This is a genomic window from Lactiplantibacillus dongliensis (assembly GCF_005405105.1).
In the GTDB taxonomy this organism is placed as follows: Bacteria; Bacillota; Bacilli; order Lactobacillales; family Lactobacillaceae; genus Lactiplantibacillus; species Lactiplantibacillus dongliensis.
On the sequence record NZ_BJDK01000018.1, the window covers coordinates 1 to 57,671 of the forward strand.

Consider the following 57,671-nt stretch of genomic DNA (forward strand, 5'->3'; position numbering starts at 1 on the left):
CACAGAAGTCAAGCTTCTTAGCGCCGAGAGTAGTTGGGGGATCGCTCCCTGCGAGGGTAGGACGTTGCCATGCGATTTTATGGAGGATTAGCTCAGTTGGGAGAGCGTCTGCCTTACAAGCAGAGGGTCACAGGTTCGAGCCCTGTATCCTCCATTTGAGCCGTTAGCTCAGTTGGTAGAGCATCTGACTTTTAATCAGAGGGTCGACAGTTCGAGACTGTCACGGCTCATTTAACCGGAAGGTTAAATGGATATTCTAATTTAATACCCAAAGTTCCAATAGTGTGGTAGCGATAGCGGGAAGGATACACCTGTTCCCATGTCGAACACAGAAGTTAAGCTTCTTAGCGCCGAGAGTAGTTGGGGGATCGCTCCCTGCGAGGGTAGGACGTTGCCATGCGATTTTATGGAGGATTAGCTCAGTTGGGAGAGCGTCTGCCTTACAAGCAGAGGGTCACAGGTTCGAGCCCTGTATCCTCCATTTGAGCCGTTAGCTCAGTTGGTAGAGCATCTGACTTTTAATCAGAGGGTCGACAGTTCGAGACTGTCACGGCTCATTGTTCAATGATTCGCCAATAAAAGAAATCAAAAAAGTTGTTGATTTATATAACTAGTCATGATAAGATAATATAGTTGTGTTAATCATCAGGTCATGCCGACTTAGCTCAGCTGGCAGAGCATCTGTCTTGTAAACAGGGGGTCGGAGGTTCGAATCCTCTAGTCGGCATTAACTGAATATTATGCGGAAGTAGTTCAGTGGTAGAACATCACCTTGCCATGGTGGGGGTCGCGGGTTCGAATCCCGTCTTCCGCTTTTCATCAAGTGCTGCCGGGGTGGCGGAATTGGCAGACGCACAGGACTTAAAATCCTGCGGTTAGTGATAACCGTACCGGTTCGATCCCGGTCCTCGGCACTTTTATGAAGCACCCATAGCGCAATTGGATAGAGTGTCTGACTACGAATCAGAAGGTTGTAGGTTCGACTCCTACTGGGTGCATATAACGGGAAGTAGCTCAGCTTGGTAGAGCACCTGGTTTGGGATCAGGGGGTCGCAGGTTCGAATCCTGTCTTCCCGATTAGATAATCTTTTTGGTTATTTAACAGATCGCGGTGTAGCTCAGCTGGCTAGAGCGTCCGGTTCATACCCGGGAGGTCGAGGGTTCGATCCCCCCTGCCGCGATAGGAATAAAGTTCTCGGACCTTTAGCTCAGTTGGTTAGAGCAAACGGCTCATAACCGTTCGGTCGTAGGTTCGAGTCCTACAAGGTCCATCTACTAACCATAGTGGACAAGTTCCTAGTTACATTTTTATGGAGGATTACCCAAGTCTGGCTGAAGGGAACGGTCTTGAAAACCGTCAGGTGGGTCAAACCACGCGAGAGTTCGAATCTCTCATCCTCCTTATATTATCGCGGGATGGAGCAGTCTGGTAGCTCGTCGGGCTCATAACCCGAAGGTCGCAGGTTCAAACCCTGCTCCCGCAATTTGGTCCGTTGGTCTAGTTGGTTTAGGACGCCTGCCTGTCACGCAGGAGATCACGAGTTCGAGTCTCGTACGGACCGTTACATCAATTAAATAGAAGTATGGCTAAAATGGCTCGGTAGCTCAGTCGGTAGAGCAATGGATTGAAGCTCCATGTGTCGGCAGTTCGATTCTGTCCCGCGCCATAGAGTAGTAGTGATGCGGGTATAGTTTAGTGGTAAAACCACAGCCTTCCAAGCTGTTGTCGCGAGTCCGATTCTCGTTACCCGCTTTTATGGGCCTATAGCTCAGTTGGTGAGAGCGCACGCCTGATAAGCGTGAGGTCGATGGTTCGAGTCCATTTAGGCCCATTGGAGAAGTACTCAAGTGGCTGAAGAGGTGCCCCTGCTAAGGGTATAGATCGCGCAAGCGGTGCGAGGGTTCGAATCCCTCCTTCTCCGTAGTTCTATTATTATAAATATGACCCCTTGGTCAAGTGGTTTAAGACACTGCCCTTTCACGGCAGTAACATGGGTTCGAATCCCGTAGGGGTCATTACATTATCGCGGGATGGAGCAGTCTGGTAGCTCGTCGGGCTCATAACCCGAAGGTCGCAGGTTCAAACCCTGCTCCCGCAATTTGGTCCGTTGGTCTAGTTGGTTTAGGACGCCTGCCTGTCACGCAGGAGATCACGAGTTCGAGTCTCGTACGGACCGTCCTTAATATGAAACGTCTATCAATGATAATTGGTAGATGTTTTTTTATATGCTCTTTTTTAAAGGGAGCATGAACCAGTACAATGACGATCTGGCATAAAGCTCGGTTGGCGTGTTCGGCTATTAGATGGGTTTTCAAGAGGGAACCTGGCGCTATTTGATACTGGTTGTAACTCTCAATAACCGATGAGTAACGGGCTGCAGTCGTGATGCTTTCTTAATGATTCAGTAGCCGGGTATATAAGAGTTAAGTGTCAGCTTTGTGGCTATCTCACTTAAGAATAATTGAAAGGTTGTTTGGCAGTGTTTTTACGTTTGACCTGATCATTTACGACTGTCTGTATTGGTAATTATTAGTGTGAAAAATAGCATGGGCTAAGATAACAACAAGCAGAGGAAATAACGGTAACCAGGATAACAACGATAGCAAGGGGTTAAAGTAGCCAAACGCTTACAGCGCTAATGATAATTGGTCTTATCAGGAGCGACTAAGCTATTGCCGGTTAGACAGACGTCAAATCGTTCGGGTAATTTGCTAATAGGCCTTTACTGCAATAATAATTAATTAAAATGGTAATAAAAATCTATTGACTTTGATGGAGACCTGCGTTAAATTAAAAGAGTAATGAAAGCGCAAACATAATGGTCAGTAAGCAACCTGCTTGTCCAGAGAGCTAACGGTTAGTGGGAGTTAGTTAAGTTACGGTTGGTGAATCCGCCATTTAGCGTATGGTTTCGAGATAAGAAGCCACGGTGAGACGTTATACTCGTGAGCGCATGTGTATGCATTAAATTGGGTGGTACCACGTTGATAAGCAACGTCCCATAGTCTACTTCAGACTATGGGACGTTTTATTATGAGGAGGGGTTATATCATGTTAAATGCTAAATTTATTCGTCAAAATCCAGAGTTGGTTAAGGCTAAGTTGCAAACGCGGAAAGTGGATCCGGCTGAAGTTGAAACTTATCTAGCTTTAGATCAGCAAAATCGAGAGGCCATTACTAAAATAGAAGGTCTGAAACGTCAAAAGAATCAATTAACACAGCAAGTAAGCCAAAATGATCCCCAGACTGCTGCTGGGCAGGCGTTAATTACTGAAGTGAAAACCATGAATACTGAGATTAAACAAGCAGAAGTTGCCCAAGGTGAGCTTAATGAACGCCTTAACTATCTAGCCGTGCGTTTTCCTAACTTGCCAGCTGATGATCTTCCGGTGGGGCCAGATGAGGCTAGCAACGTGGAAATGCGCACCTATGGCACAATTCCGACATTTGCGTTCAAGCCGAAAGCACACTGGGAACTAGGTGAAAGCTTAGGCATTCTAGATTTTGATCGTGCGGCCAAGGTTGCTGGGGCACGGTTTGTCTACTACAAGGATGCTGGTGCCTTATTGGAGCGGGCAGTCTATAACTTTATGTTAGACTTGCATACTCAAAAGCAAGGGTATCATGAAGTGATTCCACCGTATTTGGTGAATGCGCAAACGATGTATGGCACTGGACAGTTTCCTAAATTTAAGGAAGATGTTTACACGGTAGAATCATCTGGTATGACGTTGATTCCGACAGCTGAAGTTCCGTTGACCAATTATTACGCGAATGAAATCTTAACGGAAGCCCAATTACCAACCTACTTCACCGCACTAACGCCATGTTATCGCTCTGAAGCGGGTAGTGCCGGTCGTGATACCCGTGGCTTGATTCGAATGCATCAATTCCATAAAGTCGAAATGGTGAAATATTGTAAACCCGAAGATTCGGCAGCCGAGCTTGAGAAGTTAACTGACAATGCTGAGGAGGTCTTGCGTGAATTGGGATTGGCATATCACGTTATTAAGTTATCAACGGGTGATACTGGTTTTTCAGCGGCTAAAACTTATGACATTGAGGTCTGGATGCCGGAACAGGGGGTCTATCGCGAAATTAGTTCTTGTTCTAATTGTTTGGATTTCCAGGCGCGGCGGGCAATGATTCGTTACCGTAAAGCAGATGGTAGTGTTGCGTACGTGCATACGTTGAACGGGTCAGGGCTCGCGGTTGGCCGAACGGTAGCGGCCATTTTAGAAAATTATCAACAAGCGGATGGTTCAGTTAAGATTCCTAAGGTGTTACAACGCTATACTAATGGCTTAACTGAAATAAAATTATTATGAGAATAAATTATTATTCTAGTAATTTAATTAAACAATAAATCCTTTAATACCAACAAAGTGAGTGCTTGAGTTAATCAAGCACTCACTTTGTCTTAATGTAGGGACTTAGTTAATGAGCAACTGTCATCAGCTTCACATGCAGTGAATCTATATTGATGATAATCTTTTATCATAAATGAAAGGGCTTCCATCAGTGGCAAAGGCAAATTATTGAAGGTTTAGCAATTTTTCAAGGCTAATGGAGCTCATCAATGAGGAGGATTTATCATGCAAATAATTTTAGGCGTCTTAGTATTACTTAGTGTGATCGCGGTGATGACGTTATTTACATTTAAAGCACCCCAGGGTCAAAAGGCAGTCAGTGCCCTTTCCGGGGCAGCCTGTGCCACGTTCTTACCACAAGCGTTTCTTAGTTACGCGATTGGTGGCGTGTTCCATCTGGACTTTGTGAAGCAAATTGGGGACACGATGGGGTCATTAGGTGGCTTAGCGGCGGGGGCGTTAGTGCCATTAGCGTTTGGCATCAATCCGGTCTTTGCTATTCTACTCGGCGTTTCCTTATTGAAAGTTAAATTATTACCTGCTTTTATCGCCGCTTATTTGGTTTCTTTCCTAATTAAAGAAATTCAAAAACGTGTGACGGATGGCTTAGACTTGATTATCATTGTGTTGGTCGGTCCAATCTTAGTAAATTTTGTTGCTGGGCTAATTTCACCGGTAGTTTTAATGATTTTGAACACGATTGGTGGGACAATTATAACAGCTACAAAAGGTAATCCATATGTCATGGGTGCCGTCTTAGGGGCCATCATTCCATTAGTCGGGATGACGCCGCTATCGTCGATGGTCCTGACCAGTTTGATTGGTTTGACAGGGGTGCCAATGGCGATTGGAGCCTTAGGGTGTACCGGGAATTCTTTCCTAAACCTCAGCTTCTTTCGGAAGATGAAGTTTGGTGACAAATCAACGACTTTGGCCGTTACGATTGAACCACTAACGCAGATTGATGTGATTGCGGCGAATCCGGTGCCTATCTTTGTGACCAACGCGCTGGCGGGAGCGGTCAATGGGATTATCGTGACCGCTTTAGGCTTGGTCATCAATGTGACCGGGATGGCAACCCCGTGGGCCGGACTGATTGTCGCCTTTGGCATGAATCCAGTTGTGAAAGTCTTAATTGCCGTTAGTTTGATCTTTATCAATAGTACGATTTGGGCTTATATCGGTGCTTGGCTCTTTAAAAACTTTAAAATTCATACCGTTACGGAAGTTCGTGCCGCCGATCAAGTCGAGGCACCAGCAGCGACAGCAAAAGCTTAAGAGATCAAGGCATGATTTAAATGGAGGTTGACAACAATGACAGTTAATTATAAAAGTGTTTTTGATATTATTGGGCCCATTATGATTGGACCATCGAGTTCGCATACCGCTGGGGCTTGTGCCATTGGTCGCGCCGCCAACAGTATCTTTAAAGATAAGCCGACCGAAATTGTCATTCATTATTACGAATCCTTTGCGCAGACGCACAAAGGGCATGGTACCGATTATGCAATTATTAGCGGCGTATTAGGCTTTGATCCCGATGACAGCCGAGTGCCTTATGCGATTGGCTTAGCTCGGGATCAGGGGATTACCATTACGTTTATTGAAGAACCGGGCGATAGTCCAATCAATCATCCGAATACCGCGATTGTTGATTTGAAGAATGAGACGAAAAAAGTGACGGTTGCCGGCTGCTCAATTGGTGGCGGGACCATCGAAATCCGTGAGATCAAGATGGATGGCTTCGATATTAAGCCAAAAGGCCCCCTTCCAATTTTGTTAGTCCAGGGCGGTGAAAATGATCATCAGAATGTGACGAAACAGTTGGCAGATTTGACGAAAGTGAACGATCAGCAACGTTACCAGACCGCGCGCGGTAATTTGTACGAATATGATTTGGATCGGCGCTTGAAGCACGACGAGATTACCAAGCTGGCCGAAAATCACACGACGATGGTTTACTTATAGGGGTGACGAACATGTATATGAGTATTGCGGAATTAGTATCAGCATCAATGACCCAGCACCAACCGGTCTATGAATTAATGATTGAACAGGAAATGGCCACTTCTAACTGTACTCGTGCAGAAGTCTGGCATACGATGGGCCGAAACTTAGATGTGATGGAGGCAGCCGTAAAAAAAGGCGCTGCGGGCGATGGCGTTTATTCGACGACTGGCTTAACGGGCGGCGAAGCGGTGTTATTAAAGAAGTATCGGCAAACCGGGCATACCTTGTCTGGTGATGTGATGATGCAAGCTGTTCAAAATGCAATTTCAACTAATGAAGTTAATGCGGCGATGGGCGTTGTTTGCGCGACGCCAACTGCTGGTTCAACGGGGACACTGCCTGGCGTTGTCTTCGCTCTGAAAGATCGACTAGACTTGACACGTGATCAGATGATCCAGTTCTTATTTACAGCGGGAGCTTATGGCATGGTGATTGCCAATAATGCCAGTATTGCTGGTGCAACGGGTGGTTGTCAGGCCGAAGTCGGGAGTGCTTCAGCGATGGGAGCGGCTGCGGCCGTTGAAGTGGCTGGGGGTACCGCTGAGCAAAGTTCCGAAGCGTTAGCGATGGCCATCAGTAACTTGTTGGGGCTGGTCTGTGATCCGGTTGCCGGTCTAGTTGAATTACCATGCGTGAAGCGGAATGCGATTGGGGTCGGTAATGCGTTGATTGCGGCGGACATGGCGTTAGCTGGCTGTACCAACAAGATTCCAGCCGATGAAGTGATCATGGCGATGGATAAAGTCGGGAAGGGCTTACCGCGAGCTTTACGGGAAACCGGTCTGGGTGGTTTAGCCGCCACACCGACTGCGATTCGAATGGAAGAAAAGATCTTTGGCAAGGCCCAAGCTAAAGCTTAGTACGAGTGGAAAGATGGTGGCTACTTGGTGGTCATTGTCTTTTTTGTTAGTTATCGTTGTATACGCTAACATTATTATTGTGATAAAATAGTATCATATGATTGGCAGTCATGGTTGAGTGATCAAGTGGGGGCTATCTTTAATGAGGTGAGTGATATGAAAAAAACGTTATCAGCAAAACAAGCTTATATTCGAGAATTTATTCCGTTCGTGGACTTTTTAGCCGATATTTTGGGACCCAATAGTGAGGTTGTATTGAATGACTTATTAGACTTAGATCATTCGGTCGTGGCTATTCGAAATTCACATATTTCACACCGGCAAGTCGGCGACCCGGCGACCGATTTGGCGTTGCGCACGATGAAGGCCGGCCGCGCCGAAAAGCGCGATTACTTAGCGAATTACAAAGGTGTGACCCACGGCAAGTATCCGATGCGGTCATCAACTTACTTCCTGCGCCTAGCGGGTGAAATCGTGGGGATGATTTGTATTAATACGGATGAGAGTGACTTAGATGAGCTACAGCAGCAAGTTACTAAAATCATGCAGGATTATAAACATCTAAATGTAGCGCATCTTAATACTCCGAAAGCGGAGGCGACTTCAGCCGACGACCCACATGAGTCACCGGTGGCCCCAGAACATCTGACAACTTCGATTACTGACTTGGCACGTGAAGTCACGCAGGCAGTGTGTGCCGAATATGGGGTTTCGGTTGAATACTTAAAACAAAATGAGAAACTCGAGATTGTTCGAAATCTGTATCATCAAGGGTACTTTCTCTTGAAGGATTCCGTCAGTGAAGTGGCAAAAATTATTAAAGTGTCGGATCCCAGTGTGTATCGTTATTTACAAACGGTTAAATATGAAGATTCAGATCATGATCAGGACACGTCGACGGACTAAATAATGACTCAAATTGCAACTAAATAAAGTGCTTGTATCGACTGCGAGTTCAGTCGGCACAAGCACTTTATTTGATGAGTCATTTATTTTTGTTTCTTTAGTTTCAACGTTAATGGTGCGGTGTGCGTTGGTGAGACCTGCTGCGGATGTTTGGTGCCCCATTCGTAGAGCCAGTATAACCAGTACGCTACAAGCCATTGACTGACTATAAATAGGAGACTGTTGGCGTTAAAGCCAGCGACGATGCCAGTCATCATTAACATGAAGCTGGCATAACTAATCGGCAAGAGGGCTGCGGTGCGGACTGAAGCTTTCATCACTCCTAGGGCATACTGCAGATAGACGATTAGACTAATGACGACAATCAAGCAAAAAATCACGATATATTGACTTATTGGCAACCTTCCCACCTCCGATAATTAAGTTAGTTGCAGTATAGCACAGATTTTGATGGGGAACAGGTGAGAAAACTAACCGACTTTTATGAAAAGACGATGAGGGCGGGCTTGAGCCGCATTAGCCGAAAAAACATTATAATCGTTATTAAATATTATTATGACTGGCTTTTGATGGGCGTTTTATTAAAACGATTTAATTAATTATCAGGATAATAATTCTCATACAATTTTAACGAGGTGAAATTGGCTTTAAAGTGCAAGTTAACGGGATTAGGCTCACTAAAATGAACGTTGGGCTAATTATCAAAGCGTGATCACCAACAGTTGGCGATGACTTGGTATGTTATGATAAGAAGTAAGTCATGGAGGTGAGTGTGATGTTAACTGCTAATGAAGTTCGACACCGATTGCGACAAGACCTGGTAACGATTGCCGATGATTACCAAATTAATATTGAAAACCGGTTATACACGGAAACTGAATATTTTGACTTGATGCAGACGTTACTGCGGTTGCGCGAGTTAAATATGCCAGCTGATGGCTTGGCACAAATGTTAGCCATCAATTAGGTCAACAAGTAAATAAGGAAGTGAAACTTATGACTACGGATAGTCCGTCAGATTCCATTCAGTCCAGTGAGTGCTAATACCAATGAAAAAAATCATTGCGTATTAGCACTTTTTGATTGGCATCAGTCGACGGTGGTTCGCCTAGTCTAACTAATCAGCGTGATACATAAAAAAAGCTACCCTGAAAGTTAGTTTCAAGGTAGTTTTAGCAAGACTTGGCCTAAGTCAAGTTTATGATTTTAAAGACCGGACGAAGGCGTAACGGCTTTCGTGATAGTCAAAGTCAGCGGTGGTGTACTTCGCAAATGGCTTAAATGAAGCGCTCCGTAACCAGACGGCATATTCAGAATCGCTATGCCAATTAGTGACGATGACAAACGCGGCGTCATTTTTGGCTTCGCGTAGGATCATGAAATGTTTGAGTCCGTTTGGCTTTTCATATTCAGCCCGGAAAGCACTGAACTTAGAATTGAAAACTTTTTGTTCCTCAATTGGTAGGTCCATAAAAATAAAGCTGGTCATGCCATGCCAATCAGCAGTCCCTTTATTCAGTAAAACATCATAAGAAACTGGACTTGAAAAGACGGACTTTTCACCGCTCAAGTCGAGTAACATATACCGATCTTCAGTGGCATTGGCTTGCATTAATAATAAATCACGGTCCGCATGCTTTTGTTGGATCATGGTTAAAATTTTACGCGTCCCAAAAGTTGCTGAAATCTTTCCACTCATCAAATATCACTCCTTAGTTATTACAATTATCATTATACGTGTTTTCGAAAATAATTGAAAACATGTCGCTGAACGGTTTCAATTATTTTTTAGATTGGGTTAAAATGAAGATAGACAGGTTATTAGCAATCCGGTTTTGATTGTTTGAAGTCAAATGGAGGTTCAATCATGAAAGTTACTGTTTTAGGTTATTACGGCGGGTATCCGTATGATGGGGTTGGCACGAGTGCGTATCTTGTGACTGCCGGACACTATCACTTACTACTAGATTGTGGGTCAGGCGCTTTAAACGCCTTGGAAGAAATCTTAGATCCGCTACAACTAGATGCCGTCTTATTGAGTCATTATCATCACGACCATACTGCTGATGTGGGGGTCTTACAATATTATTGGCAATTACGCCAAGGCGATCGCAAAACGCCAATCTTGCCAATCTATGGGCATACTGAGGACCCGTTGAACTTTGGGGCCTTAACCTGGGCCGGAGCAACGGTTGGTCGCGCCTATGATCCAGCTAGTGTGAATCAGATTGGCCCCTTCGATGTTACTTTCCTAAAGACCAAGCATCCGGTTCCCGCCTTTGCCGTTAAGATTGTGGAACGGGCCACTGGGCAACAATTGACATTCTCGGCTGACACAGCGTATTTGCCTGCGTTAGCCACTTTTGCCGAAGGGTCGCAGTTATTGATGACTGACACGAACTTTGGTGCTGATAAAACGGGGAAAATCTGGCATATGACCTCTGCTCAATCTGGTGAAATTGCCAAAGCTGCCCATGTTAAGCAGTTGTTGTTGACGCATTTACCTCAAGATGTTGATTTTGAACAGTTACGGCATGAAGCTCAAACTACCGCTGGCACCGGGGTCAACGTGATTGTGGCGCAAAAATATTTACAATTAACGTTATAAACGTGATTAAGAGACTAAGCTGACTTGGTCTCTTTTTTTACACTTTATAGGAATTGACGTTATCAAAATAATAAGGTAAATCTAAATTGTACACTACTTAATAGATGACATAATTGACCAATATACTATTATACTTGTATATAAAGTGACATAAAATAAATAAATGTCTATTAGTAGTTAGAATAACTCTAAATTAGTTTTTAAAAAAGTGTTCACAAACGTTAGTAAATAATATATAATAATATTTGAAACAAAGTTGTAATGTTGGCGACGCAATAAGGAGGAAACTAATTTTATGGTTACTTTATATACATCACCAAGCTGCATGTCTTGTCGGAAAGCAAAGATTTGGTTACGGCTGCATGCCATTGACTTTGAAGAACGGAATATCTTTACCACACCACTTTCAATCGATGAAATTAAAGGTATTTTACAGATGACCGAAGATGGGACTGAAGAAATCATTTCGACACGTTCTAAGGCCTTCCAGCGCTTGAATGTCGATATTGATGATTTATCGTTGACGCAACTCTATGATTTAATTAGTCGGGAACCGAGTATCCTACGCCGGCCAATCATGTTAGATGATAAACGGCTACAAGTTGGTTACAATGAAGACGAAATCCGCCGCTTTTTACCACGCCGGGTTCGAACATTAGAATTAGAAAAAGTATGGCATTTAGCCAGCATCTAAATACAGAATTGACTAGTGCGGTTACTAACCTAGTCAATTTTTTTAGTTTTCAGATAGATTACTTTACAATCCGCTGAAATAAGTTAGAATTGTGATAGTGATTATGGCCCTTGACACTTAGAAAGGGGTGGATCTGTAATGGAGATGGAACGAATCAATGAAGATACGATTCGAGTTCTAATCGGCAACGATGATCTCAATGAACGCGGCATTCGCGTGTTGGATTTACTAGGGAATCATAAACAAATTGAAAGCTTTTTTTATAGTATCTTAGAGGAAGTTGATGTTGACCATCAATTTCAAGATAATGATGCTGTGACGTTCCAAGTGTTACCAAATCGGAATGGTTTGGAACTTTTTATCAGTAAGAATAGTGAAAACTTGCAAGATACGATTGCTAAGGCGACCCAGCCTAATCAATCATCGGATCAAAATATGCAAGATGATGTTTCAGATTATTTGAAACGAAAATTAATGCAGACTGACACCGATAGTAGTGATCAGTCTCAGGGTGTACAACATAATCAGACTAAGGATACGAATGACTTAGATCCTTATATCGAAGATCCAGATACACCAACTAAAGAATTTGTGCTACAGTTTGACAGCTTTGAAGATGTGATTTCGTTAGCACAGATGTTCCGGCCCGATGGCTTAGCGTCTAACTTGTTTAAGTATCGCGATAAGTACTACTTAGAACTAGTCTTTTTCGTCGATCAATCCTCAACGGGGGTTATTCAAGATGATGTGGCGGTTGCGCTAGAATATGCCCACCAAACGAAGGTGACGGCCGATGTGTTATTGGAACATGGTGAAAAGGTCATGTCCAATGCAGCTTTAGAAACCGTTCGTCACTATTTCAAATAATGGCTTAGTTTGAAGTCGTTACCTTTAAGAGGTAGCGGCTTTTTTTGTGACTGCAGATTTTTAACAGGAGTTGCTCGCTTTTGCCGTAACTAGTAGTAAAAGGCGGTGAGGTTCAGATGTTAATGGCTCAAGATCAGCAGAATCACTTAATCTTAGCGGCCGATGCCACTCGGCAAGCTAAATATCATTGTCCCGGCTGTCAAAGTGCCGTCCGGTTAAAACGTGGCCGCGTTATGGCTGCTCATTTTGCGCATCAAACGGCGGCTTGTCAGACTTTTTCGGAAGGGGAGACCGCGGAACATTTACTTGGTAAACAACAATTAGCAGCGTGGTTTCAAGCTAGTGGCTATACTGTTCAGATTGAAGCGGCGTTACCCGCGTTGCATCAGCGGCCAGACGTCTTAGTTCAGCAAGGTTCACAACCACCCCTGGCCTTGGAGTTTCAATGTTCGCCGCTGAGTGTGACTCGGCTGGCTGAACGAACCCAAGGCTATCGACAACATGGCTACCGGGTTTTATGGGTGCTAGGGTCACCTTATCAAGTTAGTGGTCGTCTGCGGGCGCATGCCAAAGCGTTGAAGTTCCTGCAGTATTCGCCACAGTGGGGGTGCTATTTGGTCTTTTGGGATGTGACTGGCCTACAGTTACAGTTGGATTTGAATTTATTAAGTTGTGATGGGGACCCTTTGTATTTGCAACGGCATTACTTTCCAGCACAACGGGTGGCCGTGGCTGAGTTATTGCAGTATCGGCCGTCACTAACGCGGCCCACCGTCGTTGCCGATCACTATCAAGCTTATCAACGGCGATTAACGTTAGGACGGTTAGGACAGCAACCGCAAGTCGTTACCTTGCAACGTTTCTGTTATCAGCATGGTGGGACTTTGGCCACCATGCCTAATTGGGTCTATCCGATGATGGCTAAGGTGCCTATTTTGGCGGGTCCTTATTTAAGCTGGTATTTGCACGTGTTTGTTCGGTTACAGTCAGAACCGGCCGTTGTATCGACCCGACGACTGCAGCAACTGTTGCAAACAGAATTAGCGCCCTTGGTAGCACCGGTCAGTTGTCTACAGGGACTGGCCCATTTACAGCAACAACTAGTACATGATTTTTTGACGGAATTAGTTACCCGGCAAGTGATGACGGCAGTTCCGGCTGGCTGGCGACTGAATTCACAATTATTGCGTTGGAAACGGCATTAATTGCGCTGAGCAATCAGCGCGGTTCATGGTTGTACGCTTAGTGCTAGTTAAACCTGCTACCGGCCGCACGCTAAGCGCCATTTTGAAGCCCAAGCTCGGCGTGATGAGTCATCAATGCGGCGACCACGTTTCAGCCAATTCGGGTCCAACCAGAGTGGCAACTTAATCCCACTGACACCAAACGGCTGGATAATGTGTTAATCTAAGTAATATGAACCTTGTTTGGTTGGACATCGAGTGGGTAAGTAGCGACGATGAATTGACCAAACACGTTGTCGGCGGTAACCACCGCTAACTAAATTTGAAAGGAGCGCTATCGCGATGCCACCCCTTAACCCTAACTGGGCGAAGGTCGCTAAGCGCGGTAGCCGGGACTAGCATGGTAGCAACTAAACATTTACCAACGCGGTCAGCCGTTCCTGAAGCACTGACCTGGGATTTAACGAAGATTTATGCGGATCAAGTCGCGTATGAAGCGGATGTCGCGCAGGTTAAGGCCGACTTAACGACCATGGCAGCTTTGAAAGCCAACTTTACGACTGATGCCGCGACGGTCTTAGCCGGGATTGAAGGCGTTTTAGGATTGTATCGCCGCCTGGAAAAGGTCGCCGTCTATGCGAGCTTAAAGAGTGATCAAGATACTGGTAACAGTACGAATCAGGCGTTAGACGAACAAGCCAGTAGCTTAACGGCCCAGGTGTCGGCGGCAACGGCTTGGCTAGAACCCGCAATCTTGACATTAACGCCCGCACAGTTGGATGCCTACTTGGACGATAACGTTGACTTACGGGCTTATCGGCACTTATTGGATACGATTCGATTACAAAAAGGTCACGTGCTGTCAGAAAAGGAAGAAGCCCTATTAGCTGGTGCTGGTGACATCTTCGATGCGTCCGCTAAAACATTCGGTGTTTTGAATAATGCGGATTTTGAATTTCCAGTCGTAAAGGATGAACAGGGTCAGCCAGTTAAGCTGTCACAAGGGGTTTATAGCGTTTTGTTAGAATCCGCTGAACCAGCTATTCGGCGAGAAGCCTTTACCGCATTATATACGGTATACCATCAATTTCGCCGGACTCTGGCGTCGACTTTAGCCAGCCAAGTAAAAGTGCATAATTTTGTGGCGCAAGCGCACCACTATCCGGATGCTCGGACGGCTGCTTTGGCTGCTAATCAGATTCCAACGACGGTTTATGACTCGCTGGTGACTGCCGTGGACCAACATTTGGACTTGTTGCATCGCTACGTGGCGTTGCGTAAGTCGGTCATGGATGTGGATGTTTTGCATATGTATGATTTATATACGCCGCTGACAGGCAAGCCAGAATTGACTTATACTTATGAGCAGGCCCAAGCGACCGCCTTAAAAGCGTTAAAGGTTTTAGGCCCTGATTATATTAAACATGTCAAAACGGCCTTTAACTCACGCTGGATTGATGTGGTCGAAAACCAAGGTAAACGGAGTGGGGCTTATTCCTCTGGGATGTATGATACGGCGCCATATATGTTATTGAATTGGCAGAACAATATCGATAACTTATACACGTTAGTACATGAAATGGGTCATAGTATGCATTCGTATGAGACCACCCATCATCAGCCATATCAGTATGGTGATTATTCAATCTTTGTGGCCGAGATTGCGTCGACCACGAATGAGAATTTATTAACGAATTATTTATTAGCGACCGAGACGGATCCTAAAGTGCGGGCCTATGTCTTAAATTACTATTTGGACGGTTTTAAAGGAACCTTGTTCCGGCAGACGCAATTTGCGGAGTTTGAACAGTGGATTCATGAGGAAGCTGCGGCCGGCCGACCGTTAACCGCTGATCGTATGTCGACTTATTATCTGCACTTGAATCAACGGTATTATGGCACAACGGTTGTTAGTGATCCGCAGATTGCGGATGAATGGGCGCGGATTCCGCATTTCTATTACAATTACTATGTCTATCAATACGCGACTGGTTTTGCGGCCGCTTCGACGTTAGCACATGGTATTTCGACGCAACAACCGGGCGCGGTTAAGAAGTATCTGGGCTATTTACAAGCTGGCTCATCGGAGTTCCCGATTGAAGTGATGCGCAATGCTGGGGTCGATATGACCAAGACAGATTATTTGGCCGATGCGTTTGCGGTATTTGAACGACGATTAACAGAGTTTGAACAGTTAATCAAAGCTAATTAAGTTGGCTTCTAGCCAAAAAAGGACCCGCTGCAATTGAGCGGGCCCTTTCTGTTATGTCAGAATAATTGCAATAACTGGTCGTACTATAAGACGTGCAATTGAGTGCCATCTAAGTTAGCACAGTTGGTATGTTGCGCTAACTCGTCAAATGGATCTAATTGACCATTAACGAGGTCAAATAAGGTCGCGTAATTAAAGTATTCTAGCAAAACGCCGTAATCGTAATGATCACAGTCAAAGACCACCGCGGAGGATGCCGCGGTAATGTTCATCTCAGAAGCTAGCCGTTGATCGGCATGAAAAGCCTGTTTGGCTAAGTCACTATTGCGGTCTTCCATAAACATATCTAAGTCAATCTGGCAGCGTTCAGCGACTGCCGTGACCAACTCTTCAGAATAACGTTGGCCGGCTTTTAAAAGGGCATCTTGCATCGCAATTAAGAAATTACGACCCCGTTTTTTGCCTTGAAAAAGAGCGGCTTTGTAGTCCAAAATAATGCGATACAGCTGTTGTGACTGTTGGTTTTGAGCTTGCCAGTCAGTGGCTTTTAATCCCTGACGTTGCATCGCCTTTTGGATGACATTGATATTCAATAATGGTACGAATTGGAATTGAATTTGCTTATCCGAATCGTTGGCCAGGCGTAAGACATTTTGTTCATCGCGGACACATTGTTCTCCTAGCGGATTTACAAATAAATACACTTCTAACACGTCATAATTCCTCCACTTTCTCTTTTCGCGTCATAGTGCAGAATACCAAGGTTACTTAGTATTTGCAAGTTTTTAAATTCATCATTTATATAAGTTCGGACCGGTTAAGCGGTCACTTAAATTAAACCTTCGACTGTCATCATGCACCGATTTAGCCTATTCGTAAAGTAATTTGCTCTTGAAAGCGCTGTTGGTTAAGTTGTTAATGTGAATTGTTAAACCAGGAAGCGATTGCTTTTTATTCTGGGAAAATATGGTAAAATTTTAAAGGTATGGATTTGAAACGGAGGTGCCCTGATGGAAGACTGGAACCATTTTTTATTACCTTATCAACAAGCTGTTGATGAATTAAAAGTTAAACTGCGGGGAATGCGGAAACAGTTTCGCGATTTGAACCAGCATGAACCGATTGAGTTTGTAACGGGGCGCGTGAAACCGGTCGATAGCATTAAAGAAAAGATGCTCCGGCGTAAAGTTCAAGCTGATCGTTTAGAACAAGATATGCAAGATATTGCTGGGCTGCGGATTATGTGTCAATTCGTCGAAGATATTTATCAAGTGGTCGACCTATTGCGGAAACGAACTGATATGACGATTCTAGAAGAACGGGACTATATCAGCAATGAAAAGCCATCTGGCTATCGGTCGTATCATATTGTGATTGAATATCCGGTCCAGATGGTTGGCGGAGAAAAGAAGATCTTAGCAGAGATTCAAGTCCGGACGCTAGCAATGAATTTTTGGGCTACGATTGAACATTCATTAAATTATAAATATCAAGGGGACTTTCCAGAAAACCTCAGTCAACGGTTACAACGGGCGGCCGAAGCGGCTTTTAGTTTAGATAAAGAAATGTCTGAGATTCGTGAAGAAATCCAAGAAGCGCAGAGCTTGTTTTCTTACGGTAAAGGTGCTCAAACCGATGATGATAGCGCAACGAAAGAAGACCAAGACTCATGATGAAAGTAACGATTTATGCGAATTCTAATCCTAAATCAAAGAAAGTCGCCACTGAACTACATACAAAGTTAACCGCGGCTGGTTTTGAAATTGATGACTATGCACCAGACCTCGTCTTATCAGTCGGGGGCGATGGGACGTTGTTATCAGCGTTCCACCATTACAGTGATATGGTGGATCAAGTCCGCTTTGTCGGCGTGCATACGGGTCACTTAGGGTTTTATACCGATTGGCGCGATTATGAGATTGATCAGCTGATTGCGGGCTTGAAGGATGATAACGGACAAAGTGTGACTTATCCGCTGTTATCAGTTGAAATTACGTACGCAGATACCGGTGAGACGGATCACTACTTGGCGTTAAATGAATCGACGTTAAAGAAACTCGGCAGTACGATGGTCGCTGATGTGTATATTCAAGATGAGTTATTCGAACGTTTCCGTGGCGATGGGCTATGTGTCTCAACGCCCACGGGATCAACGGCTTACAATAAATCCGTTGGTGGTGCCGTGATTCATCCACGCTTGGACGCGTTACAAATGGCAGAAATTGCGTCGATTAATAACCGGGTGTTCCGAACGTTGGGGTCACCGGTAATTGTCGCGCCTTACGAAACCATTACGATTAAGCCGCAGCAGCAGTCACATTTTATCTTTACAGCTGATCAGATGGACACCCAGCCACGACCGATTCAACAAATTCGTTATTCGATCGCTAATCGGCGGATCGCCTTTGCGCAGCATCGGCACAACCGGTTCTGGCAACGAGTTGAGACCTCCTTCATTGGTCTGGAAGAGGACCAATGAGATTCACGTGGCGAAACACCGCAACAGTACCGATGAAAGTCAAGACGTTGTTGTCACAACACGGCGTGACCCGCAGTTTATTAAAAAAAGTGAAGTACCATGGTGGCGCCATCTTGGTCAATGATCAGCCCGTCTTAGCAATCCATGTTCTGACTGGCGGGGAAAAGGTGACGATGGTGACGCCGATCGAAATCGGTAATGACTTTTTGGGCGGCTCCGATTTACCATTGACTATTTTATACGAAGATCGTGATTATTTGATTGCAAATAAGCCGGCTGGCGTGGCTTCGGTACCGGCTCATCATTTGCCAGAAAACACCTTGGCTAATCGCGTCAAAGGGTATTATCAAGCGCAGGCTTATGAGAATCAGGTCGTTCACATTACGACTCGGCTGGATCGGGATACGAGTGGCATTGTATTATTTGCCAAGCACCACTTTGCTCATTCAATTATCGATGCCCAGCTCAAAACGCATGCGATGCGCAAGATGTATCTAGCAGTCGTCAGTGGCGTCTTACCAGCCGATCATGGTTGGTTGGATCAGCCAATTGGTCGCGCGCCCGGTTCATTTATCAAACGGACGATTACCCCAGATGGTCGACCATCCCTAACAGAATATTGGGTGGTTCGCCGGCTGGCCGATCGAACAGTGGTTAAAGTGCGGTTGCATACCGGCCGGACGCATCAGATTCGAGTGCACTTTGCGGCGGCGGGCTATCCGTTGATTGGGGATACCTTATATGGGGGGCCACGGAATCCTTGGATTAATCGTCAGGCCTTGCACTGCATGCAATTAAGTTTTTATGATCCATTTTTGCAACGGGATTTAACAACTTTTGCGCCATTACCACAAGATATTGTTGATTTAATGCGTTAAAACAACTGAAAAAGGCGCTGAAAACACGCGGATTAAACGTGTTTTCAGCGCCCTTTTTGACTCATGCGGTCAAAATTTAATAAGCGATAATTTTGGTGCCGTGGGCTTGAGGAACGTTCAGTGCTGTGGTAATTCGGGCCACGTTGTCTGCGGTAATGCCGCCACCAGGTAAGATTTGAATGCGACCAGCTGCCAATTTGATAGTTGCCTGTAGTTGTGGCAAGCAATCTGCAATTGGGGTGGTTAACGGACCGCCATGGGTTAAGATGCGTTCCACATCGTGGGCAACTAACCAGTCCATTGCATCCGCTGGTTGATCAGGAGCTAAGGCATCAAAAGCCATATGGAAAGTCACACTCATACCGCCAGCGGCACCAACGAGCAGGGCCATGGCTTCAGTATCCAGTTGGCCGTCCTTGGTTAAGGCTCCCAAGGCCACGCCGTCAACTCCTAATGCTTGGGCTTGTAATAAGTCAGCTTCCATAATTTTTAATTCGGTGTCGTTATAAACGAAGTTACCGCCACGTGGGCGAATCATGGTAATTAGTGTCACGCCATGTTCTTGGGTATACTTGGCGGCTTCTGCCATGACCCCACGGCTAACGGTCGTACCGCCAACGGCCAAGTTATCATTTAACTCGATTCGTTGGGCCCCCGCAGCGATAGCGGCGGGGATATTCGTATAGTTTTCTAATGCGACTTCTTTTAAGACCATTTAATTCGTCATCCTTTACTTTGAGAATAAGACGCAAACGCCTTCTGGGACGGTAACATCTTTTTGAAGTAGCGTCAATTGACCAGTTTTAAGGTCGCGCGCGTATAGCGTGGCGTTATCGGTGTTCTGGTTAACCGCAACGACGAACGCTTCCGTCGGGTCTAACGCGAAGTCCCGTGGAAAGTCACCTTCAGTGCTGATTTGTTGAATTAAGGTCAACTTGAAGTCGGCTTGGACTTGGAAGACGGCCAATGAGTTGTAACCGCGATTAGAAACGTAAAGGAACCGGCCGTCATGGCTCAACCGGATCGCGGCTGCCCCGTTATGAGCAGTGTAATCAGCTGGAATGGTCGTGACCACGGCTAATTGTTTGAAGTAACCAGTGGCTGGGTCATAAGCCAAGGTGGCCACGTTGCTGGATAATTCGCCAACTAAAAAGGCGTGGCGACCATCCGGTGCAAAGACCAGGTGCCGAGGACCAAAGCCAGGCGTCAGCTTCAACGTTGACTGGGCACTGAGCTTACCGGCAGCACTAACGTTGTAGACGTAAACGGTGTCACTGCCTAAATCGATGGCGACTAACCGGTTATCTGGGGTTAAGTCTGTATAGTGGATATGCGACCCATCTTGTTCTGGCCGGGGGCCGTTGCCGGTATGCTTAATTTGATCAACTAGCGTGAGTTCACCATTAGTGGCGATGTGCATCACACTGGCAGTGCCCTTGTGATAATTGGCGCTGTAGACTAATTGGCGTGCTTCGTCGACGGCGACGTAAGCGGGTGGGGTCCCGGGCGCAATGACTTCATTCAACCGAGTAGCGGTTTGGTCGGTTAATTGCCAAGCGGCTACTCCACCTTCATCATCACTGGCTTTGACCACGCTATAAAGGCGATTCTTAGCGGATAAGGCAAGATAAGTTGGGTTAGCGGTTTTGGCGACCAACCCGGTCATGGTTAAGGCTTTTTCAGTCGTATCTAAAGTCCCGGCATAGATGCCTTGACTTGTTTTTTTAGTATAAGTTCCAAATAAGAGCGGTTCTTGCATAAGACGCTCAACCTCCTTGAGTGACAGATGACTGATGTTTGAATCAGTCCCGAGGTTAATTATAGCATAAACCGTCTAACTGAAAACGGTCCCAAAGTGGCGAAAGGCCGGGGCGCTATGCTACAATTAAGCCAACTTAAATTAAAGAATGGAGTTCTGTAAACATGGCAGTTAGTGCAACCGTACAATCTATTGGGGACCAAGCAATTTCTGAGCACGAACCCATTTTAATTTTTTTCGATGAAACGGCGACCGCAGCGATTCAAAATATTGCGGTGATCCAAAAGTTTGATGGTAAGTCTGAACCAGTGACCATTACGGTGGGGAGTAGCATTAAGATTGATGACCAAGCCTATACCGTGGCATATGCGGGTGAACTAGTCAATGCTAACCTGAATTCGATTGGACATGCCACCTTATACTTTACTGCCGTGCCGAAAAAGCCGATGCAAAATGGTATTTATTTGGCGCCAGCGACCATGCCGCAACTTAAAGTTGGCAGCGTGATCACGTATCAAGCATAGGTTGTTAGTAACCGGGGGTGCATTTTTTGAAGACGAAACCAACCGTAGCTCGCTGGACGGGGCAACAAACGATTCGCATTTTGATTATTATTTTATTGGTGTTAGCCAACGCCTTTTTAGGTAAGCAAGTGACCTGGCTGCTAACACCAGTGCAACAATTTTTTAGTATTGTGGGCTTGCCAATTATTCTAGCCGGGGTGTTATATTACTTGATGAATCCGCTAGTTGATTGGTTGGAAAGACGGTTCCATATTCGACGGACCTGGACGATTATTGGGTTATTTGTGCTGATCCTGGGCTTGATTGTTTGGGGTATTGTCGCCTTGATTCCGATTATTCGCACACAAACTTTAGGCATTATCAATGACTGGCCGACTTATTGGCACAATGCCAGTAATGAGCTTAATCATTGGTTGAATGATCCAAAGTTATCGGTCTTTCGTGATCAATTGGATCAATGGAATACCGATGCGAGCAAGTTATTGAGCGGTAAGGTGACCAAGTACTTAACCGGAACGGTTTCTTCCATTACGAGTGTGGTCAGCACGGTCACGACCGTGGTGATTGGCTTGATTACGATGCCGTTTATTCTGTTTTACTTATTAAAAGACGGCCATCAGTTGCCGAAATATCTGGCTAAGTTTATTCCTACCAAAGGCCGGACCAGCTTTTTGCAAGTCTTGACCGAGATTAATTCGCAAGTTAGTAACTATATTCGGGGACAATTGACGGTCGCGTTTTTTGTCGCAGTGATGTTTGCCATTGGGTATGGGATTATCGGCTTGAAGTTTGCGTTGACTTTAGGGATTGCAGCCGGTATTTTGAATCTAATTCCATATCTGGGGTCGTTTCTAGCAATGGTGCCGTCAGTGGTGATTGCGCTAGTGATTTCACCTTGGATGTTGATCAAAGTGTTAATTGTCTTTGTGATCGAACAGACCATTGAAGGTCGGGTCATTTCACCGTTAGTGTTAGGCAGTAGTCTAGCCATTCACCCGGTAACGATTTTGATCGTATTGTTGGTCAGCGGTAAGATTTTTGGACTGATGGGTGTGATTTTCGGGATACCGGGGTATGCCATCTTGAAAGTCTTAGTGACCCATTTATTTGCTTGGTATCAAGCCCAATCTGGTTTGTATGAAGAAGAGGGAGCAGTTGACGATGGCTGAAGAAAGTGACTTTATTCTACGGCAGATTCATTCTTTAGCGGAAGGCTTTGGTTATCTGTTGGCGCACGCCAAGGATAGCACCAACACGGAAATTGTCTTTCCGGGGACGGTCGGGCCAACGTTGCCCCATCAAGCGGAATTGCGCCAGCTGATTCACGATCAGCATTATCAGCAGGCAGCCACGCGGTTATTAAAGTTGCGGTATGCAATGACTGAAGACCAGTTCTTTCAGCTAGCCTTATGGGTTTACCAAACGCTTAATCATTATGATGAGGCTACTTTGCAAGCTGGACATTATTCTAAGGCTAGTATTGTAGCTGGGTTAAAACAATTGGAACAATTTAAAAATGAACGTTAAATAAAATGAGCAGGGCCAGCAAAAATGCAGGCACTGCTCATTTTTAGTTGAATTTAAATTGATTTACCAACTAGCTTTGCGCACCCCGGGAATTTGACCGGCATGGGCTAAGCGGCGGAAATTTAATCGTGACATTCCGAATTTCCGTAGGTAGGCGTGTGGCCGGCCATCTAAATGGTCGCGCCGATGAATCCGAACGGGTGAGGCATTGCGTGGTAAGGTTGCTAGCCCGGCGTAATCACCGGCAGCTTTTAGTTCTGCGCGGTGGGCGGCATACTTGGCAACCGTTGCTTCGATCCGTTTTTCTTTCGCGATTTTTGACTTTTTAGCCATAATTTTTTGCTCCTTTGCAACTGTTTGGGTTTGCAATTCACCCACAAAAAATTTATCGCAACTTTCAATGTTTTTTAGAACGTTATTTAAGATAGCATAGTAAAATCAACATTGCGACTATTTAGTTTCAACCGGTGTCCGTAACATCAGCCTAATGATGTGGTTACATATGGTATGATGGGACTAAGATAAATTTGGAAAGTGTGAAAATAGTGAAGAAAATAGATCAAGGCAGCCAGTTTGTGCAACAACATTTAAACTTGTTTCGCTGCTTAGTTTGTGACGCACCGTACAGTGCTGTCGAAGACCATACCCTCAAGTGTCCCAACGGGCATGAGTTAGATTTTTCTAAAAAAGGGACCTTGTATTTTTTGACGCACCAAGTTCAAAGTGAATATGACGCGGCGATGTTAGCAGCCCGGCGGCGGATTTTGCAAGCCGGCTTTTTCAAACCGATTGTGGCGGCGATTAATGCGCAATTGAGTGCCAAGCCCCAGCGAATCTTAGATATTGGGAGCGGCGAAGGCACGCCGTTAGCGGATTTATTAGACCTGCATGCTAATGCTAAAGATGTCGGGATTGGTTTTGATATTAGTAAAGCTGGGGTTAACTTAGCGACCCAATTAACCACGCCAGCTTATTATTGTGTGGCTGATTTGGCACAGTTGCCGTTTACGGATGCCGCATTCACGGCGATTATGGATGTCTTTTCCCCATCCGCTTATCGTGAGTTTGAACGTGTCTTGGTGCCAGGGGGGCAGCTGTTAAAAGTGGTGCCCAATAGCGACTATCTCATTGAATTGCGGCATTTATTGTTTAAGCCGACTGATCGTCAGTACCACTACGATAACCAGCGAGTGATTGACTTATTTAAGCAGCATTATCCGACGGCAAAACAACAGGTTATCCATTATGAATTCGATCTCAGTTCAGTCGACTTCAATGATTTAATGGTGATGACACCGCTACATTGGGGCGCCGATGCGGCTAGTTTGGCGCAAGCGGTCCAAACTGGTCTACCTAAAATTACGGTGGCTGTCAGCTTGTTAACCATGACTAAGGAAAAGTAAGTCAAGGGTGCTTGCATGATTGGTAAGCCGGTGTTAAGATTGCCATTGAGAAATCGTTTGGTAGCTAACATCGATCAACATCGTTGGTGACTACCGAGTTGAACTTCATTAACGTAGCGTTTCGCCGTGCCCACACCGAAATACTGCGTTTTTTTGCGGCTTAAAAAAGGTCTCAAGGCGCCTGGCTGATGTCAGGTGACCCTTGAGACCTTTAATTTTGATGAAAATGGCTGTTAAAGCGTGAAAAAGTTAATGATGGGTGACATGTTGGCCAAGCAGTCCTATCAGCAGGCCAATTAGAGCCGGGACGGTCCAGCCAAGCCCCAACTCAGCCAAGGGCAGGGCGGCGTTTAACTGCTGACAAACGTGTAACCAGCCAGTTTGTTGCCATCCAGCTGGTAAGGCGTTTAAACCAGCTAAAATGGCTGGAATCATCGTCCAAGCCGTTGTCATGGCATAGAGCCAACGAGAAGTGCCTAGCCATGGTGATAAGCAAGCAAGGCCAATTAAAACGATGGCGAGTGGATATAATAACATTAAGATGGGCGTTGAATACGTAATTAATTGGGTGAGACCAATATTAGCAAGTATGGCCGGAATCGCACAGGCGAAAACAATCAGCCAACGATAACTGAAGGTCGGGACCATTGCTTGTAAGGTATCACCAAAAGCCGAAGTGAGACCGACCGCCGTCTTTAAACAAGCGATAATGACGATTAGCGCGAGTAGGATGTTACCAAAGGACCCAAAATAGGCATTGGCAATCTGGGCCAAAGTAATGCCACCGTTCGCGGCCGGCGCAAACCGACCAAGACTCATGGTTCCCATTAGTGCGAGGACACTGTATAAGACGCCCATTAAAACGACGCAAATAATCCCAGCTTTAATGGTATCTTTCGCAATTTGACCGGGTTCGCTTACACCTAGCGCTTTAATGGCATCAATGACCACAATACCGAAAGCCAACGAAGCTAGCGCATCCATCGTGTTGTAACCCTCTGTAAAGCCTGCCAGTAGCGGTTGACTTTGATAGGCCCCGCGTGCCGCTACTTGGAAATTACCTAATGGTTTGATTAAGGCGACTAGCATCAGGCTACCGAGTAGGATCAAAAATAACGGCGTCAGCCATTTGCCAATGTAAGTCATAATCTTACCCGGATTACGCGCCAGTAACCAGGTCAGCCCGAAGAAGGCAACTGAAAAAGCAAATAACGCTAAGGACTGTTGCGAGCGGTTCAAAAATGGGACTAAGCCAATTTGAAAAGCCGTGGTAGCTAATCGTGGCATTGCAAAGAATGGGCCCAAGGTCAGGTACAGCACAAACGTAAACAAATAGGCGTAAGGTCGGCTGACTTTAGTGGCCAATTCGAATACGCCGGCACTGCGCGTTAAGCCGATCCCCATCACGCCTAATAATGGCAGGCCAATCCCGGTAATCAGTAACCCAATAATCGCGGTACCAACATGCGCACCGGCCTGTTGACCTAAGTAGATTGGAAAGATGAGGTTACCAGCACCAAAGAATAGCCCAAAAAGCATGGCGCCAATAAAGCCTGTTTCACGCCCGGTTAAGCGGGTCTTCATAAAAAATCCCCCTCAGTGAACTGTGTTATGCCAGTTAGCATAGCATGTTTTACTGAGGGGGTAATTAAAATTAGCTGAAAAATGGTTACTGATTAGCAACCGTGAAACGGGTCTGATGGTGCGCTGGTTGAGTGACTTCGTTTAGAACGGCGACGGCCATTGTCCCAGTATTGGTGGCGGAGATGCCTTGGTCATTGACATACAAGTCATCAGTGCCAAGGTGAACTGGGACAGCGGGACCGGCGTGAAAGTCAGCAGCTGGTGAGATGCCGACCCAGTTGACGTTATCAACCGTCCGTAAGAAGGTCAATTCCTTGAGTTGACTTTGGGGAATGGATACAAACGCGGTGTTAGCCGGATCAGCCGCGATATCGTTGACGAAGAGGTGTTGGTCGGCACCCGTCTTCAAACTACCAGCGCCTAAGATGAAGACTAAGCGTGGGGCTGTCGTATCACGTAGCATGGCGACTAACTTGGTAGCTAGGTCAACGTGCAAATAAGCTTTAGCCGGTGGGGTCGCCATTGCATCGACGACAACGTCAACCGCCGTTAAGTCGGCGCGAGTTAAGGTAAAGGCGTCTTTAGCGACGGTGGTTAGGTGAGCATTTGGTGTTAACGTGGCCAACTTTTCTGCTGAACGGCCAATTGCCGTGACCGTGTGACCTTGAGCTAATGCTTGGGTGGTGATGGCGGAACCGGCCATCCCGGTTGCCCCGATAATCATGATTTTCAAAATAAAGTCCTCCTCTAATCTAAGATACAGCGATCAGTATAAAGTAAGTTTGTTCAAGATACGAATAATTAGCTTGGGGTTAATAGAGATTGCTGCCTGCTAGTTGGGGCCGAAACTGCTAGGGATTATTTTGAAGTCGACGCTACCACTGAGCAGTTTAGAAACTAAGCTATTGATGCAGTGGTAGTCACCGCGTCTGGACCAACCATTCAGCCAACTAGTACCAAACGTGAATAATTAGCTTTCTGTTGGGAAGGACTAGGCTAGATTGGTTGAGTCATGGTATGATATTCAATAATATTACGATTAAAAGGAAGACTTATTTTGACAAATCATATTGCTTTATTTGAACCATTAATGCCCGCTAACACGGGGAACATTGCGCGGACCTGTGCCGGAACCGATACTGCTTTACATCTGATTGAACCTTTAGGCTTTAAAGTGGATGACAAGCATTTGAAGCGAGCCGGCTTAGATTATTGGGATAGTGTGGACATTACGTATCACGCGGATTTACAGGACTTTTTAGCTAGTGTTCCAGACTTAGACAACTTGTACTTAGTGTCTAAATTTGCTGAACATGACTATAGCGATGTCGATTATAGCGACACTAGTAAGGATCACTATTTCTTATTCGGTAAGGAAACGACGGGGTTACCGGAACCATTTATGCGGCGTTATCCAGAAAAAGCGATTCGGATTCCGCAAGATGATTCTCATATTCGTGCCTTGAATTTATCTAATTCAGCGGCCATTGTGATCTATGAAGCTTTGCGCCAACAAAACTTCTTGAGTTTGGAACGGTCGCATCATTATGAAAACGACAAACTAAAATAGGCAGACGACGCGCGGCTGAGCAGAGTCCGCGCGTTTTTTGGCGTTGTGAAAAAGTTAGGATTCCGAACGTAGGTTTGGTACAATGGATATAATTGTGTTTGGGTGAGGATGTCGTGGTGGCCAATAAGGTTAGGACAGCTGGTGCTAGTCAAAATTGTCGCCGGTCGGTTGGTTCCTAAAACGCTGAAACGCCATGGGGCCAGCCAAAGTGGGGATTTAATCCAACTAGCACCAAGCAGATCATTAACACGACTCAAGTCCAGACAAACTTGTGATTACTTATATAGAAAGGACGATTATAACGTGGCGCAAAAGCGACGAACAACTAAAAAGAAGCGGACGACCGGAACTAAACGGACGACGAAAGCGGCTGCGCAACATCAAATGACTGGTAACGTGGTGGGCTTGATTGGGGTCTTGATCACCATTTTTGCGTTATTTAATTTGGGGCTCATCGGGACCTTCTTTGCGGAGTGTTTCCGCCTGATTGCTGGCGATGCTTATCAACTCTTAGCTATTTTAACGTTGGGGGTGCTGGGCTTCATGATGATTTTTGGCCGGTTACCACGACTGGGCTGGCGTCGCTGGTTTGGTGGCAATTTAATCTTCTTTAGTTATTTACTGTTATTAGAGATTCCGATGTTTAACCGTTTGAATCGTCATACTGAATTTTGGGCGATTACTTGGAATTTAATTAAGAATGACTTTGCCAAAGGCGGTGTTTCGATTCACCTTGGTGGGGGCCTGGTCGGGGCAGCCGGCTATAGTGTGACTTATCCGCTGGTTGCGAACTTAGGGACCATTTTAGTTGCCATTATTTTAATTATTACCGGGATTTTTATTGTCTTTAAGTTACCTTTTCACCAGACGGTCTTAGCTATTCGTAACTGGTTGATGGTGGCCGGCGCTCATGTAAAGGATGCTTATCAGACCGTGGCCCACTATGTGCGGGTCCAATATGCGCGTTATCGGGTTCATCAACAAGCGACTGCTAATCAGTCGGCCGAACCAGCACAATCGGCCACCCCGGCCCCGGTAGCTAAAGCACAACCAGCACCACAATCAGCGGCCCCGGCAGCCCCCGTTTCAGCAGCGCCAGTATCAGCGGCGCCTAAAATCGTGGTAGCTAGTGAACAAGAAGCGCCAGTCAAAGCTGAGACACCCTTAACGGGGACGCCACCGGTTGATACCTCAGATTATCGCTTACCCGCGTCTGACCTGTTAACGAAGATTCCAAAGACAGATCAAAGCGCCGAATATGCGACGATTGAGGCTAATTCCGCCAAGCTAAAGACGACCTTAGATAGCTTTGGTGTCAAGGTCGACGTGAAGAATGTCAGCTTGGGGCCATCGGTAACAAAGTATGAATTGCATCCGGCAGTTGGGGTTAAAGTCAGCAAAGTCGTTAATTTGGCCGATGACTTAGCGTTAGCATTAGCGGCCAAGGATTTGCGGATTGAAGCGCCGATTCCCGGTAAGTCTTTAATTGGGATTGAGGTGCCGAATAAGCAAATTTCGACGGTTTCTTTCCGGGATATCGTTGAAGCTCAGCCGGCGCATCCGAAGAAACCGTTACAAGTGCCATTGGGTCGGGATGTTTCTGGGAATTTAGTCATGGCTGACCTAGCGAAGATGCCGCATTTACTGATTGCCGGTTCGACTGGGAGTGGGAAGTCGGTCGCGATTAACGTGATGATTACCGGTCTGTTAATGAATACGAAACCGGATCAAGTGAAGTTCATGTTGATTGATCCTAAAAAGGTGGAACTTGGCGTCTATAATGGTGTGCCGCATTTATTGACTCCCGTCGTGACTGAACCGAAAAAGGCGGCGCGGGCGTTGCATAAGGTCGTGGCAGAAATGGAACGGCGTTATGAGCTTTTTGCGGATTCTAAGCAACGCAATATGCAAGGTTACAATGACTATATTCAGGAACAAAATCAAGCCGATGGTCAAAATCGGCCGACCTTACCATATATCGTCGTGATTGTTGATGAATTAGCTGATTTGATGATGGTGACTTCGAGTGAAGTGGAAGATGCCATTATTCGGTTAGGCCAAATGGCGCGGGCCGCTGGGATTCATATGATTCTGGCAACACAACGGCCATCCGTAGACGTCATTACGGGGCTGATTAAGGCCAACGTCCCGTCACGAATGGCGTTTGCCGTTTCTAGCGGGACGGATTCACGCACGATTATTGATAGTAACGGGGCTGAAAAACTATTGGGTCGCGGGGACATGCTCTATCAACCAATGGGGATGAACAAACCATTGCGGGTTCAAGGGGCGTATATCTCAGACCATGATGTCGAAGAAGTCGTGAACTTTATTAAGGATCAACAGACTGCTGAATATGATGATAGTATGCTGGTTAAAGATGATGAAGCCAATGAAGATGGCGATGATCCGCGTGACGGTGAGGATGAATATTATGCCGATGCCGTTGAATTAGTAACGGAACAGCAGTCGGCGAGTGTGTCGATGCTACAACGCCGTTTTCGGATTGGCTATAACCGCGCCGCTCGGATTGTCGATGAGATGGAAGAACGTGGCGTTGTCGGTCCGTCCGAAGGGAGTAAACCGCGGAAAGTTTACCGGCAAGCGAGTGCTGATGATGCTGAACCAACATCGGAATAAGGAAATCAATATAAAACGGTAGGCCAGCATTGTTTGTTGACCTACCGTTTTTGTCTTCAGTAACCTTTTTAAAATTCAAGTAAACCTAAGCCGGATAACGCTTGTAAGACTAACGCGCCGACGGTTGAAATGATCATTAACCAAATAACGACCATCGTGATAATTTGAAAAGTCGATTTCTTCTTCTTCATAAGTTTAGTATGCACCACACTTTTTTAGTAATTCTTTCATAGTTTAACGTGGAATTCGTTTTTTTTCAATCGTCAATTAGAAATAGTCATGATTTCGTAAGTATTCCAGACTAAGTACACATAAAATGATCGTACCGAGCATGATCCAACTAAATGCATGGACGAGGCCCGCGCCTGGTAGGTGGACATTCATCCCATAAATACCGCCGACAATCGTGGGAATCGTTAAAATGATAGTTAATGACGTCAAAACTTTCATGACATCGTTTAAATTATTTGAAATGACGGCACTCACCATTTGGCTGTATTGTTGCAAGATCTGGTTAGTTGTTTTAGTCATGTCGGCAGCTTGCTGGGTTTCAATTAAAATGTCGGTGATGAGTTGCTGATGGCCGGCAGCATTAAAATGGGTCGCCGAAGCGGCCACGGCTTTTAAAATTGGCGCGTTTTGCATGAGGGCGGCGTTGAAGCGAATCAAGGATTTTTGATAAGCCATGATGCGAAAGATTTCTTCGTTGCGCGTGGCCCGCGTCAGGTGCCGTTCCAAGATGTTGGTTTTGGCATTGATGTTGGCCAGCGCCTGTACGTAGGCGTGGGCAATGTACCACATGATGGCTAAGACAAAGTTTTCATGGTCGACGAGACTTAAACGTGATGAATCTGGATCCATGACAAAATCTTGAATGAAGCTCGCCGGGTAGTTGCTGACGGTGAGGACGACGTTTTGTGTCAGAATCAAAGCAAATGGGTAGACTTGATATTCCAAATAGCCCAGGTCGCTAGTGGTTAGTTTAGGGAATTGCATGATGATCAAGCCTGGTTGTGTTTGCTGAGGTTGATCCAGCTGTTCGGTCCGTGAGATTTCAGCGTCATCTAAAACGGCAGTTAAATAGTCACGGGGGAAATTAAATTCCTGAACTAACTGATTGATTTCAACCGTTGTCGGGCGTTCAACGTTAATCCAATAACGGGTCGCTTGCGCGTGACCGGTTGTTAGTAAGCCATCGGAGCCGATGGAAAAAGTCTGTCGCATAGCACTACCTCCGTTAAATAAAGTGATACGCTTGGTGTTAGTCGAATTTGCTGTCTACCGGTTGGTTCCTAAAACACTGGCACGCCATGAGCCATTTTGAAGACCACGCTGGCTTTCCAAACGTGGCTACCACGTTCCAGCCGATGCGGGGCCAACTAAAGCGACCATTTAAACTAACTAGCACCGAGCATAAAGTGATTACGTTCATTATAGGACGGGTGACTGACGTTGAAAAGTCGTCCCAGAATCCCTATAATAAGACCGATACTGATAGGAGGGCGCGGAAATGCATGACCTGTTTACAAATTGGCTTGGGCAATTAGGGTTGCTAGTGATTGTGGCCATCGTCTTTTGGGGGCTTAAACGAGTCTTTAAACGTCGTTGGCCGAAAACGCTCTTATTAATCGATTTTTGGCCACCATTATTAATTATCTTTACTCACTATTTAACTTTGCAAGCAACGGAAAGTTCGATTGTGCCGTATGAGATGTTATCGTTAATGATCATGGGTATTGGATTGACGTTATTAGAAGTTTTACAACGGGGCGAAATCCTTTACGGGCGCTTCTTTCGGCTCTATTGGCGGGCAAACGATTTAGTGACAATTTTGGTTTATGTGATTGCGTTTGGCTGCTTTGTGCTCGCCAAAGTTGGCCTTTAAATATAAATAAGTCCCACTAGTCCCCACCTAATGAAACGTCGTTAGGTGGGGATTTTTTATAATATTTATTAACAATTGCGAAAAGTAACAAATCGGTGTGGTAGGAAGTGGGGGGGTGTGGTAGACTTAATTATGTTTAATGAAAGGGGTTGATTGACTTTGGCAGCGACGATGTTCTTCGGTGAATTTGAACACGCTTTGGATGCTAAAGGTCGGTTAATCATCCCCGCTAAATTTCGGGAGCTATTGGGACCAAGTTTTGTGATCACGCGTGGGATGGACGGCTGTATTTTTGGCTATCCCCAAGCACGCTGGGCCACTTTACAGGCGCAATTAGATGATTTACCGCTGACGAAGAAGGATGCGCGGGCGTTTGTTCGCTTCTTCTACGCGGCGGCGGCCGAATGTGAATTAGACAAGCAGGGCCGGATCATGGTCCCTGCACCATTGCGCCAGTACGCAAAATTAGAGAAAAAATGTGTGATTGTCGGTGTTTCCGACCGGTTTGAAATCTGGAGTGCCGAAAAGTGGCAGACTTATGAGACAGAAACGGCCGCTAATTTCGATGACTTAGCTGAGAATTTGATTGATTTTTAAAAAAAGAGAACGATAAGAGAGGAGGCCAACTTGTGGCAACATTTGAACATACCACTGTTTTATTACATGAAGCCATTGCGGCACTCGCCATTAAACCCGCTGGGATTTATGTCGATTGTACGTTAGGCGGCGGGGGACATTCCCGTGAAATCTTAAAGCAATTAGGGCCAACCGGGCATCTATTCAGTTTTGATCAAGATCAAACTGCGATTGACTATAATCAAGATAATTTAGCCGATTACTTAGCTAGCGGTCAGGTGACCTTTATTAAAAGCAACTTCGCTAACTTACGCACTGAGCTGACCGCCCGTGGGATTGACCAAGTCGATGGGATTGTATATGACCTAGGCGTTTCATCGCCGCAGTTTGATAACGCGGCCCGGGGGTTTTCTTATCAGCATGATGCCCCGTTAGACATGCGGATGGACCAAAGTGCTGATTTGACGGCGCAAACAGTCGTCAACACTTGGCCTTATGCCGATTTAGTTCGGATCTTTTATCGCTATGGAGAAGAAAAGTTCTCCAAGCAAGTGGCCCGTGCGATTGAACGGCATCGTGAAGTTGCCCCGATTGAGACGACTGGCCAATTAGTTGACATTATTAAAGAAGCGATTCCGGCACGGGCACGACGGACGGGGGGACATCCGGCCAAACGGGTCTTTCAAGCGATTCGGATTGCGGTTAATAATGAATTAGGGGTCTTAGAAACGTCTTTGGAACAAGCCGTTGACTTGATTAATGTTCATGGTCGGGTCAGCGTGATTACTTTCCAATCATTGGAAGATCGCTTAGTGAAGACGATTTTTAAGGAACATAGTGATTTACCAGAATTACCACCGGGTTTACCAGTGATTCCAGCAGAAATGCAACCAGATTATCGGTTAGTTAGTCGTAAACCGATTGTGCCGAGCGCGGAAGAAATTGCTGCTAACCGGCGCGCGCGCAGTGCAAGATTACGTGTGATTGAACGTTTAAACGAAAAACATAATTAGCTTTAAAGGAGTGAATGACAATGGCCCAAAATGGATTGGCGCGGGAGCTTCCTCGTGAAACCCCCGGTGTTTCGACAACCCCGGTACATAGAACCGTCGTAACGCCGAACCCCGCTGTTCAGACGCAACGGGTTCCGTTTTCAAAGTTTGAAAAGGTGTTATGTGTCGGTTTCAGTTTAATTATTTTTAGTTTAGCTTTGGCGTTAGTTTCAGCGAACATTGCGGTCGGGGATGCGCAAAGCCAGTTGAAAGCGGTACAAACGAAAATCACGAAAGTTCAGGCCAGCAACACTTCAGCCTCACAACAAATCAGTGAACTTTCTAGCCGGACACGGCTCAACAAAGTGGCTAAAAAGTACGGGTTGACGCTCAACAACGGTAGCATAAGGAATGTTTACAAATGAATAAGAACAAACAACGAATGACTTCGAAACGGTCACCAAAACAAAATCGTCGCATCTTTGGCCAATGGCTATTCTTTGGTGCGATTGCGATTTTTGGTGTTTTGATCATTCGTTTTTCGTATATCGCCATCGGGCACCAGGTTGCGGGGGTCAACCTGACAGAGGCAACGAAAAAACTATATACCGAAGATCAAACGATCGCAGCCAAACGCGGGACCATCTATAGTGCTAACGGTGAGGCTATCGCCGAAGACACGAGTACCTATACGATTTATGCGATTGTGGCTAAGAATCAAAAAGGCGCTGATGGTCAGGTCGAATACGTTAAGTATCCGACTAAAGTGGCTAAAGTCTTAGCTAAGTATTTACCGATTAGCTATAAGAAGGCGTTGAAGACCTTACATGCTAAGTCGGGAACGTTCCAAGTTGAATTCGGAACTGCCGGGAAGAATATTTCGTTAACGACCAAGGAGAAGATTCAGGCCACAAAGGTGAGTGGTTTACACTTTATCGAATCGGAAGCACGGCTATATCCGAATGGCATGTTTGCCTCACATCTAATTGGACTAACGACCTCTAAAGCCATTAAAGGGACCGAACAGACCCGGTTAACGGGATCAATGGGGCTCGAATTGGCTTTAAATACTAAATTAGCTGGTAAGGATGGTCACAAGACGGTGACGGCGAGTGGCTATCAAGGCAAAACCACTGGTGGCACCAAAGTTAAGAATGGTGACAATGTCTATACAACGATTGATAGTAAACTGCAAACCTTGCTTGAAACTAAAATGTCAACGGTCAATGGGCTCGTGCATCCTAAAGCGATGACGGCGACATTGATTAATGCGAAGACGGGGGCGGTCCTGGCAACTAGTCAGCGACCAACCTTTAATGCTCAGACGCAATCCGGGTTATCGAAGATGTGGCGGAATTTGCTGGTTGAGGATACTTATGAACCTGGGTCGACGATGAAGGTCTTTACGATGGGGGCCGCGATTGATAGCGGCAACTACAACCCGAATATTACGGTACCGACCGGCGAATACCGGATTGGCGGTAAAGTAGTGCCTGATTGGAATACGGCTGGTTGGGGAAATATCACCTATGCTAAAGGGTTCGCCTTGTCAAGTAACGTGGTAATGGCCCATCTGGAACAAGCGATGGGGGCTAAAACTTGGTTGAAATACATCAAGCGCTTTGGCTTACGAACCAGTACGAATACGGGCTTAGCGAATGAACAATCCGGTTCGATTCAGTTCACCTATCCCATCGAACAGGCTGATACCTCGTTTGGTCAAGGGATTCAGGTGACCCCAATGCAGATGCTACGTGGCTTCACGGCTATTGCGAATAATGGTAAGATGTTACAGCCATACTTTGTGTCGAAAGTGGTGAACCCAAATACGAAGAAGACGGTTTATCAAGCCAAGTCGAAGGTTGTGGGTCAGCCGGTGACGGCCAAGACAGCTAGTGCTGTTTTGACACACATGCAAGACGTGGTCTATAAATCTTACGGGCTGGGCGCAGCCTATAAAATTAAAGGCTATCGGATCGCAGCTAAGACTGGGACGGCGCAAGTTAGTAATGGGTCGACCTATGCGGTGGGTAATGATTCGTATCTTTATTCAGTTGTCGGGATGGCGCCCGCTAAACATCCAAAGTACATCATGTATATTACGATGAAGCAGCCAACTTTAGGCGCAACTTCGGCTTCTGATAACATGGCAGAGATTTTTAAGCCGGTTATGCAGCGGGCGTTAGATGAACAAAAGGCCAGTGAGACTAAGACGAAGTCGGTCAAGATGCAAGATTTAACTGGCCAGTCGACAAAGACGGCTAAAGACACGGCGAAGAAGATTGGCGTCACACCAATTATTGTGGGTAAAGGTTCACGGATCGTTAAACAATCCGTGTCGGTCGGGACTGTCTTAAGCAATAAGCAGCGGGTGATTTTGGTTACTAACGGGCAGATGTATATGCCGAACGTCGTCGGTTGGTCAGCTAGTGAAGTGGCTGATTTTGCCTCGTTGACCGGTTTGAAGTTGGCCACGAGCGGGACCGGTTATGTTGACATGCAAAGTATCACGGCTGGTAATCCGATCGACGCTAAGCAAGGATTAAGTGTAAAATTAAAGTAAATGACTAAGTTGTAGAATGGAGAATTGTGTTGAGTTTAATTGAATGGGTCGCTACGCTCATTAGTAGCTTTATTATTGTGTTTGCCTTGATGCCGTCATTGATTCGGTATTTCCGGGCACGTAAAGAGGGCCAAATGATCCGTGAAGAGGGTCCCAAATGGCATGAAAAGAAATCCGGAACCCCAACAATGGGCGGCTTGCTCTTCATCGTGTCGATCCTAGTCACGACGATTTGGGTGGGCTGGTGGCAAGGTCAATTACGGCCAACCACTTGGATCTTAATGTTTATTCTCGTCTTATATGGAGCGCTTGGCTTCTGGGATGACAGTATCAAGCTGTGGCGGAAACAAAATGAAGGTTTAAAAGCTTGGCAGAAGTTATTAGGCCAAATCGTGGGAGCAATTGTCTTCACCTTGGTCTACCAACATGAAAACTTGCCAATGGGCTTGCATATCCCAGGTTTGGGAGATTGGTCATTAGGTATCTGGTACATTATCTTTGTTATTATCTGGCTAGTCGGTTTCTCCAACGCGGTCAACCTAACCGATGGCCTCGATGGGTTAGTCGCCGGTCAAGCGACGATTGCCTTTGGCGCTTACGGGATCATTGCGTTGCATCAGCACCAACTAGATGTCGCGATGTTCTGTTTAGCAGTAGTTGGGTCACTCTTAGGCTTCTTCGTTTACAACCACAAGCCAGCCAAAATCTTTATGGGTGATATGGGCTCGTTGGCTTTAGGGGGCGCTTTAGCCGCTGTTTCTATCTTGTTACATCACGAATTATCACTACTCTTTATTGGCTTGATTTTTGTGATTGAAACTGCCTCAGTCATGTTACAAGTCGCTTCATTCAAGCTAACCGGGAAGCGGATTTTCTTAATGAGCCCAATTCATCATCATTTTGAAATGAAAGGCTGGAGCGAATGGAAGATTGACATCGTTTTCTGGTCAATCGGATTAGTGACGGCCATTATTAGTGTTGCCACGATTATCTAGTGACACGATAACGATTGACGTTAATAATTGCTACACTTAGTGCTAGTTGGTTTAAATCGCCACTCTGGTTGGGCCAGAATCGGCTGGAACGTGGTGGCCACTTTTTCGAGCCATAGTGCGGTCTCGAAAGCCGGGCTTTATCTAAGTCGGAAAATCACCGACTAAGATAAATGACATCACTGAGCCAATTCTGGCCCGCCCGGCGTTAACTAACAGGTATTAAAAAATTAACGATTGATTATTTTCGTTTTAGTCATTTAGTCGAGCCACTGGTTCCTAAAATGCTTAGTCGTGTCGTTGGCGGGCCAGCATTTTAGAAACCAACCGGCAGACAGCACTTTCAACTAGCACCAAACGTAATTGTCGTATTAAATAAGTGGCTAAATAAGTAAAATTATAGGTAAAACGATAAGCATTAATAAAAAATATTTAACTAAACAAATTTAGGGAGATCTTAGGACATGGAGTCGGTTGAACAGTATCGTAATCAAAAAGTATTGGTATTAGGCCTAGCTAAAAGTGGGATGAACGCGGCCCGTTTGTTGCACAAACTGGGGGCCTTTGTGACCGTTAATGATAAAAAAGACTTTGATAATAATCCGGACGCCCAAGAGTTATTGAGTGATGGAATCAAAGTTATTACAGGTGGCCATCCGTTATCGTTACTTGACGAAGATTTTAAAGTCGTTGTTAAGAATCCTGGTATTCCATATACGAATCCAATTGTCGCGGGTGCTATTAAAAAAGGTATTCCAGTCATTACGGAAGTCGAATTAGCGTCACAGATTTTATCTGGTGAATTAATTGGGGTTACTGGGACTAACGGTAAGACCACGACGACCACTTTGATTTCGATGATGTTGAATCAACGCCAAAATGCTGGTAAAGCTTATGTTGCCGGCAACATTGGGGTACCAGCTTCAGCGGTCGCCCAAAAGGCACTGGCAACGGATACAATGGTAACCGAATTGTCGAGCTTTATGTTATGCGGGATTCAAACGTTGCACCCCCATATCGCGGTCTTAACGAATATTTATTCAACTCATTTGGATTATCATGGTTCCCGGGCGAACTATGTCAAAGCTAAGATGCGGATTACGATGAATCAGACGGCGGATGACTATTTTGTTGTTAACTGGGACTCAGAAGAATGGCGTGGCTTAAGTGAACAATCGAAAGCCCAAGTTGTTCCATTTTCACGGCAAGCCAATTCGACGGCGGGGGCCTATGAAAAAGACGGTAACTTGTACTTTAAGGATGAGCTCATTATGGCCGCCAAGGAGATCAAGATTCCTGGGGATCATAACGTTGAGAATGCCTTAGCAGCCATTGCCGTTGCCAAGATCGAAGGCGTCCCAACGGCCGGTATTATCCAAGTCTTAAAGACCTTTTCTGGTGTCCGGCATCGGACCCAATATGTTGAAACCTATGAGGGTCGCCAATTCTATAATGACTCTAAAGCCACCAATATTGTGGCCACTGAGATGGCCTTAAAAGGATTCAATCAACCAGTCGTGTTATTAGCGGGTGGCCTGGATCGCGGGAATACCTTTGAAAAGCTGGCGCCAGCATTAAAAGCCCACGTTAAAACGCTGATTGTGTTTGGTGAAACAGCGCAAAAAATGGCTGATGCCGGTAAAATAGCCGGGATCAAAGAGATTGAATTTAGTGAAAACTGTGAAACGGCGGTTCCAACAGCTTGGAAGTTAAGTGCACCTGGCGACATTATTATGTTATCGCCAGCCTGTGCTAGTTGGGATCAGTACCCTAACTTTGAAATTCGTGGCGACCGGTATATTAAAGCGGTCGAAGACTTAACTGGAAAGGCGGAAGAAAAGTAATGCGACTGATGATTTCAGGCGGCGGGACGGGTGGTCATATTTACCCGGCTCTCGCGTTAATTGACGCGCTCAAAGCGCATGATCCGCAGGCCGAAGTCTTGTATGTGGGGACGCATCGCGGGCTTGAAAGCCGCATCGTTCCTGAACGGGGCATCGACTTTAAAACAATTAAGATTCAAGGATTCAAACGGTCGTTATCTTTACAAAACGTTAAGACCGTCTGGTTATTCTTAAAGAGTGTCGGCACTGCCCGCAAGTACATCAAGGCTTTCAAACCGGATGTTGTGGTTGGTACCGGGGGGTATGTCAGTGGGGCGGTCGTCTTTGCGGCTAGCCAGATGCATATTCCCACGGTCATTCATGAACAAAATTCCGTTGTCGGCGTAACGAACAAGTTCTTAAGTCACTTTGTTGATAAGATTGGGATTTCATTTGAGAGTGCCCGGTCACAATTTCCAGCGAAAAAAGTGGTCATGACTGGTAATCCACGTGCCCAACAAGTAGCGAATATTGAAAAGACGGCGGCTTTAAAGGGATTAGGTCTGCAAGATGACCAGCCCACGGCCTTGATTTTTGGGGGCAGTCGAGGGGCTGCACGGATTAATCAAGCCACAGTTGCGGCGATTTCCGAATTAAATCAACGTCCTTATCAGACCTTATTCGTAACTGGTCAAGTCCACTACGACAAAATTAAGAATGGTCTGGGCCAGACACCATTGGCACCGAATGTTAAAATCGTACCGTACATCAAAAATATGCCGGCAATTTTACCGGAAATTGAGACGATTCTTGGGCGGGCCGGTGCCACTAGTATTGCCGAAATTACCGCGTTAGGGATTCCGTCGATTCTAGTGCCTAGTCCGTATGTCACGAACGATCATCAAACTAAAAATGCACAAAGCTTAGTTGATGCGGGCGCCGCACAATTGGTCAAAGAAGCTGATTTAACGGCGGCAACGTTACTAACGGCATTAGATAGCTTAATGTTGCATGCCGACGCTCGTCAGACGATGGCTAAGCATGCGAAGCAGCTGGGCATGCCGGATGCTGCTGACCAACTGTTGAACGTGCTAGAAGCGGCGATTAACCGCTAACGTCGATTTAAAGTGAAAGGGTGGGTGTGATGGCCTTTTTTAAACGGCAACCCAAGCAGCAAAAGCCTTTAGACCAGCTAACCCCCTGGGAACGGTATCAACGTAAGGCTGCCGAAAATCGTCAAGCTGAACAGCAACGGCATTTTAATTGGACCGGTAAACGGGTTCGGATTGGCGATAAATTACCCAAGTTGAAACATCAGCGCCAACGCTTAGTCACTAAACGGGCCGCTATTTTGATTAGCGGCTTTTTAGTGGGGATGGCGATTGCCGGGTATTTCATCTCACCATTAAGTCATGTACAGACGGTGCAGGTGACGGGGATTGAAAAGTTAACGTCCAAACAAGTTCAGCGCGCAACTAAGATTACGCCGGGGACGTCCATTTGGGCGATTGTCGGCCATGATCGGCAAACCAGCCAAGCTGCGCGACAGACTAGTCAACAAATTGGCAAGGTAACGACGAAGCTGACTGGACTAAATCACGTTACGATTAAGGTAAGTGAGATTCGAATTGCGGGCTATTTGAGTAAGGGCGACCGGTATCAACGAGTGCTGGAAAATGGCCGTATTATGACGACAACCTATGCTCAACCAAGCGGAACGTACCCAATCTACGCTAGTTTTAAGAGTGGCACGCGCTTGCAGCATATGATTGCTCAGTATGCCAAATTACCCGCGGCGGTCAAACATAACATCTCTGAAATTAAATACGCTCCGAATAAGGCTAACGCAGAACGGGTCCATTTATACATGAATGATGGCAACGAAGTGTATGCCACCATTGACACGTTTGCCAGCAAAATGAGCTATTATGCTGGTATCGCTGCCAAGATGAAACAGCCGGGAATCATCAACCTCGAAGTCGGGGCTTATTCATATTCGTTTAAAAAGTCACATAATTGATTAGAATGCTGGCTCAGACCTTTTTAAAAGGCCTGCGGATATGGTAAACTAGGGGATAATTGGATATGTTAACAAAAATCTTTGGATATTTATGTAATTACTAGGAGGTTCCTCTATTATGGATAATTCAGGAATTTATGTCGGACTTGATATAGGGACCACCTCAATAAAAGTCATTGTTGCTGAACGTGTAAAGGGACAAATGAACGTTATTGGTGTGGGAAGCGAACGTTCTAATGGTCTGAGTCGCGGAGTCATTGTCGATATCGACAAGGCTGCTTCCGCAATTCAATCAGCGGTACGCCAAGCTGAAGAAAAAGCAAGTATCGAAATTAAGAAAATTATTGCGGGCGTGCCTGCAAATTTAGTTAAAATCGAACGTTGCCGCGGGATGATTGCGGTGGCTGATGAATCAAAAGAAATCAATAATGAGGATGTTCAGAATGTTGCGGCGGCAGCTTTAGTACAAAGCTTGCCACCAGAGCGTGAAGTTCTCGATGTGATTCCTGATGAATTTGTTGTTGACGGTTTTGATGGTATTAAAGATCCACGTGGCATGGTCGGGGTGCGCCTCGAAATGCACGGCACCTTATTTACGGGACCTAAAACGATTATTCACAATACGCGCAAGGCGATTGAAAAAGCCGGGTTGCAGATTGAACAAATCGTGATTGCCCCATTAGCGTTAAGTTCATTAGTCTTAAATGACGGTGAACAAGACTTTGGGTCGATTATCGTGGATATGGGCGGCGGTCAAACGACTGCAGCGGTGATTCATGATCATCAACTTAAATATACTTACGTTGATCAAGAAGGGGGCCAATATATCACTAAAGATATTTCGGTCGTCTTAAATACCTCGATTGAAAATGCCGAGAAGTTAAAGCGGGATTACGGGAATGCCGATGCTGACCAGACGTCTGATGAAGACGAATTTCCAGTTGAAGTTGTTGGTCAAAGTACCCCCACACAAATTAGTGAACAATACTTAGCTGAGATTATTGAAGCGCGGCTAGATCAGATCTTCGATAAGTTGAAGCAGCATTTAGATGATATCCATGCCTTAGATTTACCAGGCGGCGTCGTCTTAACTGGTGGGGTTGCGGCCTTGCCAGGAATTACTGATTTGGCTAGTCAACTATTTGGGACGCGCGTTCGGGTCTTCACCCCTAACCAAATGGGCTTAAGACATCCGTCATTTGATGAAGCCTTAGCGGTCATTAAATATCAAGCGGCCTTAAGTGAAGTGGCACTACTGGTTAAGAGTGCGCTTACCGGTGATACCCGTGCGAGTGTGGCGTTGGACTTCTCAGAACCAGCTCCAAGTCAACCGGCAACTGGTTCGCAAGCTGCACCAGCGCAACCAGCGCCGACTAAAACAACTAAAAAACAACCTGCTAAACAGCAGCACCCAGATCAGGAAAGTGGTCTTAGTCGCTTTAAAAACTTCTTTAATCACTTTTTCGATTAATAGGATAGGAATGACGGAGGAAAAATTATGGAATTTTCTTTAGATTCAACCCAGAATTCAGGGGCTAATATTAAAGTCATCGGCGTTGGTGGCGGTGGCGGTAACGCGGTTAATCGGATGATTGCCGAAGACGTTAACGGCGTCGAATTTATTGTGGCTAACACAGATGTGCAAGCCTTACAAACGTCAAATGCAGAAACTAAGATTCAATTAGGACCGAAGCTGACCCGCGGGTTGGGCGCTGGTTCTAATCCTGATGTCGGTTCAAAAGCGGCTCAGGAAAGTGAAGAAGCTTTGACTGAAGCCTTACAAGGGGCCGACATGGTCTTTGTCACCGCTGGTATGGGCGGTGGTACTGGTAACGGGGCGGCACCAGTAGTCGCTAAGATTGCCAAAGATTCTGGCGCGTTAACCGTCGGTGTGGTAACCCGTCCGTTCACATTTGAAGGACCGAAGCGGGCGCGCAACGCCGCGGAAGGCATTGCCCAAATGAAGGACAATGTTGATACGTTGATTGTCATTGCTAACAATCGCTTGTTAGAAATCGTTGATAAGAAGACGCCAATGATGGAAGCCTTCCAAGAAGCTGATAACGTGTTACGTCAAGGGGTTCAAGGGATTTCTGACTTGATCACTTCACCGGGCTACGTTAACTTGGACTTTGCTGATGTGAAAACCGTCATGCAAAACCAAGGCTCAGCGTTAATGGGCATCGGGTCAGCTAGTGGTGAAAATCGGACGGCGGATGCGACCAAGGAAGCCATCTCATCACCATTACTCGAAGTTTCAATCGATGGGGCTGAACAAGTCTTGTTGAACATCACTGGTGGTCCAGACATGTCCTTGTATGAAGCACAGGCGGCTTCTGACATTGTGTCACAAGCGGCAACCACTGATGTTAACATTATCTTTGGGACCTCGATCGATGAAAGCCTGGGCGACGAAGTTCGGGTTACCGTTATTGCAACGGGGATCGATCAAAAGCGCGAAGAATTAAAAGAAGCTGGACACAGCCGTAGCGAAAAGACCCAACAACGCGGTGGCATGTTCAGTACCCCTGCTGACAACCAACATCAAGCTGGGACTAATCAAAACGCTAATCAGACGCAAGACCAACCGCAGACGGATAACAACGATCCGTTTGGTAACTGGGATATTCGCCGGGATCCAAGTAATGCGCGGCCGAAACCTAATCAAGGCTCGTCTGAGTTTAAAAATGTTGAAAAGACTGATTTTGATGTCTTTAACGACAACAGTCAAACGGCTGATCAAGCCAATGAGGACCATAATGATCCTTTAGATACGCCACCATTCTTTAAGCGGCGTCGTAAGTAGGACGATTGAAGGGAAGCGATAACTAATGGCCGGACGCTTTTTTAATAATTTTTTTGGGGTCAGTGACGAGGACAATCTCGATACCAATCCTAACAGCAATGCTCAACCGACCCGGGACATGCCGAATAATACGGCTAATCCCGCGACTCCCAAAATCGTGCCGATGCAAGGCGGTAAGTCGGTAAACAGTAAGATTGCCTTGTTTGAACCTAAGATTTATTCCGATGTTAAAGAAATTGCCGCGCAACTCTTGAAAAATCAAGCCGTGATTGTTAATTTCGATCACGTTGATGATCAGATGGCGCGTCGCATTGTCGACTTTTTAACAGGGACGGTTTATGCCATTAATGGCGAGATCGAACGAATCGGTGACGAGATTTTTCTCTGTATTCCTGAAAACTACGAAGTTTCCGGGAGTACCACAAGCCAATTCAACCCTAATAGCCTCTAAGAGTAAGGAGTGATTTCCCCTGACATTTATTTTTAATCTGATTGATCGCTTGTTCCAGTTGTACCAAATTGCGTTGGTCGTGTATATTTTAATGTCCTGGTTCCCTGGGGCCTATAATACCGCGGTTGGTCGCTTCTTGGGTCGCATCTGTGAACCGTTTTTAAGTATTTTTCGGCGTTTTATTCCAGCGATTGCCGGAATCGACTTTTCACCAATCATTGCCTTTTTGGTGTTAGAGTTTGCCGAACGTGGTTTATTTTACTTAGTTAGCTTTATTTAAATCTTGAAATAACGAGGATAGTATCGTGAATGAAGATGAAAATTTAAAACAACATTTTCGCGATAGTGAAGCCCCATTTATTGAACAGGTCACTGGTTGGTTGCAACAAGCAGCCGATCAATATCGACCAATCTTGACCGCATTTTTGAATCCGCGGCAAGTCTACATTGCTCAAACCATGGTCAACCAACTTGATGATGTGCGGATGCGGGCGAATGGCGGGTATGCAGGCGCTGAATTAAAACGTGTCCTCTTTTACCCGACCTACTATGAACCGCAATTAGCTGATTTTCAGCTCACGTTGTTTAATATCGTGTATCCGTTAAAGTTTGCCACCTTAAAACATGGCCAAATTTTAGGAACGTTGGCCAATGCCGGTGTGGAACGGGATGTTTTTGGCGATATTATCTCAGATGGGGAAGCGTGGCAGTTTTTCTGTGAAAGTGAATTGGCGGATTACTTCAGCGATCAAATCGATCGGTTTGGTAAGACTAAAATTCATCTGACACCGGTGGCTTTGACTAACGTGATTGATCCGCAGAATGATTGGGAATCAATCACCACCACTGTTAGCTCATTACGAGCTGACAGTGTCATCAAAGCGGCGTTTAACTTATCTCGACATCATGCCAAAGAGGCCGTAGAAGCCAAGCACGTCCGGTTAAACTGGGCGGAACTGACGAAAGCTGATTATGAATTAGCGTTGCTGGATATGTTGAGCGTCAAGCACTATGGCCGGGTACGCTTGGCTGAAGTTGGTGGGGAGACCAAAAAGGCGCGTTTGCGCATTACTTTAAATATTATTCATAGTAAATAGATATTGGAGGAAATTTAGTATGGTGTTAAGTCCTGATGACATTCATAACAAAGAGTTTTCCACGAAATTACGTGGATACAATATTGACGAGGTAAATGACTTTCTTGAACAAATTATCAAGGATTATCAGATTACTTTGAAGCAAAATAAAGACCTCCAGGAACGTTTAGACGCTAGTGAAGGCAAGTTGAAGTACTTCAATGAATTGAAAGATTCGTTGAACCAATCAATCTTGGTTGCGCAAGAAGCTGCGGATAAAGTGAAGACCAATTCCAAGAAGGAAGCGGATATCATTACCCGTGAAGCACAAAAACAAGCTTCTGATATTGTCAGTGAAGCCACTGACAAGTCTAACCAAATGATTGATGAAGCTTCGCAAAAGGCTAAGCGTTTATCAGTTGAAACGGATGATTTAAAGAAGCAAACCCGGGTCTTCCGTCAACGCCTCCAAGTGATGTTAGAATCACAGTTGGAAGTGGTTAAGAGTAAGGATTGGGATCAGCTATTAAGCGAGACCGATACCTCAAATTATTCGGAAATCCAACATGTTTTAAAGGATGACGACCTTGACAATGGGGCTAACGCGAGTGTAAACTCAGAAGCAACCCCTGAAATTACCGAAGCCGTGGCTGGTGAAACACCAGTTGCTGATGGTGGGGATCAAGGGCAACAACAAACTGTTGTGATTTTTCCCGATGATGATGTTGACGGCAACAAGTAAGTCGACTAAAATCAGAGGTATCAATTAAATTTACCTAATATTTTGAAGAGAATAGCAAACAACTTTGTGATACGCGCAGAGAGCCGCCGATAATGAGAACGCGGTCGTCCCTCACTTAGTTGCAGATCATCTCTGAATGTCGGCCTGAATTTTGTAGTAAGGTCGACCGGTTCATGACCGTTAACCATGCTAAGAGAGAATCTAAGCAATTCTAAAATTGGGTGGTACCACGATAACTTCGTCCCTAGCCGGGCGGAGTTTTTTTGTACCCAAAAATGAATTGATTCAGATAAAATTATTAAGGAGTGATCAAATGCGCGTTAAAGAAACGCTTAACCTCGGTAAAACCAAGTTTAAAATGCGTGGTAATTTACCAGTTAAAGAGGCCGAACGCGAAAACGTTTGGGCAGAAAACAAAGTCTACGAACATCGTCAAAAGTTAAATGAAGGGAAACCAACTTTCATTTTACATGATGGCCCACCATACGCGAACGGCGATATTCATATGGGACATGCGCTGAATAAGATCACCAAAGATTTTATCGTGCGTTATAAGTCAATGAACGGCTTCCGGGCCCCTTATGTACCTGGTTGGGATACTCATGGACTACCAATCGAACAAAAGTTGCAACAAGCTGGTTATGATCGTAAAAAGATGTCGACCAATGCCTTTCGTGAATTATGTCGCGAATATGCTTTAAAGCAAGTTGACCGTCAACGAGACGAATTCAAGCGCTTAGGGGTTGCTGGTGAATGGGATAACCCATACTTGACCTTAAAGCCAGAATTTGAAGCTGCTCAGATCCGGGTCTTTGGGGCTTTTGCGAAGCGCCATTTGATCTATCGCGGTCAAAAGCCAGTTTATTGGTCATGGTCATCAGAATCAGCCTTGGCGGAAGCCGAAGTTGAATATCATGATGTGACCTCGCCGTCAGCCTTTTATGGCGAAAAAGTCATTGATGGCAAGGGCGTTTTAGATGACGATACCTATATGGTCGTTTGGACGACCACACCTTGGACGATTCCAGCCTCTGAAGGGATTACCATCGATGCCAGCTTTGACTATGCGGTGGTTCAACACAGTGGGGATGATCACAAATATGTCTTAGCTGCGGAATTAGTTGATGAAAATGCGGAACGCTTTGGTTGGGAAGATGTTAAAGTCTTAAAGACCGTTAAAGGCGCTGATTTGGACCGGGTCATTTGCCAACATCCATTCGATGCTGGCCGTCAGATTGTCACCATGCTTGGTGATTTCGTGACCTTAGATTCTGGGACCGGATTAGTGCATACGGCGCCTGGTTATGGGGAAGATGACTACCGTGTTGGGATGAAGTACAACTTGCCAGTCTTTGCACCAGTGAATAACCAAGGGGTCTTGACTGAAGAAGCTGGTCCTGACTTTGCGGGAGTCTTCTACGATGATGCTAACCAAATCGCCTTGGATAAGTTAAAGGACGCTGGCTTGTTACTCAAGTACATGCCATACGAACATAGTTATCCATTCGACTGGCGGACTAAGAAGCCAATCATCTTCCGGGCAACACCACAATGGTTTGCTTCAGTGGGTGATATGCGGGATGAAATCTTGCATGCAATCGATGATGTCCAATTCTTCCCAGATTGGGGTCAAAAACGGCTCCACAACATGATTCGTGACCGTGGTGACTGGGTCATTTCACGGCAACGGGTCTGGGGTGTGCCACTACCGATCTTCTACGCTGAAGATGGTACGGCAATTATGGATCAAGAAACCATCAATCATGTGGCTGATCTAGTGGCCAAAGAAGGTTCAAACGTCTGGTTTGAACGAGATGCGAAGGACTTATTGCCAGCGGGTTACACGAATGAACATTCACCACATGGCGAATTTACTAAGGAAAAAGACATCATGGATGTCTGGTTCGATTCCGGTTCGTCACACCAAGGGGTCTTAGCTGAACGTGATTATCTCGATTATCCAGCGGACCTATACTTGGAAGGATCTGACCAATATCGTGGTTGGTTCAACTCAAGCTTGATTACCAGTGTGGCTGTTTCGGGTCATGCACCTTACAAGCAAGTCTTGTCACAAGGCTTTACCTTGGATAATAAGGGTCGTAAGATGAGCAAGTCCTTAGGGAACACGATTGCGCCTGCTGAAGTGATCAAACAAATGGGGGCTGAAATTGTCCGGTTGTGGGTCTCTTCAGTTGATACGAGTTCTGATGTGCGCGTTTCGATGGAAAGCTTTAAGCAAGTCGCTGATGGTTACAAGAAGTTCCGGAACACGATGCGCTTCATGTTGGCGAATACGACCGACTTTGATCCAGAAACCAATCGGGTGGCTTTTGATGACTTAGCAACGGTCGACCAATACATGGCCGTTCGGTTGAACGATTTCGTGAGTGAAGTTAAAGATCATTATGATCATTACGACTTCTTGGATATTTACAAGTTGTTGTTGAACTTCTTAACGGTCGATTTATCAAACTTCTACTTGGATGTTGCCAAAGACATCATGTACATTGATGCCGAAGACAGTCGTTCACGGCGTTCAATGCAAACGGTCTTCTATGATACCGTTGTCACGTTGACCAAGCTATTTACCCCAATGTTGCCACATACGACTGAAGAAATCTGGCCATTCTTGAAAGAACCAGAAGAATTCGTTCAATTAGCTGAGATGCCAACGGTGCAAACTTACGCTAACGCCGACGCTTTAAATGCGGGCTGGGGTAAGTTCATGGACTTACGCAGTGATGTTTTAAAGGCTTTGGAAGAAGCCCGGGATGCAAAGCTGATTGGGAAGTCCTTAGAAGCGCATTTAGACTTATATGTCGATGCGGATACTCAAGCAATGTTAGATGGCTTGAATACTAATGTGCGGCAAATGTTAATGGTCTCAGCGTTAGACTTACACGTCTTAGCTGATGCCCCTGCCGATGCTGAAGCCTTTGGCGATAGTGTTGCGATTAAGGTTAGCCATGCTGATGGTGACGTTTGTTCACGTTGCCGGATGACTAAGACTGATGTTGGTAGCGATGATGCTTACCCAATGCTTTGTGCCCGTTGTGCAAACATTGTTCGGACGAACTATCCTGAATCAGTTGAAACTGGTTTGGAAGCTTAATTGTTTTAGATAATTGCATTTAAAGAGCTGGTGAAATCGATTGTTGATTTTATCAGCTCTTTTTGTCTGGTCTTGTTTTGTTAGGTTCCATGTCAAACTGTTATTAATTGGCCGTCTCTGTTGACCAATAGGTTCGCGGTGGGGCAAGCCTATTGGTCACTGCGACTAGGATTGTAGTGGTTAATGAAAAGTTAGCGTGCAGGCTTGGCCGTCACTTTCTGATTGATACTAAGATTGATTAAACGAAGGCTTGAGCTTGAATGGGCTATGATTGAAAGGAAAGGTAGAAAGTTTTCTTGTCAAAAAATACTAGAATTTATAACGCGTTAGTTAACGACGGGCTGATTGGCCTTGGCTAAACGTGACTACCACGTTCCAGCCAAGGCTGACCCAACAACCAGAGTGGCAGTGGCAATGAATCTCGAACAATAACGGTTACAGTCAGGCAATTTGGTCCTTGGTAATTGAAATATGATTAAAAAGTAAGTATGATAGTGAAGTAGCTTATAACTAGAGATTATAAAAAGATAGGATGCTGATGGTAGTGAAAATGATCAAGGTGCATGGCTCCGGTAATGATTTTTATTTATTGGACCAAACGCAATTTCCAGAACCACTGACGGATGCGCAATTACAACAACTTGCGATTAATATTTGTAAACGTGAGGGCGCCGGGTTATATGAAGGTGCCGATGGGGTGTTAGTCGTTGATAAGTCTGAACATCCTAGTGCTTTAGGCCGGATGCGGGTCATCAACGCTGATGGGACTGAAGCCAGCATGTGCGGGAATGGATTACGGACCGTGGCTCGTTACCTTGGCACACAGAATAGTCAAGATGCCTTCCGCGTTCAAACCATGTATGCCGACTTAAAAGTTCAAGCAGTTGCTGATTTTGCGGACCACGTGCCAGCTTTCAGTGTTGAAATTTCACCGGTTTCATTTGATGCGCAAACAATTGGCATGCATGCTAATCATGACGCACAAACGATCATCAATGAAACGATTCCTGAATTATCAGCCACGTTGAAGTTCTCAGCGGTGTCCGTACCAAATCCACATTTGATTACTTTTGTTGACCACGAAACATTAGTTGGTCCTGAATTGGGTCGAATCGGCAAGTGGATGAATGATGGTAAAAATTCAATCTTCCCAGATGGCGTCAATGTCAGCTTTGTCGAAGTCTTAGGTCAAAATTCCATTTTCGTTCGGACTTTTGAACGGGGCGTTGGATTTACGAATGCTTGTGGGACGGCGATGTCAGCCTCATCTTTGATGTATGTCTTATTACATCAAGAAAGTACGGATTTCAATCAAGAAATTCACGTCACTAATCCTGGTGGGATGGTGAAGACGATTGTGCATCAAGGTGCGGATGAAGAATACTGGATGGAATTGATCGGGAACGCGACCTTCGTGAAGATTGTCAGCCTACCATTGGATTCAGCATTAGCTGCGGATTATAGCCAGGTTAGTGTGACGGTCACCGGTGAACAAGCCGCATATGCAGCCTTTGTCGGATCATTAACGACCGCTTAAAAAGCCTCACGACGCTGGGTGGTCGGTAACGACTAGCCAGTGTTTTTTTAACTTCGGTTAAGATTTGGCTGGTTACCTGAGTAAAATTGCATTTCCGTAAAAAAATCGGTATCCTTGTTTTAAAGCAAATGAGTCCGAGGGGGTTACGGCATGACATTTGAAGAAAAGGTTGATCAGCAACAGACGGTCTATCAAGGTGATCTGATCCAAGTTGAACGCCAACAAGTAACGTTGCCAGACGCGACTAAAGCGGTGCGTGAGATTGTGCACCATCAAGCGGCCGTCGCAGTCTTAATGGTGACGGCTGACCAGCACCTAGTGTTGGTCAAACAATGGCGTGCACCGGCTAACGGGGTGACCCTAGAAATTCCGGCTGGTAAAGTTGAAGCCGGGGAAATGGCTGATCAAGCTGCGGTACGTGAATTAAATGAAGAAACTCGGCTAAAAGCGACGCATTTAAAACGAGTGGCAGGCTTCTATACGTCACCAGGGTTTACTGATGAATATATGACGTTGTATGTGGCAACGGGATTATCACCGGTCCAGACAGCTTTACCACAAGATCCTGATGAATTATTGCGCTTAGTTAAGTTAGATTTACCAACCGCAATCACACAAGTCGCCGCTGGTAAGCTAGTCGATGCGAAAACGCTCATGGCGGTCTGGTATTGGCAAAGTCACCCCACGTTAGGAGCTGAAGTTTAATGGCAGACGACGATCAAATGACACGTCAGCGTTACCGGCAACAAGCGAGTGACGCCGATGACGCCGGTGAGACTAGCAGTGCGTCACGCCGTGAATATGCGGCTGAAAATAATCGTGCGTTAGAAGAGGCTAAGACGAAGCGTTTGGGGCGTAAGCTCAATTGGGTGATTCTTGGCCTAACGTTCGCAATTATTATTGTATTTTTAATCTTATTTTTTACACCATAAAATGAAAGTAGGACAATTTAAATGAAATTTGGCATTATTTGTGCAATGGCAGAAGAACTCAAGACTTTGCGAGAAGCATTACAGGACGAAACGGTTCAACCAATTAAAGACATCACTTTTTATGATGGGACGATCGATAATCAGGAAGTGGTCTTAGTACAATCCGGAATTGGTAAAGTCCAAGCTGGGATGACCGCCGCTTTAATGATTACGAACTTTGATGTCGATGTCGTGATCAATTCAGGGTCAGCCGGCGGGATTGGTCAAGGCTTATCCGTTGGTGATGTGGTCGTGGCGACGGCAACAGCGTATCATGATGTTGATGCGACGGCGTTTGATTATGAATACGGCCAATTACCACAACAACCGTTGTACTATGAGACGGATGCCAATTGGGTCAAGCAAATCGTAGCGGCGGCTGAAGCAACTGGCTTACATGCCAAGACGGGCTTAATCGTTTCTGGGGATCAATTCATCGCTGGTAAAGCGGCTACTGATCAAATTTTGAGTCATTTTCCCAAGGCACTTTCCAGTGAAATGGAAGGGGCAGCGATTGGTCAAGCTTGTCATCAATTCAACACACCTTACGTGGTGATTCGGGCCATGTCTGATGTCGGTGATGAAGATGCCGGGGTCAGCTTTGATGAATTTATTTTAGCTGCCGGCAAGCAATCAGCTGCCATGTTATTGGCGTTATTTGCCGCTCAAAATAAATAAACTAGTGTCTAACTGAATGAAACGATACACTTGGTGCTAGTTGGCTTAAGTTGCCACTCTGGTTGGGCCAGAATCGGCTGGAACGTGGTGGCCGCGTTTGGAAGCCAAGGTTCGGTCTTCCAAGCCGAACTTTATCTAAGTCGGAAAATCACCGACCAAGATAAACGACACCACTGAGCCAATTCTGGCCCGCCCGCCGTTAATTAACGGGGATTAAAAAGTTAGTGATTGATTATTTTCAGCTCAACTATTTAGCCGAGAGGTTGGGTCCTAAAATGCTCAGCCGTGTCGTTGGCCTTAGTGCGAGTGGTCTGCTCGGACTTAGGCCAAGGTCAGTTTTGAAGACCAGGCTTTGGCTTCAAAATGGCCCATGGCGTTCCAGCGTTTTAGGACCCAACCGGCAGGCGGTAATTTTAACTAGCACCAAGTGTAAAACTATTAAAGTAGAAAGAAGTATTTTGATGAAGCGAGTGTACCTAGATAACGCCGCGACAACGCCCATGGCTGAGTCAGTGGTCACCAAGATGATGGATGAGATGCAGCATAATTTCGGTAATGCGTCCAGTACGCATGCGTTTGGCCGGGCTGCTAGAGAAGTTTTAGATGATAGTCGACACATCATTGCGCAAAGTATCAATGCCCATGATGATGATATTATCTTTACGAGTGGTGGGACGGAAGGCGACAATACCGCCATTATGCAAACCGCGCACGCCCGTCAAAACTTAGGCAAACACATTATTACCACGGCGGTCGAACATCAAGCTATTTTGAAGCCGTTAGCGGCGCTAGAAAAGCAAGGCTTTGACGTCACTTATCTACCAGTTAATGAAAATGGTGATATTAGTTTAGCTGATTTTAAAGCTGCTTTACGTCCAGATACGATTTTAGTCTCAATCATGATGGGCAATAATGAGGTCGGCGCCCACATGCCAATCCACGAAATTGGTGAACTTTTAAAGGACCATCAGGCGTGGTTCCATACCGATGCGGTGCAAGCCTATGGGTTATTGGATATTGATGTTGAACGCGACCATATCGACATGTTGTCGACGTCGGCGCATAAGATTAATGGACCAAAGTTTATTGGGTTCTTATACCGGCGCAACGGTGTGAACTTCCCCAGTTTAATCAAGGGTGGCGAGCAAGAAGATAAACGGCGGGCGGGGACTGAAAATGTCCCAGCAATTGCTGGTTTTGCGCAAGCGGTCAGTGAATTAACGGCGGCTGAAAAAGCCCATCGGCAAGCGAAATATCATGACTTTAAACAATATATTGTTGACCAATTACAAGCAAATGGGATTGATTTTGCGGTTAATGGGTCATTAGGGACCAATAACTTACAACATGTTTTGAATCTCTGGATCAAGGGTATTTCAACTTATACCTTACAGACAAACTTGGATCTAGGCGGCGTGGCCGTTTCGGGCGGGTCAGCCTGTACCGCGGGGAGCTTGGAACCATCACACGTTTTAATTGCGATGTTTGGTGCAGATTCCCCCCGGGTTGCAGAGTCGATTCGGTTGAGCTTTGGTCGTTACACAACTAAGGCCGATTTAGATCAATTTGTGACCGTCTTGACCAAGACGGTGAAGCGATTATTGAAAAAATAAAGGAGGACATCAACATGGCTTATGCGACAACGGTTCAAATACCTGGCGACAGCAAGACTTATCAATTAAGTCCCGCGGTTAAGAAATATACGTTAATGGATTTAGGCTTTGTAAAGGGAAAATCTGGCGCGTTTACGTATGAACGGGCCTTAGACCCAACTTCGCCATATAACGCGGCTTTTAAGTTTAAAATGGGTGTGAATGCGGACTTGACCGGCTTTAAGATGGCCACGGTCACGGGTAACGGTATGCAACGAGTGGACATCTTTAAAAAGGATGCCCATGCTGGTGCGGTGGAACAATTACACTATATTATTAAGGAATTTATTGACCGTGAACTATTAGTTGAGGTCTAATCATGAAACGCCTGGCTTGCAGCCGGCGTTTTCTTTGTTATAATGGAACTTACTGGAATTGTACGACCTTCAAATCGTGGATTCTCCAGAATCTTTTGGAAATGATGGTGAACAAGTATGACTGATCACAGTAACACACGGGTCGTCGTCGGCATGAGTGGCGGCGTTGACTCGTCCGTGGTCGCTTTACTGTTAAAGCAGCAAGGTTACGACGTGGTAGGGGTCTTTATGAAGAACTGGGACGATACGGATGAAAATGGTGTCTGTACCGCGACCGAAGATTATAAAGACGTTGCCAAAGTGGCCGATAAAGTTGGGATTCCTTATTACTCAATCAACTTTGAGAAGGAATATTGGGATCGGGTCTTTACGTATTTCTTAGACGAATACAAGAAGGGCCGTACGCCTAATCCTGACGTCATCTGTAACAAGGAAATCAAGTTCAAGGCATTCTTAGATTATGCGATGGACTTGGGCGCAGATTACATTGCGACTGGGCATTATGCGCGCTTACAGCATGATGAAGATGGCACGATGCACTTATTGCGTGGAGTCGACAGCAACAAAGACCAAACTTACTTCTTGAGTCAGTTGGATTCTAAGACGTTATCAAAGGTGATGTTCCCACTCGGCGACATGATCAAGCCGGATGTACGGAAGCTAGCTTTGAATGCGGGCTTAGCAACGGCTAAGAAGAAAGATTCAGTTGGGATTTGCTTTATTGGCGAAAAGAATTTCAAAGAATTCTTAGGCCATTACTTACCAGCAACACCTGGTAAGATGATGACGTTTGACGGCCAAGTTAAGGGCGAACATGCAGGGTTGATGTATTATACGATTGGCCAACGTCGCGGTTTAGGTATCGGTGGCGATGGTGAAGATAACGAGCCTTGGTTCGTGGTCGGCAAAGATTTGAAGCAGAATATTTTATATGTGGGTAAGGGTTATCACAATCCGCATCTCTACGCGACCTATTTGGAAGCATCCGATTTGCACTTTGTGACGAACGAAGACCTAGGAAATGATTTCCATGTGACCGCTAAGTTCCGGTACCGTCAAAAGGATTCCGGCGTCACGGTGCACTTTAATGATGATCATACTAAAGTTAAGGTAACCTTTGATGATCCTGTCCGGGCGATTACACCTGGTCAAGCCGTTGTTTTCTATAACGGTGAGGAATGTTTAGGTTCTGGGATGATTGATGCGGCTTACAATGACGAGCGTGTCTTGCAATACATCTAATTAAAAACTAATGAGGAGCGTCTGACTGCTAGTAAGCGGTTGGACGCTTTTTTGTTGGCGGCCGTTAGTTGTTAAGCTTAAATAACAGTGCTTTGAAAACTGATGGTCACAGTGTCAAAACGAGTTAACTAAATGGGTCGTGGTTCGTGGCCTGAAATCAGGCTTGCTTTTCAAGGTTGAGTTGCTTAAGCTAAGAGGAGTAGGCAATATTGGTAGCGGCTAGTCAGGTATTTAGTGACTAGTCAGTCTAGGATTGGATGATTATGGAACGGTTAAAACAAGTTAAATTTTTTGATACGTTATCGAAGAAAATGGTTGCCGGGTTTGCGATTTTAATTGTGATTGGGACCATTTTGTTAAGTTTACCGATGGCTACGGCGACCGGTAAAGTGACCAGCTTGATTAACGTGATCTTCACGGCAGCTTCGGCAACGTGCATTACGGGATTGACGGTCGTTAATACGGCCGAGCATTGGTCGACGTTCGGTCAGCTAGTAATCTTGGGATTATCGGAAGTCGGCGCGTTAGGGTATATGACCTTTGCGGTGTTGTTGTTTAATATTATGCGCCGCAACATTGGGTTATCCACGCAGCTCATGGTCAAGGAATCCCTCAACTTAGAAAACTTAAGTGATACCAAGAGCGTGATGCGTTATGTGATTGGGTTATCACTACTCTTTCAAGTTGGTGGTCTCGGCCTGTTAGCAGTTGATTTTGTGCCGCGTTTTGGTTGGTCACGGGGACTATATGTGTCGATGTACCATGCGGTCATGTCGTTTTGTAATGCTGGCTTTGACGTTTTCGGCAATAGTCTAATGGATTTTCGTAGTGATTCGTACGTGTTGATTGTGACGATGGTGCTGATTATTGCGGGTGGGCTTGGCTTTTTGGTTTGGCGCGATCTATTGCTTTTCCATGAACGGCATCGGCTAACGTTGAACTCCAAGTTAACGTTAGTGACCACGATTAGTTTGTTTGTGGCTGGTTTTATTTTATTGCTGATTACGGAAAGAGACTTAGCAATTTTACCGGCTGGGACGAGTTGGTTCAATCGAACGGTCAACACGTTATTCTTAAGCGTGACGCCACGGACAGCGGGCTTAACTACGATTCCAACGCAAAGTTTACGTGTCGGGAGTCTATTCTTACTAATGGTTTTGATGTTTGTTGGTGGGACGCCTGGATCGACTGCTGGTGGGATTAAAACAACGACGTTTGGTATTTTAATGCTACAAAGTATTGCCCAGTTGCGCGGTCGACAAGATGTTGAATTCAGTCATCGCCGGTTTAGTCAATCGAATATTAGCCGGGCGTTGTTATTGATTTTCTTGGCGAGTGTCGTCATTTCGGTGGCCACACTGATCTTAGCGCAGACGGAAACTATTCCTAAAGAATTTGGACTGGAATACGTGGTCTTTGAAGTATTGTCTGCGTTTGGGACGGTGGGGCTCAGCTTGGGACTGACGCCGCATTTAACGGTGATTGGTAAGCTGGTGATTATGCTGCTGATGTTTATTGGTCGGGTTGGTATCTTCACATCCTTATACTCGTTATCCAAACGCCAAGCCAGAGTCAGCTTAATTCGTTATCCGGAAGAAAATATTTTAATTGGTTAGAGAGGTCATCAACAATGAAGAAAAGTTTTGCCGTCTTCGGCTTGGGACGCTTTGGTGAAAGTGTTGTGCGGACTTTAGTTGCGGCGCATCAGGATGTGTTAGCGGTCGACATCAAAGAAGCACCGGTCAATGCCTTGATGGAAGTTGCGACTCAGACGTTAATTGCCGATACACGTGATGAGGAAGTTTTACGGGATTTAAACGTCGATACGTTTGATTACGTGATTATTGGGATTGGCAATAATATGGAAGCTAGTATTTTGACAACCATGCTGAGTAAAGAGCAGGGGGCTAAAAAAGTGATTGCTAAGGCTGAAACTAGTGATCAAGGCCGAGTGCTCGAACGGGTCGGTGCGGATCAGGTGATCTTCCCGGAACGGGATATGGGACATAACATTGTTCGCAAATTACTGTCGAATCATATTCTGAGTTTTATTGATTTGAGTGATGAATATACGTTGGCAGCGATTGAAATCACTGATCCGACGTTTGTCAATCAGAATTTGATTGCTTTAAATTTACGCCAGCGCTTTGGGTTGACCG

Annotated in this window: 55 protein-coding genes, 21 tRNA genes, 1 rRNA gene and 1 other annotated feature (1 of these 78 running past the window's edge); of the genes, 67 read left to right on the top strand and 10 right to left on the bottom strand. The window is 45.6% G+C overall.

From position 1 onward, the window contains the following. Positions 1-81 precede the first annotated feature (81 nt). The 27 genes from FFM80_RS07940 (at position 82) to FFM80_RS08070 (ending at position 8,148) form a co-directional block, all read left to right on the top strand. A tRNA-Val gene (locus FFM80_RS07940) sits at positions 82-154 on the top strand. 3 nt (positions 155-157) lie between these two features. Continuing rightward, positions 158-230: transfer RNA gene (locus FFM80_RS07945), tRNA-Lys, on the top strand. A gap of 53 nt (positions 231-283) precedes the next feature. Further along, positions 284-400: ribosomal RNA gene (gene rrf, locus FFM80_RS07950) — 5S ribosomal RNA — on the top strand. 8 nt (positions 401-408) lie between these two features. After that, positions 409-481 (top strand) — tRNA-Val (locus FFM80_RS07955). Between the two features lie 3 nt (positions 482-484). Then, positions 485-557, top strand: a tRNA-Lys gene (locus FFM80_RS07960). 97 nt (positions 558-654) lie between these two features. Continuing rightward, a tRNA-Thr gene (locus tag FFM80_RS07965) sits at positions 655-727 on the top strand. A 15-nt stretch (positions 728-742) separates the two neighbouring features. Continuing rightward, positions 743-814: transfer RNA gene (locus tag FFM80_RS07970), tRNA-Gly, on the top strand. A 14-nt stretch (positions 815-828) separates the two neighbouring features. Then, positions 829-914 (top strand) — tRNA-Leu (locus tag FFM80_RS07975). Between the two features lie 10 nt (positions 915-924). Next, positions 925-998 (top strand) — tRNA-Arg (locus FFM80_RS07980). Between the two features lie 5 nt (positions 999-1,003). Then, positions 1,004-1,077 (top strand) — tRNA-Pro (locus FFM80_RS07985). Between the two features lie 30 nt (positions 1,078-1,107). Beyond that, positions 1,108-1,181, top strand: a tRNA-Met gene (locus FFM80_RS07990). 16 nt (positions 1,182-1,197) lie between these two features. After that, a tRNA-Ile gene (locus FFM80_RS07995) sits at positions 1,198-1,271 on the top strand. A gap of 41 nt (positions 1,272-1,312) precedes the next feature. Continuing rightward, positions 1,313-1,402, top strand: a tRNA-Ser gene (locus tag FFM80_RS08000). Positions 1,403-1,410: 8 nt separating this feature from the next. Then, a tRNA-Met gene (locus FFM80_RS08005) sits at positions 1,411-1,484 on the top strand. Positions 1,485-1,487: 3 nt separating this feature from the next. Then, positions 1,488-1,562: transfer RNA gene (locus FFM80_RS08010), tRNA-Asp, on the top strand. 32 nt (positions 1,563-1,594) lie between these two features. Continuing rightward, a tRNA-Phe gene (locus FFM80_RS08015) sits at positions 1,595-1,667 on the top strand. A gap of 15 nt (positions 1,668-1,682) precedes the next feature. After that, positions 1,683-1,753 (top strand) — tRNA-Gly (locus FFM80_RS08020). Between the two features lie 5 nt (positions 1,754-1,758). After that, positions 1,759-1,832 (top strand) — tRNA-Ile (locus FFM80_RS08025). A 2-nt stretch (positions 1,833-1,834) separates the two neighbouring features. Beyond that, positions 1,835-1,922 (top strand) — tRNA-Ser (locus FFM80_RS08030). A 21-nt stretch (positions 1,923-1,943) separates the two neighbouring features. Then, a tRNA-Glu gene (locus tag FFM80_RS08035) sits at positions 1,944-2,016 on the top strand. A 9-nt stretch (positions 2,017-2,025) separates the two neighbouring features. Then, positions 2,026-2,099: transfer RNA gene (locus FFM80_RS08040), tRNA-Met, on the top strand. 3 nt (positions 2,100-2,102) lie between these two features. Beyond that, a tRNA-Asp gene (locus FFM80_RS08045) sits at positions 2,103-2,177 on the top strand. 875 nt (positions 2,178-3,052) lie between these two features. Beyond that, complete coding sequence (gene serS, locus FFM80_RS08050; protein WP_137640314.1) at positions 3,053-4,330, top strand: serine--tRNA ligase; 1,278 nt, start codon at positions 3,053-3,055, stop codon at positions 4,328-4,330. Positions 4,331-4,597: 267 nt separating this feature from the next. Beyond that, on the top strand, positions 4,598-5,650 hold the full coding sequence (locus FFM80_RS08055) for a PTS sugar transporter subunit IIC (protein WP_137640315.1): 1,053 nt from the start codon (positions 4,598-4,600) through the stop codon (positions 5,648-5,650). A gap of 36 nt (positions 5,651-5,686) precedes the next feature. Further along, the gene (gene sdaAB / locus FFM80_RS08060; protein ID WP_137640316.1) at positions 5,687-6,340 is read left to right on the top strand and encodes an L-serine ammonia-lyase, iron-sulfur-dependent subunit beta; all 654 of its coding nucleotides are present in this window, start codon (positions 5,687-5,689) and stop codon (positions 6,338-6,340) included. 11 nt (positions 6,341-6,351) lie between these two features. Continuing rightward, entirely contained in the window at positions 6,352-7,242 is an 891-nt protein-coding gene (gene sdaAA, locus FFM80_RS08065; protein ID WP_137640317.1) for an L-serine ammonia-lyase, iron-sulfur-dependent, subunit alpha, read from the top strand. Positions 7,243-7,398: 156 nt separating this feature from the next. After that, on the top strand, positions 7,399-8,148 hold the full coding sequence (locus FFM80_RS08070) for a helix-turn-helix transcriptional regulator (RefSeq protein WP_137640318.1): 750 nt from the start codon (positions 7,399-7,401) through the stop codon (positions 8,146-8,148). Positions 8,149-8,231: 83 nt separating this feature from the next. Here FFM80_RS08070 and FFM80_RS08075 read toward each other — a convergent pair whose 3' ends face one another. Next, positions 8,232-8,549, bottom strand: a complete 318-nt coding sequence (locus tag FFM80_RS08075) for a hypothetical protein (RefSeq protein ID WP_137640319.1) — start codon at positions 8,547-8,549, stop codon at positions 8,232-8,234. Between the two features lie 374 nt (positions 8,550-8,923). On the opposite strand from FFM80_RS08075, the gene FFM80_RS08080 reads away from it, so the two are divergent. After that, a complete protein-coding gene (locus FFM80_RS08080; RefSeq protein ID WP_137640320.1) occupies positions 8,924-9,115 on the top strand; it encodes a hypothetical protein in 192 nt (63 codons plus the stop codon). 231 nt (positions 9,116-9,346) lie between these two features. Here FFM80_RS08080 and FFM80_RS08085 read toward each other — a convergent pair whose 3' ends face one another. Beyond that, on the bottom strand, positions 9,347-9,847 hold the full coding sequence (locus FFM80_RS08085) for an antibiotic biosynthesis monooxygenase (RefSeq protein ID WP_137640321.1): 501 nt from the start codon (positions 9,845-9,847) through the stop codon (positions 9,347-9,349). Between the two features lie 168 nt (positions 9,848-10,015). Here FFM80_RS08085 and FFM80_RS08090 point away from each other — a divergent pair, with 168 nt between their 5' ends. From FFM80_RS08090 to pepF, 5 genes are all read left to right on the top strand, one after another. After that, positions 10,016-10,756: an MBL fold metallo-hydrolase gene (locus tag FFM80_RS08090; protein WP_137640322.1), complete on the top strand. Its 741-nt coding sequence runs from the start codon at positions 10,016-10,018 to the stop codon at positions 10,754-10,756. 295 nt (positions 10,757-11,051) lie between these two features. Next, entirely contained in the window at positions 11,052-11,450 is a 399-nt protein-coding gene (spxA, locus tag FFM80_RS08095) for a transcriptional regulator SpxA (RefSeq protein WP_137634780.1), read from the top strand. Between the two features lie 138 nt (positions 11,451-11,588). Further along, the gene (locus FFM80_RS08100; RefSeq protein WP_137640323.1) at positions 11,589-12,317 is read left to right on the top strand and encodes an adaptor protein MecA; all 729 of its coding nucleotides are present in this window, start codon (positions 11,589-11,591) and stop codon (positions 12,315-12,317) included. Between the two features lie 122 nt (positions 12,318-12,439). Beyond that, positions 12,440-13,522 (top strand): competence protein CoiA, encoded by a 1,083-nt coding sequence (locus FFM80_RS08105; protein WP_223877320.1) that lies wholly within the window; start codon positions 12,440-12,442, stop codon positions 13,520-13,522. A 379-nt stretch (positions 13,523-13,901) separates the two neighbouring features. Continuing rightward, positions 13,902-15,713: an oligoendopeptidase F gene (pepF, locus tag FFM80_RS08110; protein ID WP_137640325.1), complete on the top strand. Its 1,812-nt coding sequence runs from the start codon at positions 13,902-13,904 to the stop codon at positions 15,711-15,713. An 83-nt stretch (positions 15,714-15,796) separates the two neighbouring features. Here the strand turns inward: pepF and FFM80_RS08115 are convergent, their stop codons facing one another. Then, positions 15,797-16,426 (bottom strand): DsbA family protein, encoded by a 630-nt coding sequence (locus FFM80_RS08115; RefSeq protein ID WP_137640326.1) that lies wholly within the window; start codon positions 16,424-16,426, stop codon positions 15,797-15,799. 294 nt (positions 16,427-16,720) lie between these two features. Between FFM80_RS08115 and yjbM the strand changes: the two genes are divergently transcribed. Genes yjbM through FFM80_RS08130 form a run of 3 tightly spaced genes read left to right on the top strand, consistent with a single transcriptional unit; the run spans position 16,721 to position 19,070 of the window. Beyond that, positions 16,721-17,386 (top strand): GTP diphosphokinase, encoded by a 666-nt coding sequence (yjbM, locus tag FFM80_RS08120; RefSeq protein WP_307722455.1) that lies wholly within the window; start codon positions 16,721-16,723, stop codon positions 17,384-17,386. After that, positions 17,386-18,192, top strand: a complete 807-nt coding sequence (locus FFM80_RS08125) for an NAD kinase (protein ID WP_137634874.1) — start codon at positions 17,386-17,388, stop codon at positions 18,190-18,192. The genes yjbM and FFM80_RS08125 overlap by 1 nt, the downstream gene beginning before the upstream one ends. Next, a complete protein-coding gene (locus FFM80_RS08130; protein WP_137640327.1) occupies positions 18,189-19,070 on the top strand; it encodes an RluA family pseudouridine synthase in 882 nt (293 codons plus the stop codon). Before FFM80_RS08125 ends, FFM80_RS08130 begins: the two co-directional genes overlap by 4 nt. 76 nt (positions 19,071-19,146) lie before the next feature. Here FFM80_RS08130 and FFM80_RS08135 read toward each other — a convergent pair whose 3' ends face one another. Together FFM80_RS08135 and FFM80_RS08140 are read right to left on the bottom strand one after the other, a co-directional pair. After that, complete coding sequence (locus tag FFM80_RS08135; protein WP_137640328.1) at positions 19,147-19,785, bottom strand: copper homeostasis protein CutC; 639 nt, start codon at positions 19,783-19,785, stop codon at positions 19,147-19,149. 15 nt (positions 19,786-19,800) lie between these two features. After that, positions 19,801-20,829, bottom strand: a complete 1,029-nt coding sequence (locus FFM80_RS08140; RefSeq protein WP_137640329.1) for a lactonase family protein — start codon at positions 20,827-20,829, stop codon at positions 19,801-19,803. Between the two features lie 164 nt (positions 20,830-20,993). Here FFM80_RS08140 and FFM80_RS08145 point away from each other — a divergent pair, with 164 nt between their 5' ends. From FFM80_RS08145 to FFM80_RS08155, 3 genes are read left to right on the top strand one after another with little or no spacing between them, the layout of a single operon-like run. Next, positions 20,994-21,353: a PTS glucitol/sorbitol transporter subunit IIA gene (locus FFM80_RS08145; RefSeq protein WP_137640330.1), complete on the top strand. Its 360-nt coding sequence runs from the start codon at positions 20,994-20,996 to the stop codon at positions 21,351-21,353. A gap of 26 nt (positions 21,354-21,379) precedes the next feature. After that, positions 21,380-22,522, top strand: coding sequence for an AI-2E family transporter (locus FFM80_RS08150; protein WP_137640331.1), 1,143 nt, complete (start codon positions 21,380-21,382; stop codon positions 22,520-22,522). Next, on the top strand, positions 22,515-22,880 hold the full coding sequence (locus tag FFM80_RS08155; protein WP_137640332.1) for a DUF6483 family protein: 366 nt from the start codon (positions 22,515-22,517) through the stop codon (positions 22,878-22,880). Before FFM80_RS08150 ends, FFM80_RS08155 begins: the two co-directional genes overlap by 8 nt. 63 nt (positions 22,881-22,943) lie before the next feature. Here FFM80_RS08155 and rpsN read toward each other — a convergent pair whose 3' ends face one another. Continuing rightward, on the bottom strand, positions 22,944-23,213 hold the full coding sequence (gene rpsN / locus FFM80_RS08160; protein ID WP_137640333.1) for a 30S ribosomal protein S14: 270 nt from the start codon (positions 23,211-23,213) through the stop codon (positions 22,944-22,946). 212 nt (positions 23,214-23,425) lie between these two features. Here rpsN and FFM80_RS08165 point away from each other — a divergent pair, with 212 nt between their 5' ends. Beyond that, entirely contained in the window at positions 23,426-24,283 is an 858-nt protein-coding gene (locus FFM80_RS08165) for a methyltransferase domain-containing protein (RefSeq protein ID WP_137640334.1), read from the top strand. A gap of 249 nt (positions 24,284-24,532) precedes the next feature. Here the strand turns inward: FFM80_RS08165 and brnQ are convergent, their stop codons facing one another. Both brnQ and FFM80_RS08175 read right to left on the bottom strand, forming a co-directional pair. Beyond that, entirely contained in the window at positions 24,533-25,867 is a 1,335-nt protein-coding gene (gene brnQ / locus FFM80_RS08170) for a branched-chain amino acid transport system II carrier protein (protein WP_137640335.1), read from the bottom strand. A gap of 85 nt (positions 25,868-25,952) precedes the next feature. Continuing rightward, a complete protein-coding gene (locus tag FFM80_RS08175) occupies positions 25,953-26,600 on the bottom strand; it encodes an NAD(P)-dependent oxidoreductase (RefSeq protein ID WP_137640336.1) in 648 nt (215 codons plus the stop codon). Between the two features lie 324 nt (positions 26,601-26,924). Between FFM80_RS08175 and FFM80_RS08180 the strand changes: the two genes are divergently transcribed. Further along, entirely contained in the window at positions 26,925-27,437 is a 513-nt protein-coding gene (locus FFM80_RS08180; protein WP_137640337.1) for a tRNA (cytidine(34)-2'-O)-methyltransferase, read from the top strand. Between the two features lie 303 nt (positions 27,438-27,740). Next, on the top strand, positions 27,741-30,077 hold the full coding sequence (locus FFM80_RS08185) for a DNA translocase FtsK (RefSeq protein ID WP_137640338.1): 2,337 nt from the start codon (positions 27,741-27,743) through the stop codon (positions 30,075-30,077). Between the two features lie 68 nt (positions 30,078-30,145). Here the strand turns inward: FFM80_RS08185 and FFM80_RS08190 are convergent, their stop codons facing one another. Beyond that, positions 30,146-30,268 (bottom strand): DUF4044 domain-containing protein, encoded by a 123-nt coding sequence (locus FFM80_RS08190; RefSeq protein WP_137634797.1) that lies wholly within the window; start codon positions 30,266-30,268, stop codon positions 30,146-30,148. A gap of 76 nt (positions 30,269-30,344) precedes the next feature. Beyond that, entirely contained in the window at positions 30,345-31,301 is a 957-nt protein-coding gene (locus FFM80_RS08195) for a magnesium transporter CorA family protein (RefSeq protein ID WP_137640339.1), read from the bottom strand. A 286-nt stretch (positions 31,302-31,587) separates the two neighbouring features. Between FFM80_RS08195 and FFM80_RS08200 the strand changes: the two genes are divergently transcribed. From FFM80_RS08200 to FFM80_RS08320, 25 genes are all read left to right on the top strand, one after another. Beyond that, positions 31,588-31,962, top strand: a complete 375-nt coding sequence (locus tag FFM80_RS08200; RefSeq protein WP_137640340.1) for a DUF3397 domain-containing protein — start codon at positions 31,588-31,590, stop codon at positions 31,960-31,962. A gap of 171 nt (positions 31,963-32,133) precedes the next feature. Continuing rightward, on the top strand, positions 32,134-32,559 hold the full coding sequence (mraZ, locus tag FFM80_RS08205; protein WP_137634876.1) for a division/cell wall cluster transcriptional repressor MraZ: 426 nt from the start codon (positions 32,134-32,136) through the stop codon (positions 32,557-32,559). A gap of 32 nt (positions 32,560-32,591) precedes the next feature. Continuing rightward, positions 32,592-33,551 carry a 16S rRNA (cytosine(1402)-N(4))-methyltransferase RsmH gene (gene rsmH, locus FFM80_RS08210; protein WP_137640341.1) on the top strand — a complete coding sequence of 320 codons (960 nt, stop codon included), beginning with the start codon at positions 32,592-32,594 and terminating at the stop codon, positions 33,549-33,551. A 20-nt stretch (positions 33,552-33,571) separates the two neighbouring features. Then, positions 33,572-33,955, top strand: coding sequence for a cell division protein FtsL (gene ftsL, locus FFM80_RS08215; protein WP_137634801.1), 384 nt, complete (start codon positions 33,572-33,574; stop codon positions 33,953-33,955). Continuing rightward, positions 33,952-36,093, top strand: a complete 2,142-nt coding sequence (locus FFM80_RS08220; RefSeq protein WP_137640342.1) for a penicillin-binding transpeptidase domain-containing protein — start codon at positions 33,952-33,954, stop codon at positions 36,091-36,093. The genes ftsL and FFM80_RS08220 overlap by 4 nt, the downstream gene beginning before the upstream one ends. A gap of 29 nt (positions 36,094-36,122) precedes the next feature. Beyond that, positions 36,123-37,088, top strand: a complete 966-nt coding sequence (mraY, locus tag FFM80_RS08225) for a phospho-N-acetylmuramoyl-pentapeptide-transferase (RefSeq protein ID WP_137634803.1) — start codon at positions 36,123-36,125, stop codon at positions 37,086-37,088. 461 nt (positions 37,089-37,549) lie between these two features. After that, a complete protein-coding gene (gene murD, locus FFM80_RS08230) occupies positions 37,550-38,929 on the top strand; it encodes a UDP-N-acetylmuramoyl-L-alanine--D-glutamate ligase (protein WP_137640343.1) in 1,380 nt (459 codons plus the stop codon). Further along, a complete protein-coding gene (gene murG / locus FFM80_RS08235; protein ID WP_137640344.1) occupies positions 38,929-40,023 on the top strand; it encodes an undecaprenyldiphospho-muramoylpentapeptide beta-N-acetylglucosaminyltransferase in 1,095 nt (364 codons plus the stop codon). The genes murD and murG overlap by 1 nt, the downstream gene beginning before the upstream one ends. 29 nt (positions 40,024-40,052) lie before the next feature. Beyond that, positions 40,053-40,928, top strand: a complete 876-nt coding sequence (locus tag FFM80_RS08240; RefSeq protein ID WP_137640345.1) for a cell division protein FtsQ/DivIB — start codon at positions 40,053-40,055, stop codon at positions 40,926-40,928. A 118-nt stretch (positions 40,929-41,046) separates the two neighbouring features. After that, a complete protein-coding gene (gene ftsA / locus FFM80_RS08245; RefSeq protein WP_137640346.1) occupies positions 41,047-42,399 on the top strand; it encodes a cell division protein FtsA in 1,353 nt (450 codons plus the stop codon). A 27-nt stretch (positions 42,400-42,426) separates the two neighbouring features. Then, positions 42,427-43,734, top strand: a complete 1,308-nt coding sequence (gene ftsZ, locus FFM80_RS08250; protein ID WP_137640347.1) for a cell division protein FtsZ — start codon at positions 42,427-42,429, stop codon at positions 43,732-43,734. 25 nt (positions 43,735-43,759) lie between these two features. After that, positions 43,760-44,185, top strand: coding sequence for a cell division protein SepF (locus FFM80_RS08255; RefSeq protein ID WP_137640348.1), 426 nt, complete (start codon positions 43,760-43,762; stop codon positions 44,183-44,185). A 19-nt stretch (positions 44,186-44,204) separates the two neighbouring features. After that, positions 44,205-44,465 carry a YggT family protein gene (locus FFM80_RS08260; protein WP_137634810.1) on the top strand — a complete coding sequence of 87 codons (261 nt, stop codon included), beginning with the start codon at positions 44,205-44,207 and terminating at the stop codon, positions 44,463-44,465. A 25-nt stretch (positions 44,466-44,490) separates the two neighbouring features. Next, positions 44,491-45,282, top strand: coding sequence for a YlmH family RNA-binding protein (locus FFM80_RS08265; protein WP_137640349.1), 792 nt, complete (start codon positions 44,491-44,493; stop codon positions 45,280-45,282). Between the two features lie 19 nt (positions 45,283-45,301). Next, a complete protein-coding gene (locus FFM80_RS08270) occupies positions 45,302-46,003 on the top strand; it encodes a DivIVA domain-containing protein (RefSeq protein ID WP_137634812.1) in 702 nt (233 codons plus the stop codon). A 33-nt stretch (positions 46,004-46,036) separates the two neighbouring features. Then, positions 46,037-46,252 (top strand) — a binding site (T-box leader). 64 nt (positions 46,253-46,316) lie between these two features. Further along, positions 46,317-49,115, top strand: a complete 2,799-nt coding sequence (gene ileS / locus FFM80_RS08275) for an isoleucine--tRNA ligase (protein ID WP_137640350.1) — start codon at positions 46,317-46,319, stop codon at positions 49,113-49,115. A gap of 538 nt (positions 49,116-49,653) precedes the next feature. Continuing rightward, the gene (gene dapF / locus FFM80_RS08280; RefSeq protein WP_137640351.1) at positions 49,654-50,652 is read left to right on the top strand and encodes a diaminopimelate epimerase; all 999 of its coding nucleotides are present in this window, start codon (positions 49,654-49,656) and stop codon (positions 50,650-50,652) included. A 150-nt stretch (positions 50,653-50,802) separates the two neighbouring features. Beyond that, positions 50,803-51,357 carry an NUDIX hydrolase gene (locus FFM80_RS08285; protein WP_137640352.1) on the top strand — a complete coding sequence of 185 codons (555 nt, stop codon included), beginning with the start codon at positions 50,803-50,805 and terminating at the stop codon, positions 51,355-51,357. After that, positions 51,357-51,584, top strand: coding sequence for a hypothetical protein (locus FFM80_RS08290; protein ID WP_137640353.1), 228 nt, complete (start codon positions 51,357-51,359; stop codon positions 51,582-51,584). The genes FFM80_RS08285 and FFM80_RS08290 overlap by 1 nt, the downstream gene beginning before the upstream one ends. Positions 51,585-51,605: 21 nt before the next feature. After that, positions 51,606-52,301 (top strand): 5'-methylthioadenosine/adenosylhomocysteine nucleosidase, encoded by a 696-nt coding sequence (locus FFM80_RS08295; RefSeq protein WP_137640354.1) that lies wholly within the window; start codon positions 51,606-51,608, stop codon positions 52,299-52,301. Positions 52,302-52,762: 461 nt separating this feature from the next. Then, positions 52,763-53,914, top strand: coding sequence for a cysteine desulfurase family protein (locus tag FFM80_RS08300; RefSeq protein ID WP_137640355.1), 1,152 nt, complete (start codon positions 52,763-52,765; stop codon positions 53,912-53,914). A gap of 14 nt (positions 53,915-53,928) precedes the next feature. Further along, positions 53,929-54,270 (top strand): DUF1831 domain-containing protein, encoded by a 342-nt coding sequence (locus FFM80_RS08305; RefSeq protein WP_137640356.1) that lies wholly within the window; start codon positions 53,929-53,931, stop codon positions 54,268-54,270. A 117-nt stretch (positions 54,271-54,387) separates the two neighbouring features. Then, positions 54,388-55,512: a tRNA 2-thiouridine(34) synthase MnmA gene (gene mnmA, locus FFM80_RS08310; RefSeq protein WP_137640357.1), complete on the top strand. Its 1,125-nt coding sequence runs from the start codon at positions 54,388-54,390 to the stop codon at positions 55,510-55,512. Positions 55,513-55,769: 257 nt separating this feature from the next. Continuing rightward, positions 55,770-57,128, top strand: a complete 1,359-nt coding sequence (locus FFM80_RS08315) for a TrkH family potassium uptake protein (protein WP_137640358.1) — start codon at positions 55,770-55,772, stop codon at positions 57,126-57,128. A gap of 14 nt (positions 57,129-57,142) precedes the next feature. Then, positions 57,143-57,671, top strand: partial view of a potassium channel family protein gene (locus FFM80_RS08320; protein ID WP_137640359.1) — the 5' portion only. 134 nt of this gene lie beyond the right edge of the window; 529 of the gene's 663 nt are visible here — the first part of the coding sequence; it begins with the start codon at positions 57,143-57,145; the stop codon falls past the right edge of the window.

Coding starts and splice junctions, on each gene's coding strand:
- FFM80_RS08290 (WP_137640353.1), top strand. CDS start 51,357: ATGGCAGACGACGATCAAATGACACGTCAGCGTTACCGGCAACAAGCG.
- FFM80_RS08295 (WP_137640354.1), top strand. CDS start 51,606: ATGAAATTTGGCATTATTTGTGCAATGGCAGAAGAACTCAAGACTTTG.
- mraZ (WP_137634876.1), top strand. CDS start 32,134: ATGTTCTTCGGTGAATTTGAACACGCTTTGGATGCTAAAGGTCGGTTA.
- FFM80_RS08220 (WP_137640342.1), top strand. CDS start 33,952: ATGAATAAGAACAAACAACGAATGACTTCGAAACGGTCACCAAAACAA.
- FFM80_RS08270 (WP_137634812.1), top strand. CDS start 45,302: ATGGTGTTAAGTCCTGATGACATTCATAACAAAGAGTTTTCCACGAAA.
- ftsZ (WP_137640347.1), top strand. CDS start 42,427: ATGGAATTTTCTTTAGATTCAACCCAGAATTCAGGGGCTAATATTAAA.
- ftsA (WP_137640346.1), top strand. CDS start 41,047: ATGGATAATTCAGGAATTTATGTCGGACTTGATATAGGGACCACCTCA.
- FFM80_RS08240 (WP_137640345.1), top strand. CDS start 40,053: ATGGCCTTTTTTAAACGGCAACCCAAGCAGCAAAAGCCTTTAGACCAG.
- FFM80_RS08255 (WP_137640348.1), top strand. CDS start 43,760: ATGGCCGGACGCTTTTTTAATAATTTTTTTGGGGTCAGTGACGAGGAC.
- serS (WP_137640314.1), top strand. CDS start 3,053: ATGTTAAATGCTAAATTTATTCGTCAAAATCCAGAGTTGGTTAAGGCT.
- FFM80_RS08055 (WP_137640315.1), top strand. CDS start 4,598: ATGCAAATAATTTTAGGCGTCTTAGTATTACTTAGTGTGATCGCGGTG.
- mnmA (WP_137640357.1), top strand. CDS start 54,388: ATGACTGATCACAGTAACACACGGGTCGTCGTCGGCATGAGTGGCGGC.
- FFM80_RS08300 (WP_137640355.1), top strand. CDS start 52,763: ATGAAGCGAGTGTACCTAGATAACGCCGCGACAACGCCCATGGCTGAG.
- FFM80_RS08190 (WP_137634797.1), bottom strand. CDS start 30,268: ATGAAGAAGAAGAAATCGACTTTTCAAATTATCACGATGGTCGTTATT.
- dapF (WP_137640351.1), top strand. CDS start 49,654: ATGGTAGTGAAAATGATCAAGGTGCATGGCTCCGGTAATGATTTTTAT.
- FFM80_RS08130 (WP_137640327.1), top strand. CDS start 18,189: ATGAGATTCACGTGGCGAAACACCGCAACAGTACCGATGAAAGTCAAG.
- brnQ (WP_137640335.1), bottom strand. CDS start 25,867: ATGAAGACCCGCTTAACCGGGCGTGAAACAGGCTTTATTGGCGCCATG.
- FFM80_RS08155 (WP_137640332.1), top strand. CDS start 22,515: ATGGCTGAAGAAAGTGACTTTATTCTACGGCAGATTCATTCTTTAGCG.
- spxA (WP_137634780.1), top strand. CDS start 11,052: ATGGTTACTTTATATACATCACCAAGCTGCATGTCTTGTCGGAAAGCA.
- FFM80_RS08195 (WP_137640339.1), bottom strand. CDS start 31,301: ATGCGACAGACTTTTTCCATCGGCTCCGATGGCTTACTAACAACCGGT.
- murG (WP_137640344.1), top strand. CDS start 38,929: ATGCGACTGATGATTTCAGGCGGCGGGACGGGTGGTCATATTTACCCG.
- ileS (WP_137640350.1), top strand. CDS start 46,317: ATGCGCGTTAAAGAAACGCTTAACCTCGGTAAAACCAAGTTTAAAATG.
- sdaAB (WP_137640316.1), top strand. CDS start 5,687: ATGACAGTTAATTATAAAAGTGTTTTTGATATTATTGGGCCCATTATG.
- FFM80_RS08135 (WP_137640328.1), bottom strand. CDS start 19,785: ATGGTCTTAAAAGAAGTCGCATTAGAAAACTATACGAATATCCCCGCC.
- FFM80_RS08100 (WP_137640323.1), top strand. CDS start 11,589: ATGGAGATGGAACGAATCAATGAAGATACGATTCGAGTTCTAATCGGC.
- FFM80_RS08080 (WP_137640320.1), top strand. CDS start 8,924: ATGTTAACTGCTAATGAAGTTCGACACCGATTGCGACAAGACCTGGTA.
- rpsN (WP_137640333.1), bottom strand. CDS start 23,213: ATGGCTAAAAAGTCAAAAATCGCGAAAGAAAAACGGATCGAAGCAACG.
- FFM80_RS08090 (WP_137640322.1), top strand. CDS start 10,016: ATGAAAGTTACTGTTTTAGGTTATTACGGCGGGTATCCGTATGATGGG.
- FFM80_RS08285 (WP_137640352.1), top strand. CDS start 50,803: ATGACATTTGAAGAAAAGGTTGATCAGCAACAGACGGTCTATCAAGGT.
- FFM80_RS08315 (WP_137640358.1), top strand. CDS start 55,770: ATGATTATGGAACGGTTAAAACAAGTTAAATTTTTTGATACGTTATCG.
- murD (WP_137640343.1), top strand. CDS start 37,550: ATGGAGTCGGTTGAACAGTATCGTAATCAAAAAGTATTGGTATTAGGC.
- FFM80_RS08200 (WP_137640340.1), top strand. CDS start 31,588: ATGCATGACCTGTTTACAAATTGGCTTGGGCAATTAGGGTTGCTAGTG.
- FFM80_RS08070 (WP_137640318.1), top strand. CDS start 7,399: ATGAAAAAAACGTTATCAGCAAAACAAGCTTATATTCGAGAATTTATT.
- FFM80_RS08145 (WP_137640330.1), top strand. CDS start 20,994: ATGGCAGTTAGTGCAACCGTACAATCTATTGGGGACCAAGCAATTTCT.
- FFM80_RS08140 (WP_137640329.1), bottom strand. CDS start 20,829: ATGCAAGAACCGCTCTTATTTGGAACTTATACTAAAAAAACAAGTCAA.
- FFM80_RS08305 (WP_137640356.1), top strand. CDS start 53,929: ATGGCTTATGCGACAACGGTTCAAATACCTGGCGACAGCAAGACTTAT.
- pepF (WP_137640325.1), top strand. CDS start 13,902: ATGGTAGCAACTAAACATTTACCAACGCGGTCAGCCGTTCCTGAAGCA.
- FFM80_RS08085 (WP_137640321.1), bottom strand. CDS start 9,847: ATGAGTGGAAAGATTTCAGCAACTTTTGGGACGCGTAAAATTTTAACC.
- FFM80_RS08105 (WP_223877320.1), top strand. CDS start 12,440: ATGGCTCAAGATCAGCAGAATCACTTAATCTTAGCGGCCGATGCCACT.
- sdaAA (WP_137640317.1), top strand. CDS start 6,352: ATGTATATGAGTATTGCGGAATTAGTATCAGCATCAATGACCCAGCAC.
- ftsL (WP_137634801.1), top strand. CDS start 33,572: ATGGCCCAAAATGGATTGGCGCGGGAGCTTCCTCGTGAAACCCCCGGT.
- FFM80_RS08125 (WP_137634874.1), top strand. CDS start 17,386: ATGAAAGTAACGATTTATGCGAATTCTAATCCTAAATCAAAGAAAGTC.